This window comes from Streptomyces sp. NPDC002232, from assembly GCF_042890295.1.
Lineage (GTDB): Bacteria > Actinomycetota > Actinomycetes > Streptomycetales > Streptomycetaceae > Streptomyces.
Genome location: NZ_JBIARV010000001.1, coordinates 1 through 57,671, shown reverse-complemented (window position 1 = coordinate 57,671; position 57,671 = coordinate 1). Strand labels below are relative to the sequence as shown.

Genomic DNA, 57,671 nt, shown 5'->3' with positions numbered 1-57,671 from the left:
GGGCCCAGGGCGGCGAGTTCGTCCTCGGCCAGGCGCAGGGAGCCGGTGGCCACGTTCTGGGTGAGATGGTCGAGGTCACCGGTGCCGGGGATGGCCAGGACGTGGGGGCCCTGGTGCAGGGTCCACGCGAGCCGGATCTGCGCCGTGCTCACGCCGTGGGCGCGAGCGAGGGCCCGCACCTCCGGGCTGTGGTCCGTGGTCGCGCCGGCGGTGCGTCCGGTGCCGGCGATCGAGTAGAACGGCACGAACGCGATGCCTTGTGCACCGCAGACGTCCAGGAACGCCCGCTGCTCGGGTGACGCGCCGACACCGTACATGTTCTGGACGCAGACCACCGGTGCGATGGCCTGGGCCTCGTCGAGGTGGTGGGGGTGGACGTTGGAGAGGCCCAGGTGGCGGATGAGCCCCGCCTCGCGCAGGTCGGCGAGCGCGCCGAAGCGTTCGGCGATGGAGTCGGTGCCGACGATGCGCAGGTTCACCACGTCGAGGTGGTCGCGGCCGAGCTGGCGCAGGTTCTCCTCGACCTGGCCGCGCAGCTGCCCGGGGCCGGCGTGCGGCAGCCACTGCCCCGCGGGGTCGCGGCCCGGCCCGACCTTGGTGACGATGACGAGGTCGTCCGGGTAGGGGGCCAGCGCCTGGTTGATCAGTTCGTTGGCGGAGCGCAGCGGCGAGAAGTAGAAGGCGGCGGTGTCGATGTGGTTCACGCCGAGCTCGACCGCGCGGCGCAGCACACCGATCGCCCGGCCGCGGTCGCGGGGGACGGCGTCGGCCGCGAACGCCTCGCCGTGCTGCGGCAGGCGCATCGCGCCGAGACCGACGCGGCGGACCGTCAGGTCGCCCAGCTTCCAGGTGCCCGATGCCGCCGCCGTGATCGTCTGTGGAGTCATGGCGGGATGATGTCCGCACGATAGGCTGGCGCGCCATTGATTCACACATCCCTGAATCCATCGAGGAGGGGTCGTCCTGGCGGAGCTGGCGTTCTCGACGACTGATCTGGCGCAGGTGCGGTTCGCCGTCTCGCCGCTGTGGGAGATCGCCCCCAGCTTCCGGCTGCTGAGGTCCGCCGCCGCGCATCCCGTCCACCGGCCCTGGGCCGACCAGGTACGCCCGCGCTGGGCGGCCGCCGGGCTGGACCGGGGCTGGCTCAGCGAGCTGATCCCGCCGACCGGCGGCTACGTTCCCGACTTCCTCAACCCGGCCCCCGCCGGACCGGCCCCCACCCCGTCGGCGGAGCGGGACGCGATCGGGGCCACCGCCGCCGACCGGGTACGCCGGGACCTCGACCACCTGGCCCGCCACCAAGGGCCCCTCGGCCCCCGGCTACGCGCCCTGCGCAACGATCCGGAGGGCCTCCTGGCCAAGGTCACCGGAGAGATCGAGGCGTACTGGGATCTGGCGCTGGCCCCCTACTGGGCACGGATCCGGACCGTCCTGGACGCGGACGTCCTCCACCGGTCCCGCCAGGCCGCCGAGCACGGCGCGGGCCACCTCCTCGCCCACCTGCACACCTCGCTGGCCTGGGACGGCAACGCCCTGCGCATGTCCGGCCGGAAGCAGCCGCTGACCCGGGTGAAGGCGGGCACGGGACTGCTGCTGATCCCCTCGGCCTTCACCGGACCCGGACTGCGCACCCGGACGACGCCGCCCGATCCGCCTCAACTCGCCTACCCGGCACGCGGTGTCGGCTCGCTCTGGCAGGCGCGGCCCGTGACACGAGCCGACACGCTCTCCGCCGTACTGGGCCGCTCACGGACCCTCCTCCTGACCGAACTGGACAGCCCGGCCTCCACCACACAGCTGGCCCACCGCACCGGACTCTCCCCGGCCGGGGTGTCCCAGTACCTCACCGCGCTCCGCGGAGCGGGCCTGGTCAGCGCCCACCGCGCCGGGCGCTCCGTCCTCTACGCCCGCACCACCGCGGCCGAGACCCTCCTCCGAGCCGCGTCCGCCTGACCTCACGCCGCCCCCCGGGGGACCTCCGGCGCCGACCGCCGAGGGTGCCCGGTGCACGAGGACGCCGGGCGCGCGGGCCCACGCGGGCGCGGGGCGCAGGTCCGCGCGGTGCGCGTCCGTGCCGGGCGGAGGCCCGCGCCGCCCGCGCGTCCACGTGCCGGACCGGGCCGCGGGCCTCCCGCCCGCCACGGCAGGATGGCCCCGTGACCGTCATCGACATCCCCGGCTCCAAGTCCGTCACCGCCCGCGCGCTCTTCCTCGCCGCTGCCGCGGAGGGCACCACCACCCTTCTGCGTCCGCTCGTGTCCGACGACACCGAGGGGTTCGCCGAGGGCCTCGCCGCCCTCGGCCACACCGTCCGCCGCGAGCCCGAGGCCTGGCACATCGAGGGCCGCCCCGCCGGTCCCGGCGTGGAGAGCGCCGACGTGTACTGCCGCGACGGCGCCACCACCGCCCGCTTCCTGCCGACCCTCGCCGCCGCCGGCCACGGCACGTACCGCTTCGACGCCTCCGCGCAGATGCGCCGCCGTCCCCTCGGCCCGCTCAGCACCGCCCTGCGCGACCTCGGGGTCGACCTCCGGCACCGGGAGAAGGAGGGGCACCACCCGCTCGACGTGCACGCCGCCGGGGTCAAGGGCGGGGCGCTCACCCTGGACGCCGGGCAGTCCTCGCAGTACCTCACTGCGCTGCTCATGCTCGGCCCGCTCACCGAAAAGGGCCTCGACATCACCGTCACGGACCTGGTCTCGGAGCCGTACGTCGAGATCACCCTCGCGATGATGCGGGCCTTCGGCGCCGAGGTCACCCGGGAGGGACGCACGTACCGCGTCGCCCCGACCGGCTACCGCGCGCTCACCTACGGCATCGAGCCCGACGCCTCCACGGCCAGCTACTTCTTCGCCGCGGCGGCCCTGGAACCAGGCCGCTCCGTCACGGTCCCCGGCCTCGGCTCCGGCGCCCTCCAGGGCGACCTGGCCTTCGTCGACGTGCTGCGCCGGATGGGCGCCGAGGTCGAGACCACCGCCACCGGCACGACGGTCCGCTCCACCGGCGCCCTGCGCGGACTCACCGTCAACATGCGGGACATCTCGGACACCATGCCGACGCTCGCCGCGATCGCCCCGTTCGCCGACGGGCCCGTCCGCATCGAGGACGTCGCCAACACCCGGGTCAAGGAGTGCGACCGGCTCGACGCCTGCGCCGAGAACCTGCGCCGCCTCGGCATCACCGTCGAGACCGGCCCGGACTGGATCGAGATCCACCCCGGCACCCCGGCCGGACCCGTCGAGATCGCCACCCACGGAGACCACCGGATCGTCATGTCCTTCGCGGTCACGGCGCTGCGCACCCCGGGCATCACCTTCGACGACCCCGGCTGTGTGAAGAAGACGTTCCCCGACTTTCACCGCGCGTTCGGCGCATTCGCCCGCACCCCGTGACGACCGCACAGCGTTTGCGGCGAGAATGGAGGGCATGAGCGACCGCCCCTCACCTCTCGCCGACCCGCACATCGCCTTCGACGTCTCCGAAGGACGCCGGGACATCGTCGTCCTCGGCTCGACCGGGTCCATCGGCACGCAGGCCATCGACCTGGTGCTGCGCAACCCCGACCGCTTCCGGGTCACCGCCCTGGCCGCCTCCGGCGGACGGATCGGACTGCTCGCCGAGCAGGCGCACCGGCTGAAGGTCGCCGCGGTCGCCGTGGCCCGCGAGGAGGCGCTGCCCGAGCTGCGCGAGGCGCTGAAGGCGCTGTACGGCTCCGAGCCGCTGCCGGAGCTCCTGGCCGGGCCGGACGCCGCCACGCAGCTGGCCGCCTCCCCGTGTCACACCGTCCTCAACGGCATCACCGGCTCCATCGGCCTGGCGCCCACGCTCGCCGCCCTCGAAGCGGGCCGCACGCTCGCCCTCGCCAACAAGGAGTCGCTGATCGTCGGCGGACCCCTGGTGAAGGGGCTCGCGAAGCCGGGCCAGATCATCCCGGTCGACTCGGAGCACGCGGCGCTCTTCCAGGCGCTGGCGGCCGGCACCCGCGCCGACGTCCGCAAGCTGGTCGTCACGGCCTCCGGCGGCCCCTTCCGCGGCCGGACCCGCGAGCAGCTGGCCGACGTCACCCGCGAGGACGCGCTCGCCCACCCGACCTGGGCGATGGGCCCGGTGATCACGGTGAACAGCGCGACCCTGGTGAACAAGGGCCTGGAGGTCATCGAGGCCCACCTGCTCTACGACATCCCGTTCGACCGCATCGAGGTCGTCGTCCACCCGCAGTCGTACGTCCACTCGATGGTCGAGTTCACGGACGGCTCCACGCTCGCCCAGGCCACCCCGCCGGACATGGGCGGCCCGATCGCCATCGGCATCGGCTGGCCCGAACGGGTCCCGGACGCCGCCCCCTCCTTCGACTGGTCCACGGCCTCCACCTGGGAGTTCTTCCCGCTGGACACCGAGGCCTTCCCGTCCGTCGGCCTGGCCCGGCACGTGGGCGAGCTGGGCGGCACCGCCCCGGCCGTCTTCAACGCCGCGAACGAGGAGTGCGTCGAGGCGTTTCTCGCCGGACGGCTGCCGTTCAACGGAATCATGGATACCGTCACTGCGGTCGTCACCGAGCACGGAAAGCCCGGCGGGGGAACCTCGCTGACGGTCTCGGACGTCCTCGAAGCGGAGACCTGGGCGCGCGCCCGGGCCCGAGAGCTCGCAGCGAAGGCAACAGCGGAGGCCCGCGCATGACCGAAATGCTCCTGTACGCCCTGGGCCTGGTGCTGTTCGCCCTCGGCCTGCTCGTCTCCATCGCCTGGCACGAGCTCGGTCACCTCTCCACGGCCAAGATCTTCGGCATCCGCGTGCCGCAGTACATGGTCGGCTTCGGCCCCACGATCTGGTCGAGGAAGCGCGGGGACACCGAGTACGGCATCAAGGCCATCCCGGCCGGCGGCTACATCCGCATGATCGGCATGTTCCCGCCGGGCGCGGACGGCAAGATCGAGTCCCGCTCCACCTCGCCGTGGCGCTCCATGATCGAGGACGCCCGCGAGGCGTCGTACGAGGAGCTCCAGCCCGGCGACGAGACCCGGCTCTTCTACACGCGCAAGCCGTGGAAGCGCGTGATCGTGATGTTCGCCGGGCCGTTCATGAACCTGGTCCTGGCGGCGCTGCTGTTCTTCGGCTCGATGATGACGATCGGCATGGCGGGTCAGACGACCTCGGTCGCCGGCGTGCAGAAGTGCGTGATCGAGCAGAGCGAGAAGCGCGACAAGTGCCAGGCGGGCGACCCCGTCTCCCCGGCGTTCCAGGCCGGCCTGAAGGAGGGCGACAAGATCGTCGCCTTCGACGGGACCCCGGTCAGCGACTGGGACACCCTCTCGGACCGCATCCGGGACACCATCGGCCCCGCGACGGTCACCGTCGAGCGCGCCGGACAGCGCATCGACCTGCACCCCACCCTCGTCGCCAACGAGGTCCCGAAGAAGGACGCGGACGGCAAGCTCGTCCAGCCGGTGAAGTACGTCCAGGCCGGCTACCTCGGCTTCGCCTCCAAGTCCGAGGTCGCGCCGCTCACCTTCGGCGAGACCACCGAGCGGATGACCGACCTCCTGGAGAACGGCGTCCACTCGGTCGTCGCCCTCCCGGGCAAGATCCCCGGCCTGTGGAACGCCACCTTCGGGGACGGCGAGCGGGCCGAGGACTCGCCCGTCGGCGTCGTCGGCGCCGCCCGCATCACCGGCGAGCTGATGACCGTCGAGGCGCCGCCGACGACGATCCTCGTGATGTTCATGAACCTGCTGGTCATGTTCAACGTCTCGCTGTTCCTGTTCAACATGCTCCCGCTGCTGCCGCTCGACGGCGGACACATCGCGGGCGCCCTGTGGGAGTCCGTCCGCCGCCACACGGCCCGGATCTTCAAGCGCCCCGACCCCGGCCCGTTCGACGTGGCCAAGCTGATGCCCGCCGCCTACGTGGTGGCCGGTGTCTTCGTCTGCTTCACGCTGCTCGTCCTCGCCGCCGACATCGTCAACCCGGTGAAGATCACGTAGCTCCCAGGGGGGCCGCACCCGGTGGTGTCGGGCCCCCCGCCCCCGGGGCGGTAACCTCGGAGACCTGAGCCCGCCGACGCACAACCTTGAGGTTGCACTTCAGATGACCGCGATTTCTCTCGGTATCCCGACCGTTCCGACCCGGCTCGCCGAGCGGCGCAAGAGCCGCCAGATCCAGGTCGGCAGCGTGGCCGTCGGCGGTGACGCGCCCGTCTCCGTCCAGTCGATGACGACGACCCGCACCTCCGACATCGGCGCCACGCTCCAGCAGATCGCCGAGCTGACCGCCTCCGGCTGCCAGATCGTCCGCGTGGCCTGCCCGACCCAGGACGACGCCGACGCGCTCGCCACCATCGCCCGGAAGTCGCAGATCCCCGTGATCGCCGACATCCACTTCCAGCCGAAGTACGTCTTCGCCGCGATCGACGCCGGCTGCGCCGCCGTCCGCGTCAACCCGGGCAACATCAAGCAGTTCGACGACAAGGTCAAGGAGATCGCCAAGGCGGCCGGCGACGCCCGCGTCCCGATCCGCATCGGCGTGAACGCCGGCTCGCTCGACGCCCGCCTGCTGAAGAAGTACGGCAAGGCCACCCCCGAGGCGCTCGTCGAGTCCGCCCTCTGGGAGGCCTCCCTCTTCGAGGAGCACGGCTTCCGCGACATCAAGATCTCGGTCAAGCACAACGACCCGGTCGTCATGGTCGAGGCCTACCGCCAGCTCGCCGCCCAGTGCGACTACCCGCTGCACCTCGGCGTCACCGAGGCCGGCCCGGCCTTCCAGGGCACCATCAAGTCGGCCGTCGCCTTCGGCGCCCTGCTCTCCCAGGGCATCGGCGACACCATCCGCGTCTCCCTCTCCGCCCCGCCGGCCGAGGAGATCAAGGTCGGCATCCAGATCCTGGAGTCGCTGAACCTGCGCCAGCGCCGCCTGGAGATCGTCTCCTGCCCGTCCTGCGGCCGCGCCCAGGTCGACGTGTACAAGCTCGCCGAGGAGGTCACCGCCGGTCTCGACGGCATGACCGTCCCGCTGCGCGTCGCCGTCATGGGCTGCGTCGTCAACGGCCCCGGCGAGGCCCGCGAGGCCGACCTCGGCGTCGCCTCCGGCAACGGCAAGGGCCAGATCTTCGTCAAGGGCGAGGTCATCAAGACCGTCCCCGAGTCGAAGATCGTCGAGACCCTCATCGAGGAGGCGCTCAAGATCGCCGAGCAGATGGAGAAGGACGGCATCGCCAGCGGCGAGCCGACGGTCGCCATCGGCGCCTGACCGCCCCGCGTCCCCGCGCCTGAAGCCCCTCCGCCCCACCGGGCAGAGGGGCTTCACGCTCGCGACGGGCCCCGCCGAGGGGCTCGGGGGTACAGTGCGGAGACCAGCAGACCCGTCCCGTGAGGCCCCCTCGTGCTGACAGAGACCACCACTCGGGTCCTCGAACCCGCCGACCTCGGCGCCGCGCTCGCCGTCCTGGAGAGCGCCCCCGTCGAGAACGCCTTCGTGACCGCCCGCGTCCAGGTCGCCGGGCTCGACCCCTGGCGCCTCGGCGGAGAGATGTGGGGCTGGTACAGCGAGGGCCGACTCCGCTCCCTCTGCTACTCCGGCGCCAACCTCGTCCCCCTCTGCGCCACCCCCGAGGCCGTCCGCGCCTTCGCCGACCGGGCCCGCAGGATCGGCCGCCGCTGCTCCTCGATCGTCGGCCCCGTCGAGGCCACCAGCGAGCTGTGGCGCCTCCTGGAGCCCAGCTGGGGCCCCGCCAGGGACGTCCGCGCCCGCCAGCCCCTCATGATCGCCGAGGAGCCCTCCACCGCCGTCGCGCCCGATCCGCTGGTGCGCCGCGTCCGCAAGGACGAGATGGAGGCGATCATGCCCGCGTGCGTCGCCATGTTCACCGAGGAGGTCGGCGTCTCCCCGCTCGCCAACGACGGCGGACTGCTCTACCAGGCCCGCGTCGCCGAGCTCGTCGGCACCGGCCGCTCCTTCGCCCGCATCGAGGACGGCAAGGTCGTCTTCAAGGCCGAGATCGGCGCCGCCACCCGCCAGGCCTGCCAGATCCAGGGCGTCTGGGTCGCCCCCGAGCACCGCGGCAAGGGCCTCTCCGAGACCGGCATGGCCGCCGTCCTCCAGTACGCCCTGGCCGACGTCGCGCCCGTGGTCAGCCTGTACGTCAACGACTTCAACGCCCCCGCCAGGGCCGCGTACCGCCGCGTCGGCTTCCGCGAGACCGGCGCCTTCATGAGCGTGCTGTTCTGAACGTGCTGTGCGGGGCGGGCGGGCGCTTGTAGGGTGCGCCGCATGGATGACGCACAGGTCGAGGTCGGTCCGGTCAATCTCGCCGCCCGGGTGGACGAGGCCCTCGCCGTGCAGGCGGTCGCCTTCGGCCTGGACGCGGGCGAGGTCGCCGTGCGCCGCCACATCGTGCTGCGCCACCTCCTCAGCCCCGGCGCCCGCAGCTACGGTGCCACCACTCCCGACGGACGGCTCGTCGGCTTCGTGTACGGGATGCCCAACGACCGCACCCACTGGTGGTCCACCGTCGTCGAGACGTACCTGCGCGCCACCGGCACCGCCGCCTGGCTCGACGACTCCTTCGTCATCACCGAGCTCCACGTCCACCCGGACTTCCAGGGCCGGGGCGTGGGCCGCGCCCTGATCACCACGATCACCGACGGCGCCGCCGAACCCCGCTCGATCCTCTCCGCGATCGACACCGACAGCCCCGCCCGCGGCCTCTACCGCGCCCTCGGCTACGAGGACCTCGCCCGGCAGGTGCACTTCCCGAGCGCGCCCCGCCCCTACGCGGTCATGGGCGCCCCGCTGCCGCTCAGGCGCCGGAACTGATTTCTCCTGCCAGGGGCGGCCCGGCTAACCTCGGGGCCATCACCTTCAGTCCCGGCAGGAGTACGAGAACCATGGCCAACGCACCGGTCCAGCGCATGTCCCAGTTGATGGCGAAGACGCTGCGCGACGACCCGGCGGACGCCGAGGTCCTCAGCCACAAGCTGCTCGTCCGCGCCGGCTACGTCCGCCGCACCGCCGCCGGCATCTGGAGCTGGCTGCCGCTGGGCAAGAAGGTCCTCTCCAACGTCGAGCGGATCGTCCGCGAGGAGATGGACGCCATCGGCGCGCAGGAGGTCACCCTGCCCGCGCTGCTGCCCCGTGAGCCGTACGAGGCGACCGGCCGCTGGGACGAGTACGGCGCCGAGCTCTTCCGCCTCCAGGACCGCAAGGGCGGCGACTACCTCCTCGGCCCTACCCACGAGGAGATCTTCACGCTCCTGGTCAAGGACCAGTGCTCGTCCTACAAGGACCTGCCGGTGATCCTCTACCAGATCCAGAACAAGTTCCGCGACGAGGCGCGCCCCCGCGCCGGCATCCTGCGCGGCCGCGAGTTCCTCATGAAGGACTCGTACTCCTTCGACACGGAGGACGAGGGCCTCGCCCAGTCGTACGCCCTGCACCGCGCCGCCTACCAGCGCGTCTTCGAGCGCCTCGGACTCGACTACCGCATCTGCGCCGCCACCGCGGGCGCGATGGGCGGCTCGAAGTCCGAGGAGTTCCTCGCCCCGGCCGAGGCCGGCGAGGACACCTTCGCCGACTGCCCGAACTGCGACTTCGCCGCCAACACCGAGGCGATCACCTACGAGCTGAAGACGGTGGACGGCTCCGCCGTCGCCGCCGCCGAGGAGATCCCCACCCCCGACACCCCGACGATCGAGACCCTCGCGGCCTCCCTCGGCGTGCCGGCCTCCGCGACCCTGAAGAACCTCCTGGTGAAGGTCGACGGCGAGATCGTCGCGGTCGGCGTCCCCGGCGACCGCGAGGTCGACCTGGACAAGGTCGAGGCGCACTTCGCCCCCGCCACCGTCGAGATGGTCACCGAGACGGACTTCGCCGCGCGCCCCGACCTGGTCCGCGGCTACGTCGGCCCGCAGGGCCTGGACAAGGTCACGTACCTCGCCGACCCGCGCGTCGCCCCCGGCACCGCCTGGATCACCGGCGCCAACAAGGACGGCATGCACGCGAAGAACGTCGTCGCGGGCCGTGACTTCGAGGTCGACGCGTACGTCGACGTCGTCGTCGTCCAGGAGGGCGACCCGTGCCCCAGGTGCGGCACCGGCCTCAAGCTGGACCGCGCCATCGAGATCGGCCACATCTTCCAGCTGGGCCGCAAGTACGCCGACGCCCTCAAGCTCGACGTGCTCGGCCAGAACGGCAAGCCGGTCCGCGTGACCATGGGCTCGTACGGCATCGGCGTCTCCCGCGCGGTCGCGGCGCTCGCCGAGCAGACCGCCGACGACAAGGGCCTGTGCTGGCCCGCCGAGGTCGCCCCGGCCGACGTCCACGTCGTCGCCGCCGGCAAGGCGCTCCAGATCGAGCTGGCCCTGGAGGTCTCGGAGAAGCTCTCCGCGGCCGGCCTGCGCGTCCTGGTCGACGACCGCGCGGGCGTCTCCCCGGGCGTGAAGTTCACCGACGCCGAGCTCATGGGCGTCCCGAAGATCCTCGTCGCGGGCCGCCGCTCGGGCGAGGGTGTCGTCGAGCTGAAGGACCGCCGGACGGGCGAGCGCGAGGAGCTCACCGTCGACGAGGCGCTCGCCCGCCTGACGGCCTAGGACGAGGAGAGGGCGGGACCCGCACGGGTCCCGCCCTCTTCCTTGTGGCTCAGAGGCCGCTCTCCGTCCGTACGGCTCAGAGGTCGCTCTCGCGGGGGGACGGCTCGACCGAGGTGCCCGTCAGGTCCTCGACGGACTCCTCCGCCGCCGCCCGGCCCTTCAGGTACGCCTCGCTCAGGGGCGCCGTGATCTGCCCCTGCTCCGCCGGAGCCGCCTGCTCCGCCTCCGCCGGGCCCGCCGGAGTGGCCCGCTCCAGGAACCGCAGCAGTTCCACCGGGATCGGCAGGACCAGCGTCGAGTTCTTCTCCGCCGACACCGCCATCACCGTCTGTAGCAGCCGGAGTTGCAGCGCCGCCGGCTCCGCCGACATCACGCCCGCCGCCTCCGCGAGCTTCTTCGACGCCTGGAGCTCCGCGTCCGCGTTGATCACCCGCGCCCGCCGCTCCCGGTCCGCCTCCGCCTGCCGGGCCATCGAGCGCTTCATCGTCTCCGGCAGCGACACGTCCTTGATCTCGACCCGGTCGATCGCCACGCCCCAGCCCATCGCCGGGCTGTCGAGCATCAGCTCCAGGCCCTGGTTCAGCTTCTCCCGGTTCGACAGCAGGTCGTCGAGGTCGCTCTTGCCGATGATCGACCGCAGCGAGGTCTGCGCCATCTGCGAGACCGCGAACTTGTAGTCCTCGACCCGCACCACCGCGTCCGCCGCGTCGACGACCTTGAAGTACACGACCGCGTCCACCCGCACCGTCACGTTGTCCCGGGTGATGCCCTCCTGCGCGGGCACGGGCATCGTGACGATCTGCATGTTCACCTTGCGCAGGTGGTCGACGAACGGAACGATCATCGTGAAGCCGGGGGACCGGACATCGTTGCGCAGTCTCCCGAACCGGAAGACGACACCGCGCTCGTACTGCTTGACCACCCGCGCGGCAGCGCCCGCGTACACGGCGAACGCCGCGGCCGCGCCGGCCGCCGCCACCAGCACCTCTTCGATCATCACGGCCCCCTGGAATCGAGCCGAACGTTACAAAAGGGCTATTACCCCGCAGACGGCCCGGGAACTCACAGCCAGCTCGCGAACTCCAGAAGCAGCTCGGCGTCCTGCCGCCGCCCCGCCGTCAGCGCCCGCGTCGCCGACTCCACCGCACGGAAGAGGGTCCAGCCGTGCAGCCGCTCCCGGTCCAGGTCCAGGGAGTCCGCCAGCTTGTTCACCCGCCGCCGCGCCGCCGCGGCCCCCGAGGACGCGGCCACCAGGTCCTCGACCCGGTCCCGTACGAGCCGGGCCAGGTCGTAGGCCCGCTCGCCGACCAGCGGCTCGGGGCCGACGGCCAGCCAGGGCGCCCGGTCGCCGGCGAGCACCTTGCCCTGCCGGAAGTTCCCGTGCAGCAGCACGGTCTCCGTCCCGTCCGCGACCAGCTCCTCGCGGGCCGCCAGAGCCGCTGCCGCAAGCGCGCCGGCCGCCGCGTCGGCCCGGTAGGGGTCCATGGCCGAGGCCTGCCCGGCCGTCCGGTCCGCCACCGTCTCGAAGCCGTGCTCCGCGGGAGGTTCCACCCACAGCTTCCGCACGGTGCCCGCCGCCTCCAGGAGTGCCTTCGCCTCCGGCAGCGAGCGCAGGGAGACCTCGGGGTGCAGCCGTTCGAGGAGGAGCCCGCCCTCACCGGCCCCGTCGAGGAGCTGGACCGCTCCCCAGCCGTTCCAGTGCGCCAGCGCCTCCCGTTCGAGGTCGGGCCGGGTGAACGGGGGCGCGATCTTGAGCGCGGCGGGGGAGCCGTCGGAGCGCCGGACCAGCGCCACCAGGCTGCTCCGTCCGCCGGGGGCCACCACCCGTTCGGTGTCCAGGGAGGCGTCGGCGAGCGTCCGCTCGGCGAGTCCGGGCAGGGTCCCGAGCCACGCGGCCGCCTCGGCCTCCCCGTACGCCTCACCCAGCGTCCTGGCCAGTCGCTGCGGCGGTTCGAAACCCATGCGTACGTTGTTCCTTCGGTCGGGGCGGCCTCGGTCGGGGCGGGACTACACCCGCTCGGCGAGCCCAGGAAAGGTTACGTCGCTGCCGCGCCAGCGGACCGCGCGTACCGCCGCCTCCCGGAGCGCGGCGGCCGCCTCGCCCCGCGCTCGGCCCTCGGTTGCCCGGACGAGGTCGGAGTACACCCCGGCCACCCGGTCCTCCAGGACCGCCGCGAGCCGCACGGCCCCGGCCGGGTCCGTGACCGGGAAGGGCAGCCCGTACGCCGCCTCCGCCGCCACCGGGGCCCCGCCGAGGTCCCGCACGGTCCGGCGAAGCGCGTCCCGCCGCGCCCGGTGCGCCTCGTACGCGGCGGTGGCCTCGGCCCGCCGGCCGGCGTCGATCCGGCCGCCGACGACCCCGTATCCGTACACCGCCGCGTGTTCGGCGGCGAGCGCGGCCTGGGCCGCGACGAGGGCGCTCATGCGCGGGCTCCTTCGGTCAGCAGGTAGGCGTGGGCGGCGCCGGAGGCCGCCACGGAGGCGAGCAGCCGGGCGTACTCGGGCGGGGCGGTGAGCAGGGCGGCCGCGTGACCGTCGGCGGCCGCGCGCTCGGCGGCGGCGAGCTGCCTGAGCGCGGCCCCGGCGTCGGGCGGCACCGGTACGGGCGCGGGGGAGGAGCCGGCGGGCTTGCGCGCGGCGGGCGAGGACGCTCCGGGGGCCGCGGTGCCGGACGGCGTGCTCCGGGGGACGGCGGTGCCGGGGGACGTCTGCGGGGTGGGCGTGGTGCCGGCGGCCGCGGGGGTGGCCCCCGTCGTCGGCCCGGTCGTCGGCTCCGCCGTCGTGCCGCCCTCGCCCAGGGCCTTCGCGTGTGCCGCCACCGCGCCCCGCAGGGGGGTCAGCCGGGGTGCCAGGGCGGGGTGGGCGGCCAGCGTGGCGTCGTAACGTTCCAGCAGGCTCCGCGCGGCGGTCACGGCCCGCAGGCGCTGGGCCGCCTCGGCCCGCGCCGCCCGTTCGGCCGCGAGCTCGGCGGCGCTCGGCCGGCCGGGCCGCCCGCCGGACGGGGAGGTGCAGCCCGTGAGGGCGGTCGCGCCCGCCGCCGCACCCGCCACGAGGAGTGCGCGTCTGCCCGTCGTCCCCACGCCTGCTCTCCCCGTCTGCCGTCCGTCGCCGAAGATCGTCGAGATCACCGCAGGCGAGCGTACCCGCGGGCCCCGGGGCGGTGGACGGCAACACCCTCCCGGACCGGATACCCTTTGGTCTGACACGCGACGAACCCACAACAGCACACGCGGCCGAGGAGTCACCCGGATGAGCACCACCCAGAGCGACAGGCTGCGCGGAATCGTGGAGCCGCTCGTCGCCGCCAAGGACCTGGATCTGGAAGAGATCGACGTGTCCCGGGCCGGCCGCCGCGGACTGCTGCGGGTCGTCGTCGACTCGGACGAGGGCGTGGAGCTCGACGTGTGCGCCGAGCTGAGCCGCGCGATCTCCGAGAAGCTCGACGAGACCGACGTGATGGGCGAGGGCGAGTACGTCCTCGAAGTCAGCTCCCCGGGCGCCGACCGCCCCCTGACCGAGCACCGCCACTACGTGCGCGCCACCGGCCGACTGGTGAAGCTCCAGCTCGCCGAGGGCGGGGACCTGGTCACGCGCGTCCTGGCCGTGGACGAGGACGGCCTCGACACCGAGGTGCCGGGCGTGAAGGGGCGCAAGCCCACCGCCCGCAGGGTCGCGTTCGCCGACATCGCGAAGGCGCGTGTCGAGATCGAGTTCAACCGCAAGGACAAGAAGGAAGAGGAGGCGTAGCCGTGGACATCGACGTGAAACTCCTGAAGGGCTTGGCACAGGAGAAGGACATCTCCTTCGAGATGCTGGTCGAGGCGATCGAGTCGGCCCTCCTCATCGCGTACCACCGCACTCCCGACGCCCGTCGCCACGCGCGCGTGGAGCTGAACCGGGCGACCGGCCACGTGACGGTGTGGGCCAAGGAGGACCCCTCCGAGCTGGAGGAGGGCCAGGAGGCGAAGGACTTCGACGACACCCCGTCGGACTTCGGCCGGATCGCGGCGAGCACCGCCCGCCAGGTCATCCAGCAGCGGCTGCGGGACGCCGAGAACGACGTGACCTTCGGCGAGTACGCGCGCCGCGAGGGCGATGTCGTCGCCGGTGTGGTGCAGCAGGGCAAGGACCCGAAGAACGTCCTCGTCAAGCTGGACGACAAGCTGGAGGCCATCCTTCCGGTGCAGGAGCAGGTGCCGGGCGAGGACTACACGCACGGTCTGCGGCTGCGCACGTACGTCGTCCGGGTGGCGAAGGGCGTGCGCGGTCCGTCCGTCACCCTTTCGCGCACGCACCCCAACCTGGTGAAGAAGCTCTTCGCCCTGGAGGTGCCGGAGATCGCCGACGGTTCGGTCGAGATCGCGGCGATCGCCCGTGAGGCCGGTCACCGTACGAAGATCGCCGTCCGTTCCACCCGTTCGGGTCTGAACCCCAAGGGCGCCTGCATCGGCCCGATGGGCAGCCGGGTCCGCAACGTGATGGCGGAGCTGCTCGGCGAGAAGATCGACATCGTCGACTGGTCGGACGACCCGGCCGAGATGGTGGCGAACGCGCTCTCCCCGGCGCGGGTCTCCAAGGTCGAGGTCGTGGACCTGGCCGCCCGCTCCGCGCGGGTGACGGTGCCGGACTACCAGCTGTCGCTGGCGATCGGCAAGGAGGGCCAGAACGCCCGCCTGGCCGCGCGTCTCACCGGCTGGCGGATCGACATCCGTCCGGACACGGAGCCGGCCGAGCCGCAGGACTGAGACCGTTTTTGGCCAACAAGTGTTCGATTCTTGCCCCGAACGGGTGGGGTCGCTACGGGGAGGTAGACTTAATAGTGTCTGGCCGGACGCATGCCTGCGCGTGCCCTGAGCGAACCTGCGTGGGATGCCGGGAGCGAGCGGCCAAGAGCGATCTGCTGCGGATCGTGATGAATAAGGACGAGTGCGTCCCTGATCATCGCGGTACGCTGCCCGGCCGGGGTGCGTACCTGCACCCGGCCGTGGTCTGTCTGGACCTGGCGGTCCGCCGCCGGGCCTTTCCGAGGGCCTTCAAGGTCCAGGGACCGCTCGACACGGAGGCACTCCGCCACCACGTCGAGCGGACGGCACCGCAGTGAACAAGAAGTACGGCACGGAACACCGTGCGGTCAGGTACCTCGCGAGTTGGAAGTAGGTCGAGATTGCGATGAGCACTCGATGAGTACGCGATGAGTACGCCCATGAAGTAGCGACGGTCCGGCGGTAACCGGACCTATAAAGGAGCGAAGTGGCTAAGGTCCGGGTATACGAACTCGCCAAGGAGTTCGGCGTGGAGAGCAAGGTCGTCATGGCCAAGCTCCAAGAACTCGGTGAATTCGTCCGTTCGGCGTCCTCGACGATCGAGGCGCCGGTCGTGCGCAAGTTGACTGACGCTTTGCAGGGTCCCGGCGGCAACGCCGGCAAGACCGCTGCCAAGCCCGGCGCGCCCCGCAAGGCGACGCCTTCCCCCGCGGCGCCGTCTCCGGCCGCCGCGGCTCGTCCCGCTGCCCCGAAGCCCGGCGCCCCGGCCCCCAAGCCGGCCCCCGCCGCGCCTGCGGCCCCGGCCGCGCCGGCCGCGCCCGCGAGCAGCACCCCCTCTCCGGCTCCGGCCGCCTCGGGCCCCCGCCCGGGCCCGAAGCCCGCGCCCAAGCCGGTCACCCCGGCTCCGGCCGCCCCGGAGTTCACCGCGCCCCCGTCGGCTCCCGCCGCCGGTGCGCGTCCCGGTGGCGCCGCCCCGGGTCCCCGTCCCACCGGCGAGCGTCCCGCCCGCCCGGGTCAGGGTTCCCCCCGCCCGCAGGGCCAGGGCGCGCCGCGCCCCGGCGGCCAGCAGGCCCCCCGTCCGGGCGGTGCCCGTCCGGCCGGTCCCCGTCCGGGCAACAACCCCTTCACCTCGGGTGGCTCCACCGGAATGGCGCGCCCGCAGGCGCCCCGTCCGGGTGGCGGCGCTCCCCGTCCCGGCGGCCCCGGTGCCGTTCCGGGTGCCCCGCGTCCGCAGGGCGGCCCCGGCGGCGCCCCGCGTCCGCAGGGTCAGGGCGGTGCCCGTCCGACCCCCGGTGGCATGCCTCGTCCGCAGGCTCCCCGTCCGGGCGGCGCGCCCGGCGGTAACCGTCCGAACCCGGGCATGATGCCGCAGCGTCCCGCTGCCGGCCCGCGTCCCGGCCCCGGCGGCCGCGGTCCCGGTGGCCCCGGCGGCCGTCCGGGTGGTCCCGGCGGTGGCGGCGGCGGTCGTCCCGGCTTCGCCGGTCGTCCGGCCGGTCCCGGCGGTGGCGGCGGCGGCTTCGCCGGCCGTCCCGGTGGTCCCGGTGGCGGCGGCGGTCGTCCGGGTGGTCCCGGCGGCGGTGGCGGCGGCTTCGGCGGTCGTCCCGGTGGCTTCGGTGGCCGTCCCGGCGGTCCGGGTGGCCGTGGTGGCACGCAGGGCGCCTTCGGTCGTCCCGGCGGTCCCGCGCGTCGTGGTCGCAAGTCGAAGCGTCAGAGGCGCCAGGAGTACGAGGCCATGCAGGCCCCGTCCGTGGGCGGCGTGATGCTTCCCCGCGGTGGCGGCGAGGTCATCCGCCTGTCGCGCGGTGCCTCCCTCACCGACTTCGCCGAGAAGATCGGCGCCAACCCGGCGTCGCTCGTCGCGGTGATGATGAACCTCGGCGAGATGGTCACGGCGACGCAGTCGGTCTCCGACGACACGCTGACGATGCTCGGCGAGGAGATGAACTACCAGGTTCAGATCGTCTCGCCGGAGGAGGAGGACCGCGAGCTCCTCGAGTCCTTCGACATCGAGTTCGGCGAGGACGAGGGCGGCGAAGAGGCCCTGGTCTCCCGTCCGCCGGTCGTCACCGTCATGGGTCACGTCGACCACGGAAAGACCCGACTGCTCGACGCGATCCGCAAGACGAACGTCGTCGCGGGCGAGGCCGGTGGCATCACGCAGGGCATCGGCGCCTACCAGGTGGGCACCGAGGTCAACGGCGAGGACCGCAAGATCACCTTCATCGACACCCCGGGTCACGAGGCGTTCACCGCCATGCGTGCCCGTGGTGCGAAGTCGACCGACATCGCGATCCTCGTGGTCGCGGCCAACGACGGCGTCATGCCGCAGACGATCGAGGCGCTCAACCACGCCAAGGCCGCCGGCGTCCCGATCGTCGTCGCGGTCAACAAGATCGACGTCGAGGGCGCGGACCCGACCAAGGTCCGCGGTCAGCTGACCGAGTTCGGTCTGGTGGCCGAGGAGTACGGCGGCGACACGATGTTCGTCGACATCTCCGCCAAGCAGGGTCTGCACATCGACTCCCTGCTGGAGGCCGTGATCCTCACCGCCGACGCCTCGCTCGACCTTCGGGCCAACCCGAACCAGGACGCGCAGGGTATTGCGATCGAGTCCCACCTCGACCGCGGTCGCGGTGCCGTCTCGACCGTCCTGGTCCAGCGCGGAACGCTGCGCATCGGCGACACCGTGGTGGTCGGCGACGCGTACGGCCGCGTCCGGGCGATGCTCGACGACAAGGGCAACAACGTCGAGGAGGCGGCCCCGTCGACTCCCGTCCTGGTGCTCGGTCTCACCAACGTGCCGGGTGCCGGCGACAACCTCCTGGTCGTCGACGAGGACCGCACGGCCCGCCAGATCGCCGAGAAGCGCGCCGCGCGTGAGCGCAACGCCGCCTTCGCCAAGCGCGTCCGCCGGGTGTCCCTCGAGGACCTCGACAAGGTGCTCAAGGCCGGTCTGGTCCAGGAACTCAACCTCATCATCAAGGGCGACGCGTCCGGTGCGGTCGAGGCCCTGGAGGCTTCGCTGCTCCAGCTCGACGTCGGCGAAGAGGTGGACATCCGGGTCCTGCACCGCGGTGTGGGTGCGGTCACCGAGTCCGACATCGACCTGGCGATGGGCTCCGACGCCATCGTCATCGGCTACAACGTCCGTGCGGCTGGCCGTGCCGCGCAGATGGCGGAGCGCGAGGGCGTCGACGTCCGGTACTACTCGGTGATCTACCAGGCCATCGAGGAGATCGAGGCGGCCCTGAAGGGTCTCCTCAAGCCGGAGTACGAAGAGGTCGAGCTCGGTACGGCGGAGATCCGCGAGGTCTTCCGCTCGTCCAAGCTGGGCAACATCGCCGGTGTCCTCATCCGCTCCGGCGAGGTCAAGCGCAACACCAAGGCGCGCCTCGTCCGCGACGGCAAGGTCATCGCCGAGGACCTCACGATCCACGGTCTGCGCCGCTTCAAGGACGACGTCACCGAGATCCGCGAAGGCTTCGAGGGCGGTATCAACCTCGGAAACTTCAACGACATCAAGATCGACGACGTCATCGCGACGTACGAGATGCGCGAGAAGCCGCGCGCCTGATCGCGTCCGATCGCAGCAGTGAGTCGGGGCCGGTCGGCGGAAGTTATTCCGTCGATCGGCCCCGGCCGTTGCGTGTACGGTTCTGGTGTCCCTGCCAAGCGACGGCATGGCAGGTCACCGAACCCGAACCGGCGGGACATCCGGCACCACATGTACGTGGGGACTCTGTCCTTCGACCTGCTCCTCGGCGACGTCCATTCGCTGAAGGAGAAACGCTCCGTCGTCCGGCCCATCGTCGCCGAGCTCCAGCGCAAGTTCTCCGTGAGCGCGGCAGAGGTGGGCGACCAGGACCTCCATCGCAGGGCCCGGCTGGGCGTCGCGCTGGTGTCCGGGGACGCGGGGTTCGTATCGGACGTGCTCGACCGCTGTGAGCGGCTCGTCGCCGCGCGTCCCGAGGTGGAGCTGCTGTCGGTGCGACGCAGGCTCCACACTGATGAAGACTGATGTGAGCAAGGCAAAGAAGGAGAAGGACCAGTGGCCGACAACGCGCGGGCGAAGAAGCTGGCAGACCTCATCCGGGAGGTGGTCGCCGAGAAGCTGCAGCGCGGCATCAAGGACCCCCGCCTGGGCACGCACGTGACCATCACGGACACCCGCGTCACCGGCGACCTGCGGGAGGCCACGGTCTTCTACACGGTCTACGGCGACGACGAGGAGCGCGCGAGCGCGGCGGCGGGCCTGGAGAGCGCCAAGGGCATCCTCCGGTCGGCCGTGGGCCGGGCGGCGGGGACCAAGTTCACCCCGACCCTGACCTTCGTGGCCGACGCCCTCCCGGAGAACGCCAAGACGATCGAGGACCTCCTCGACAAGGCGCGTGCCTCGGACGCCCAGGTGCGGGAGGCGTCCTCGGGCGCCGCCTTCGCGGGCGAGGCCGACCCGTACAAGAAGCCGGGCGAGGACGAAGCCGCCGAATGAGCAACGCAGCAACCACGCCCGACGGCCTTGTCATCGTCGACAAGCCGTCGGGCTTCACTTCGCACGACGTCGTGGCCAAGATGCGCGGGATCGCCAGGACCCGGCGCGTCGGCCACGCCGGCACGCTCGACCCCATGGCCACGGGCGTCCTCGTCCTCGGCGTGGAGCGGGCCACCAAGCTGCTCGGTCACCTCGCGCTGACCGAGAAGGAGTACCTGGGCACCATCCGCCTGGGACAGACGACGATCACCGACGACGCCGAGGGCGAGATCACGGCGTCGGTCGACGCTTCGAAGGTCACCCGCGAGCAGATCGACGCGGGCGTCGCCGAGCTGACCGGCGCCATCATGCAGGTGCCGTCGAAGGTCTCCGCCATCAAGATCGACGGCAAGCGGTCCTACGCGCGCGTGCGCGGCGGCGAGGAGTTCGAGATCCCGGCCCGACCGGTCACCGTCTCCTCCTTCCAGGTGTACGACGTCCGCGAGGCGACCGCCGAGGACGGCACCCCCGTCGTCGACCTGGTCGTCTCCGTGGTCTGCTCCTCCGGCACCTACATCCGGGCGCTCGCCCGGGACCTCGGCGCCGGACTCGGCGTGGGCGGCCACCTGACCGCGCTGCGCCGCACCCGGGTCGGTCCCTACAAGCTGGACTCCGCCCGGACCCTGGACCAGCTCCAGGAGGACCTCACGGTCATGCCGGTGGCCGAGGCCGCCGCGGCGGCGTTCCCGCGCTGGGACGTCGACGAGAAGCGGGCCAAGCTGCTGCTCAACGGCGTCCGCCTGGAGATGCCGGAGTACCCCAAGGGGGCCGTCGCGGTCTTCGGACCCGGGGGGAAGCTCCTGGCGCTCGTCGAGGACCAGCGGGGCAAGGCCAAGAGCCTCGCCGTCTTCGGCTGAGACGCTTCCCGGAGCGCATCGTGGGGCGGGCACGCACGCGTGCCCGCCCCACGCCTTTTCCCCCCTCGTTTCCCCCGGACCGATCCTGTCCGATCGAGCCGCCGAAATTCACCCCATCGGGGAGGCGCTCGGAGTGAACGGGGGAGTGCCGGGGGGCGCGTTTCCCGGCGACCGCCGTCGGCTGATCACCGGCCGCCTACCGTCGACACCATGGGAAGCGGGAACCTGGCGACGCTGGTGCGCATCTGCGATCCGGCGGGCCGGCCACGCGGCACCGGTTTCCTCGCCGACCACCACGGGACCGTGGTCACCAGCCACGAAGCCGTCGACGGCCTCAGCCGCGTCGTCCTGCACGCCCCCGGCGACCGGAGCTGGCTCGCCGAGGCCGAGGCCGTCACCCCGCTGCCCGAGAGCGGCCTCGCCCTCGTACGGACCGAAGGACTCGGCGGCCGGCCGCTGCCGCTCGCGACCCGGCCCGAGATCGAGCCCGGCACCTACGTGCGCATCGCCGCCCAGGGCTGGCGCGAGGCCCGCGTCCTCGGCCCCGCCTCCGTCACGTACGCCGCCGCCGACCGCTTCCACGCCCTCGCCGACGCCCTCGAACTCGCCATCGGCACGGAGGGCGCCGACGCGCTCCGCCGCGGCGGACAGGCCGCCGGAGGACCCGTCCTCGACACCGTCACCGGCACCGTCCTCGCCGTCCTCGGCACCGCCCTGCACGGCCACCGCCGGAGCGCGGGGTACGCCGTGCCGCTCCGCCCCGCGGGCCCGCTCACCGCCCTCATGCGGCGCAACGCGGCCACCGTCCCCGCCTACGGCCCCGACCTCAACCTCGCCGGGATCCTGGAGCTCACCGCCACCTCCACCGGGCCCGTACGCGAGCCGGGCCCCTGGCCCGGGCCCGTCGAACGGCCCGACTGCGTCCGGGAGTTCACCCGCTTCACCGCCGGCCGCACCCCCGTCCTCGCCCTCGTCGGCGCCCCCGGCACCGGCCGCACCACCGCCCTCGCCGCGCTCTGCGCCCGCCGCTCCAAGGGCGTGGCGCCCGCCCCCACCGTCCGGCTGCGCGGGGCCGACCTGCGCGCCGAGGACCGCTCCCTCGCCGACGCCGTCGGCCGCGCCCTGGACCGGGCCGGCCGGATCGTCGCCGCCTCCGGCGCGCTCGGCGACACCGCGACCGCCACCCCCGAGCGGGCCGCCGCCCTCGCCCGGGACGCGGGCCGGCCGCTCCTCGTCGTCCTCGACGGCCCGGAGGAGATGCCGCCGCTCCTCGCCCACCGGCTCGCCGACTGGACCACGGCCACCGAGACGTGGCTCCGCGCCCACCAGGTCCACCTCGTCACCGCCTGCCGCCCCGAGCACTGGGAACAGGCCGGGACGCTCTACGGCCCCCGCGCCCTCCACCGCCCGGCCTCGGACCCCGGCCCCGCGGACGGGCTCCCCCCGGCCGTCGTCCTCGGGCCGTACTCCGCGCACGAGGCCCGTGCCGTACGGGAGGCGTACGGGATCGGGGAGACGGACCTCGCCCCGGCGGACGCCCGGCACCCGCTCGCCCTGCGGCTGCTCGCCGAGGTCCGGGCCGCGCTGCCCGGCGAGGTGCCCGGGCGGCCCGGGCGCGAGGAGATCTTCACGGCCCACCTGGACCTGGTGTGCCTGCGGGCCGCGGTCCGGATCGCCGCGGGCTCCCGGCCCCTCGTCCGGGGGACGGCCGTCCGCCGGCTCGCCGCCCGCCTGGCCGGCCGGGTGCACGAGGCGGCCCGCCGCTGCCTCGGCCCCGGGCACGGCGTCCTCGACCGGGACTCCTTCGAGGAGCTGTTCCCCTGGCGGGAGGGCTGGGCCCCGGCCGTCCTCACCGAGGGCCTCCTCGTCCCGGCGGGCTCCGGCTACCGCTTTGCCCACGAGGAGCTCGCCGACTGGGTGCAGGCCTCCCACCTCGACCTGGACGCGGCCCTGGACGCCCTGGTCCACGGCCCCGCCGAGACGCCGCCGGGCGAACGGGGAGCCGGCCCCGGGACGAGCCTGGCTGCCCCGGCTTCCCCGGCTTCCGGCGCTGCTGGCGCTTCCGGTGCTGCTGGTGCTTCCGGTGGTTCTGGTGCGCCCGGTGGGGCCGTCGGGCCGTCCGACACCGCCTCAGGCTCCGGCTCCGGCTCCGCCTCCGCCTCCGAGCGAGGGGCGGCAGGGCGGGCGGGCTCCCGGGAGCCCGCCCACTCCGTCCCCCGGCAGCGGGACCGCCAGGCGCGGCGGACCGGCGGGCAGCCGCCCGTGCCCCGGCACCGGATCGGGCCCGTGCTCCAGGCACTGCTGCTGCTCCACCGGGAACAGGGGCCCGCCGGACTCGCGCCCCGGCTCGCCGCGCTCGCCGAGGCCCTCGGGCGCTTCGCCGGGGACGGGACCCCCGGCCCGGCGGCGGCCCATGCCGGGGCACCCGCCCCGGAGGGTCCGGCCGGGGACGGGGCCTGGTGGGCGGCCCGGCTCTTCCGGGAGAGCGTGCGGCAGCTGCCGGACCCGCGCCCCTACCTGCCGGTCCTGCGGCGGCTCGCCGACCTCGTCGGGGCCCGCCCGGCCCCGCACCCGGTCCTCGCCCCGTTCGGCCCCGCCTTCTGGCTGGACCTGCCGCTCGGCGAGGACGAGCGGATCGACCTGCTGCGGCGCACCGTCCCCGCCGTCCGGGCCGGGGACGACCGCGTCCTCGCCGCCGTCGCCGAGAGGCTCGTCGCCGACCCCCGGGGCGTCCAGCCGCTCCTCTGCCGCTGGTTCGGCGACGACAGGCCCGCCGTCGCCACCGCCGCCCGGACCCTCCTGCACACCCACCGGGGGCGCGCCGTCGACGACCTGTGCGAGGCCCTCGTCGCCACCGCCCACCCGCTCGCCGACGGTCTCCTCGCCACGCTCGCCGAGGACGAGCCCTCCGCCCTCTGCCGGGCCGTCGACCGCTGGGCCCACGACGACGGACGCCCGGAGCGGCGCGTCGCCGCCGCCGCGTACGGACACAGCGTCGCCCGGCACGCCACCACCTCCGCCGACCGCGAACTCCTCCGCTACGCCGCGCTCGCCCTGCTCGCCCGCCCCGGGGACCGGACCCTGCACGGCGCCGCCCTCGGCCTCCTCGTCCGCGACCCGCTCAGCCGCGCCCGTCACCTGCCGCGCGCCCTCGCCGAGCCCCAGGTGCCCGCCCTCGCCCTCGCCGAGGCCCTCACGACCCATCCCGAAGAGGTCCTCGGCGCCTTCCGGACCCGCCTCGACGGCACCGGCGCGACGGCCGCCGCCGCCCTGCGGGCCCTCGCCGAGGTCGACACCCCCGCCCTCGCCCGCCGCATCGCCGCCCTCGTCCGCGACCACGCCGCCCGCCACCCCGGGGCCGGCCCGCTCGTCGCCGCCTTCGTCGACCGCCGCCTGGAGGACGGCCCGGCGGCCAGGGCCATCCTCTTCCCCCTGGTCACGAGCCTGATCCGGAGCCGCCCCGTGCCGCTCAGAAGTGCCCTCGCACCCGTCCTCGCGGCCCACGGCACCGGGGCCTCCCGCCATCTGCGGGCCGAACTGCTCGACGTACTCCTGGAGCACGAGCGGCACGAGGCGGAGGCGGGTGAACACACCGTCCTGGAGGCCCTCCTGCGGGCCGCCGCGGCGGACGCCGACCGGCGCACCGAGCCGCGCACCAGGGAACTCACCCACCGGGCGGGCGCGCTGTGCGTCCGCACCCCGGAGGGCGCCCGGCGGCTCGACGGGACGCTGGCCGCCGCCGTCCGCGAGCGGCCCGTCTTCGCGGGGCTCCTCGCCGCCTGGACCGTCGCCGCACCGGGGGACTGGGCGCCGCTGCTCGGCCCGGAGACCCTTCGGGCGCTGCGGAGTCACGGCTCCGCCATGCCGATGCGTACCGACGGCCGTGGACATGGCAGTCTTAGACCTGCGTAAGGCGAACAGGGCGAACAGGCGGACGAGGAGCGGTCACAGTGCAGCGCTGGCGTGGCTTGGAGGACATCCCCCAGGACTGGGGACGCAGCGTCGTCACCATCGGCTCCTACGACGGGGTGCACCGCGGGCACCAGCTGATCATCGGGCGGGCCGTCGAGCGCGCCCGTGAGCTGGGAGTCCCCTCCGTCGTCGTCACCTTCGACCCGCACCCCTCCGAGGTCGTGCGCCCCGGCAGTCACCCGCCGCTGCTCGCCCCGCACCACCGGCGGGCGGAGCTCATCGCGGAGCTGGGCGTGGACGCGGTGCTCGTCCTGCCGTTCACCGCGGAGTTCTCGCAGCTCTCCCCGGCCGACTTCATCGTGAAGGTCCTCGTCGACAAGCTGCACGCGAAGGCGGTCATCGAGGGCCCCAACTTCCGCTTCGGACACCGGGCCGCGGGCAACGTCGCCTTCCTGACCGAGCTCGGCGCCACCTACGACTACGAGGTCGAGGTCATCGACCTGTACGTCAGCGGGGCCGCCGGCGGCGGCGAGCCCTTCTCCTCGACCCTCACCCGCCGTCTCGTGGCCGAGGGCGACATGACCGGCGCGGGCGAGATCCTCGGCCGCCCGCACCGGGTCGAGGGCATCGTCGTCCGCGGCGCGCAGCGCGGCCGCGAGCTCGGCTTCCCGACGGCCAACGTCGAGACCCTGCCGCACACCGCGATCCCGGCGGACGGCGTGTACGCGGGCTGGTTGACGGCCGCGGGGGAGCGGATGCCGGCGGCGATCTCCGTGGGCACGAACCCGCAGTTCGACGGCACGGAGCGGACGGTCGAGGCGTACGCGATCGACCGCGAGGGCCTCGACCTGTACGGGCTGCACGTGGCCGTGGACTTCCTGGCGTACGTGCGCGGCATGCTGAAGTTCGACACGCTGGACGATCTGCTCCTGGCGATGGCGGGCGACGTGAAGCGCTGCCGCGAACTGACGGACGCCTACGACTGCGGCTGAGCCTGACGGCCGCGCCCGCGCCTTCGGCCGGGCCTTCGCCCCGCCCCCGTGTGGGCAATCGTCCCGCTGGGGCGGGACGGGTGGGCACACGGGACGGCGCCCTCTCGCGGCGCCTCCGCGTTCTGTGTCTTGACCCGCACCGCTGGTGACGGGCACCTGGCGGTGCGGGCCAGGGCACAGGAGCCTCTGGCGCCGGCAGGGCGCTGGTCCGTTGTGCCCACCCGTTCCGCCCCTTGCGGAACGCCTGCCCACAACGGGCGGGGCGCGGCTCACAACGGGCGGGCGCGGCGTCAGGCCTGGGTCACCCAGTGGCAGGCCACCGAGCGTTCCCCCGCCCCCGGCAGGACCGGTAGGTCCTCGGCTCGGCAGCGGTCCGCCACCGCCGCCGCCTCTCCCGAGGCGAGGAGCTGGCAGCGGGCGTGGAAGCGGCAGCCGGACGGGATGCGGGACGGGTCCGGCGGCTCGCCGGTCAGCAGCACCGGGGCGCTCTCCGACTCCGGAAGCACGGACAACAGGGCCCGGGTGTAAGGGTGCTGAGGGTTCGTCAGGACGGACTCCACCGTGCCGGTCTCCACGACCCGGCCCAGGTACATCACGGCCACCCGGTCCGCGATGTTCCACGCGAGACCGAGGTCGTGCGTCACCACCAGCGCCGACAGGCCGAGTTCGTCGCGCAGTCGCAGCAGCAGCGCCAGGATCTCGCCCCGTACGGACGCGTCCAGGGACGCCACCGGCTCGTCCGCGACGATCAGTTCGGGCTCCAGGACCAGCGCGCCCGCGATGACCACGCGCTGCCGCTGACCGCCGGACAGCTCGTGCGGGTAACGCAGGAAGAAGCGCTCCGGGGGCCGCAGCCCGGCCCGGGCGAGGGCCTCGCCGACGGCCGTCCGCTCGTCCCCCCGGTACCCGTGGATCCGCAGCCCCTCCGCCACCGCCTCGTACACCGTGTGCCGGGGGTTGAGCGAGCCGCTCGGGTCCTGGAGGACCAGCTGGGCCCGCTTCCGGTAGGCCCGCAGCGCCCCGGAGGAGTACGCGAGCGGCCGTCCGTCGAAGGTGACCGCGCCCGCCGTGGGCCGGACCAGGCCGAGCAGGGAGCGGGCCAGCGTCGTCTTGCCGCAGCCGGACTCGCCGACCAGGGCCACGATCTCCCCGGCGCCGATGTCCAGGTCCACCCCGTCCACCGCGCGCGCGGGCGGCGCGCCCCGGCGGCCGGGGAAGGTGACGCGCAGCCCGCGCGCCGACAGGAGGCTCATGCCGTGCTCCCCACGTGTACGCAGGCGGCCCGGCGCCCGGCGCCCGCCTCCCGCAGTTCCTGATCGAGCTCCGCGCAGGCGTCCACCGCCACCGGGCAGCGCGGATGGAAGGTGCAGCCGCCGGGCAGGTCGGCCGGGTCCGGCGGGTCGCCCGGGAGCCCGCGCGGCGCCCGCCGGGACGCCGGGTCCCCGATGCGCGGGAAGGCCGAGGACAGCGCCCGCCCGTACGGGTGCGCGGCCGCCTCGTACACCGCCCGGGCCGGTCCCTCCTCCACGACCCGGCCGGCGTACATCACGGCGAGCCGGTCGCAGGTGTCGGCGAGGACCGCCAGGTCGTGGCTGATCATCAGCAGGCTGATGGACTGCTCGGCGACGAGCCGCTCGATCAGCCGCAGGATCTGCGCCTGGATCATCACGTCGAGCGCGGTCGTCGGCTCGTCCGCGACGATCAGGCGCGGGTCGCAGGCGAGGGCCATCGCGATCATCACGCGCTGCCGCTGACCGCCGGACAGCTCGTGCGGATAGGCGGCGGCCCGGGCGGCCGGGAGCCCGACGTGTTCGAGCAGTTCGCCGACCCGGGTGCGGGCCGCCGCGGGGGTCGCCCGGCCGTGCACGAGCAGGGGCTCGGCGATCTGGTCCCCGATGCGGTGCACCGCGTTCAGCGAGTGCATCGCGCCCTGGAAGACGATCGACGCGCCGGCCCAGCGCACCGCCCGCAGCCGGCCCCACGACAGGGACAGGACGTCGTCGCCGTCGAGCAGGATCTCGCCCTCGACCCGCGCCGAGGACGGGAGCAGGCGCAGCAGCGCCAGCGCGAGCGTCGACTTGCCGCAGCCCGACTCGCCGGCGACGCCCAGCTTGGTCCCCGGCTCCAGGGTCAGGTCCACCCCGCGCACGGCGGGGACGGCGTTCGCGCCCGAGCCGTAGGTCACGCGCAGGTCCCGCACCTCCAGGAGGCTCATCGCCCCACCCCCAGCTTCGGGTTCAGCACGGATTCCACGGTCCGGCCGCACAGCGTGAACGCGAGCGCGACCAGGGCGATCGCGATCCCGGGCGGGGCCAGGTACCACCAGTGGCCGGAGGAGACGGCGCCCGCCTCCCGGGCGTCCTGGAGCATTCCGCCCCAGGAGACCACCGTGGGGTCGCCGAGGCCGAGGAAGGCGAGGGTCGCCTCGGTGAGGATGGCGGTCGAGATGCCGAGGGTGGTCTGCGCGAGCACCAGCGGCATCACGTTCGGCAGCACGTGCCGGGTCATGACGTGCCGGTGCCCGCCGCCGAGGGCGGTGGCCCGTTCGATGTAGGGGCGGGACTCCACCGCGATGGTCTGCGCCCGGACGAGGCGGGCGGTGGTCGGCCAGGAGGTCACGCCGATCGCCAGGACCACCGTCCACATCGACCGGGACATGACGGTGGCGAGGACGATCGCGAGCACCAGCGTCGGCATCACCAGGAACCAGTCGGTGATCCGCATGACGACGGTCGAGAACCAGCCGCCGTAGTGCCCGGCGATGATGCCGACCAGGGTCCCGATCGCGACCGAGAGGGCGGCCGCGAGCAGGCCGACGAGCAGCGAGATCCGGGCGCCCCAGATCAGCAGGCCGAGCAGCGAGCGCCCGAACTGGTCGGTGCCGAGCGGGAAGGCGGCGCTCGGTGGCTCCAGCGCCGTGCCCGGCGCCCGGGTCACCGACTGCACGTCGGAGCCGACGACGAGCGGGGCGGCGAGCGCGAGCAGGGCGATCAGGGCGAGGCCGAGGAGCCCGTACAGCCCGGCGCGGTGGGTGCGGTACTGCTTCCAGAAGCGGGTGGCCGAGCCCTTGCGGCGTTCCCACGTGAGAGAGGTCATCGGCCCACCCGGGGGTCGAGCAGCGGATAGAGCAGGTCGGCGAGCAGGTTCATCAGGATCATCGCGCCGGCGAAGACGACGAAGAGGCCCTGCACGAGCGGCAGGTCGGGCACGCTCAGCGCCTGGTAGAAGAGCCCGCCGAGCCCCGGCCAGGAGAACACCGTCTCCACCAGGATCGAACCGGCGGCCACATGGCCCAGGTTGATGAAGATCATGGTCACGGTCGGCAGCAGCGCGTTCGGCACGGCGTGCCGGCGCCGCACGGCGTCGTCCCGCAGCCCCTTCGCCCGCGCGGTCGTCAGGTAGTCGCCGCCCATCTCGTCGAGCAGCGAGGAGCGCATCACGAGGAGCGTCTGCGCGTACCCGACGGCGACGAGCGTGACCACGGGCAGCACCAGGTGGTGCGCGACGTCCAGGACGTACGCGAAGCCGGTCTCGCCCGTCCCGGACTCCATGCCGCCGGTCGGGAAGAGGCCGGGGATCGGGCCGATGCCCACCGAGAAGAAGATGATGAGGAGCAGCCCGAGCCAGAAGGACGGCACCGACCACAGGGTCAGGGCGATCCCGGTGTTCAGCCGGTCGCCGAGTCCGCCGTGCCGCCAGGCCGAGCGGGTGCCCAGCCAGAGTCCGAGCGCGGAGTAGATCACCACGGCGATCCCGGTGAGCAGGAGCGTCGCCGGGAGCTTCTCCGCGATGAGGTCCCCGACGGGGGCGCGGAACTGGAAAGAGGTGCCGAGGTCGCCGCTGAGCGCCTTCGCGCAGTAGTCGGTGAACTGCTGCCACAGCGGCAGGTCGAGACCGAACTGGCGGCGCAGGGTGGCGAGTTGTTCGGCGGAGGTGGGGATGCCGTGGGTCATCGCCTTCACCGGGTCACCGGGGATGATCCGGAAGAGGAAGAAGCTGGTGACCAGCACGGCGAGGAGCGAGACGAGCGCGCCGCCCAGCTTTCCCGCCGCGTGGCGGAGATAGCCGAGGGAGGAACCGGTGCGGTGTGCGCCGTCCGTGGCGCGGGCCTTCTCGGCCCGCGCCACGTCGGCGGGGGTGCTTGCCGTCGTCACGTACTACTCGCGGTCGTCGGCGGTGGAGCGGCGCCGGATCCCGAGGAAGGCGCCGACGCCGACCACGACCACCACGGCCGCGACGATGCCGACGACCACCCCGGCGGAGGAGCCGCCGTCGGAGCCCTCGGCCCGCGCCGTGGGCACGGCCGACCACCAGCTCCAGTAGCCGTCCTGGCCCCACAGGTTCCCCGCGGCCTCGGGCATGGTCGTGATGGACTTGATCTGGTCCGTGCGGTACGCCTCCAGGGCGTTCGGGTAGGCCATGATGTTCATGTACCCCGTGTCGTACAGCCGGGACTGCATCCGCTTCACCAGATCCGCCCGCTTGGCCGCGTCGTACTCCACCGCCTGCTGCGCGTAGAGCCCGTCGAACTCCTTGTCGCAGATGAAGTTGTCGGTGGCGCCGGAGTCCTTCGGCGTGGTCGGGAGGGTGCCGCAGGTGTGGATCGAGAGGACGTAGTCCGGGTCGGGGTTGACGGACCAGCCGTCGAAGGCGAGGTCGTAGTCGCCCTTGACCCAGGGGTCGGAGACGCTGTCGAGGCACTCGACCTTCAGGCCGATGCCGAGCTTGCCCCACCACTCCTGGAGGTACTTGCCGACGGCCTTGTCGTTCGGGTCGGTGGCGTGACAGAGGATCCGCAGCTCCAGCGGTCTGCCGTCCTTGCCGAGGCGCTTGCCGGCGGCGTCCTTGCGGTATCCGGCGGCGTCGAGCACCTTCTCCGCCGCGGCCGGGTCGTACGCCCGCTTCTGCGCGCCCTCCGGCTTCCAGAAGTACGAGCCGAAGCGCGGCGGGATGTACCCCTCGCCCTCGACGGCGTGACCCTGGAAGACCTTGTCGACGAGGGTGGCGCGGTCGACCGCGAGGAAGAGCGCCTTGCGGACCTCCGGGTCGAGCAGCGCCTTGCTGCCGTTGCCGAACGTCTTCCCGTCCTGGGCCTTCGCGCCCGGGTTGGTGGCGAGGGCGTAGAAGCGGCGGCCGGGGGCGTCGTTGACCTTGATGTCCTTCTGCGTCTTCAGCGCCGCGGCCTGGGCGGGCGTCAGGTTCGGTACGAAGGAGACCTCGCCCTTCTGGAGGGCGGCGACGGCGGCGTCGCCGTCCTTGTAGTACTTGAAGACCAGCTCGTCGAACTTCGGCGCGCCCCGCCAGAACTTCTCGTTCGGCTTGAGCTTGATGTACTGGTCGACCTTGTAGTCCGTGATGACGAAGGGCCCGTTCCCCACGATCGGGAAGGTCTTGTCGTTGTTGAACTTGGAGAAGTCGGTGACCTTCTCCCACACGTGCTTCGGCACGATCGGCACGTCGAGGGCCGTCATCGTCGCCTGGGGCTTCTTCAGCCGGATGACCAGCGTCTGCGGGTCGGGCGCGGTGACCTGGGCGAAGTTGGCCGTGAAGCTGCCGTTGGCGGTGGCGGCGTTCGGGTCGGTCATCATCTTGTTGAAGGTCCAGGCCGCGTCCTCGGCGGTGGCCCGCTGCCCGTCGGACCAGGTCGAGTCCTTGCGGATCGTGTACGTCCACGTCAGCTTGTCGGGCGACGACGTCCACGCGGTCGCCAGACCCGGGACGGTGTGGGCGTCCTTCGGGTCGTAGTTGGTGAGGTACTCGTACGCCAGCCGGTGGATGCTGGTCGAGGTGAGCTTCTGGGCGAGGAACGGGCTCAGCGAGTCGATGCTCTGCGAGACGGCGACCGTGAGGGTGGTGCCGCCGGACTTTCCGTCCTCCGCCTGCGCGGTGCCGGGGGCGACGACGAGGGAGCCGGCGACGACGCCGGTGGCGAGCAGCAGCCGCAGGGCTCTGCGGGCGGGGGCGGGACGGGGTGGAGCCTTCGTGACCATGACCATGGGACGTGACCTCGCGTCGGAGTTTCTGTCGTGGATCTTGGGCTGACGATGGGTGAAGCGAAGGTGTATCAGCGGTGGTCTGCCGTCGTCAACGATCGCTCAAACCCCTTGTGGTCTGCGGGAACGCCAAGAGGCTCCGTATCGGTGAGCCGATACGGAGCCTCATTGGTCTAATCCTGTGACGCCCTACTGCTGAGGGGCTGGCGGCGCCTGCCCGGGGCCCTGCGGGTCCGCCTGCGGGGGCAGCGGCCGGCCCGGCTGGGGCTCGCCGCCGTCCTGCGGCTGCTGCCAGGCCGGCGGCACGCCGGGCTGCCCCGGCAGGCCCGGCTGCGGCGGGTACGGCGGGTACGGCTGACCCGCCGGGGGGCCGTACGGCTGACCCGGGACGGGCTGCCCGGGGGCGAACTGACCCGGCATCGGACCGGCCTGCCCCGGCACCTGACCCGGCATCGGCTGTCCGGACTGCGGCTGACCCGGCTGGGGGTACGCCTGCTGCGGGTACGGCTGCCCCGGCTGCTGCGGGTACGGCTGACCGGGCTGCGGCGCCTGGGGAGCGTACGGCTGCCCGGGAACCGGCTGTGCGGGCGCGAACTGACCGGGAACCGGCTGTCCCGGGACCGGCTGTCCGGGCGGGAACTGCCCCGGCACCGGCTGCCCGGGGGCGAACTGCCCCGGCCCCGGCTGTCCGGGCGGGAACTGCCCGGGGTGCTGCTGGCCGGGCATCGGCTGTCCCGGCTGCCCCGGCGCGAACTGCCCCGGCACGGGCTGGCCCGGTCCCTGGTGGCCCGGCATCGGCGGGGCCATGTGCGGCGGCATCGCGCCCTGGCCGTCGCCGGTCCACAGCCCCTGTGCCTGCTGCGCGCGCGAGAAGTCCTCGGCGACCATCGCCGAGAGGTGGAAGTACGCCTCCCGGGTCTTCGGCCGCATCATGTCGAGGTCCACCTCGGCGCCGGCCGCCAGGTGCTCGTCGAAGGGCACGACCACGACACCGCGGCAGCGGGTCTGGAAGTGCTGCACGATGTCCTCGACCTTGATCATCTTGCCGGTCTCGCGGACCCCGGAGATGACCGTGATGGAGCGCTGCACCAGGTCCGCGTAGCCGTGCGCGGAGAGCCAGTCCAGCGTCGTCGAGGCGCTGGAGGCGCCGTCCACGGAGGGCGTGGAGATGATGATCAGCTGGTCCGCGAGGTCGAGGACCCCGCGCATGGCGCTGTAGAGCAGGCCGGTGCCCGAGTCGGTGAGGATGATCGGATACTGCTTGCCGAGGACGTCGATCGCGCGCCGGTAGTCCTCGTCGTTGAACGTCGTCGAGACGGCCGGGTCCACGTCGTTGGCGAGGATCTCCAGGCCCGACGGGGCCTGCGAGGTGAACCGGCGGATGTCCATGTACGAGTGCAGGTACGGGATCGCCTGCACCAGGTCGCGGATGGTCGCCCCGGTCTCGCGCCGCACCCGGCGGCCCAGCGTTCCGGCGTCCGGGTTCGCGTCGATCGCCAGGATCTTGTCCTGCCGCTCGGTGGCGAGGGTCGCGCCGAGCGCGGTGGTCGTCGTGGTCTTGCCGACACCGCCCTTGAGCGAGATGACCGCGATCCGGTAGCAGGAGAGGACCGGCGTGCGGATCAGGTCCAGCTTCCGCTGCCGCTCCGCCTCCTCCCGCTTGCCGCCGAGCTTGAAGCGGTTGGCGGCGCCGGGGTTCCGGCTGGACTTGGGCTTCTGCTTGTTGTTGCGCAGCAGGCGGTCGGAGGAGAGCTCGACAGCCGCGTTGTAGCCGAGCGGCGCGCCCGGCACGGAGCGTTCCCGCTGGTCGTGCGTCACCGGCGAGGGCCAGGCGGCGCCGGTCCGCGGATCCACCGGCGGCTGACCGTCGTACTGCGGCTGCGGCTGCGGCTGCGGGGCCTGGGCTGCCTGCGGGGGTACGGCTCCGGGGTGCGGGTAGCCGTAGCCGCCGGGCGCCTGGGCCTGCGGCGGGACACCGCCGGGCTGCTGCGGGTAGCCGTAGCCCGCCTGCTGCGGAGGCGTCTCCGGCTGGGGGAAGCCGTAACCGCCCTGCGGGGGCTGCGGGTATCCGTACGCGCCGGGCGCCTGGGGCTGGGCCTGCGGGGGTACGGGGGCGGGCGCGCCCGGCGCCGGCACCTCCGGGGGCGGCCAGGCGGCGGTGGGCGGCAGCGGCTGGGCACCCGGCGCGGGCTGCGCGGGCCACTGCTGCGCGGGCTCGGGCGCGGCCGGCTGGAAGGACGGCGGCAGCGGCGGCAGGCCCGCGCCGCCCGGGGCGCCGGGGGCCGGGTAGGGCGCGGGGTACGGTCCGGGCGCACCGGCCTGGGGCGCCGGGTAGGGGCTGCCGGGGAACGGCCCGGGGGCGCCGCCCGCCTGCTGACCGGCGGAGTCGTACGGGCCGGGGGCCGCGCCCGGCCCGAAGCCCTGGGGCGCGTCGGCGACGGGCTGGGCGGCGGGGAGAGGGGCGGCGGCAGCCGCGGGCTCGGCGTCAGGGGCCTGCGGCGCGGCCGTCTCCGGCTCGGCGTCGGGTGCGGCCGACTCGTCCCGCGGGCCGACGACGGCGTCACCGGCGGCCTCGACGGTCTCCTCGGAGCCGGCGGTGACGGTGGCGTCCTCGGTGTCCGTCGCGCCCGGGGCGTCGGGGGCACCGGCGGTCGGGTCCTCGTCCGTGCCGTCGGCGGGGACCTCGGCCTCGGCCGCCTCGGCGACGGGGGAGTCCGGAGCGGAGTCCTCGACGGCGTCGGCGCGCTCCGCCGCCTCGGTGCCGGCGGCGCTGGCGCTGCTCTCGGTGCCGGCGGTGCTCTCCGTGCTCTCGGCGGCCGACGCGGTCGTGGCTGCCGTGGCGTTCTCGGCCGTGCGCTCCTCGATCTCGCGCTGGAGGGCGGCCGGGGAGAAGCGCATGGTGGCGCCGCTCTCGACGTCCCCGGCCCCGAAGGAGGCCGAGGGCGCGGACGTCTCGGGCGCGGGCGCCGGGGCGACGGGAGGCACGGCGGCGGGCGGCAGCGATCCACCGGGCGTGGAGGCCTCGGGCACGGGGGCACCATGCACCGGCATCCCGGGCGCGGGAGCACCGGGCGCGTGCGCACCGGGCGCCGGTGTACCGGGTACGGGAGCACCAGGAAGAGACGCGCCAGGCACCGGCACACCCGACACGGGCGTACCAGGAACGGGCGCACCAGGCACCGGAGCACCGGGCACGGGAGCACCAGGAAGAGACGCGCCGGGCACCGGCACACCAGGAACGGGCGCACCAGGCACCGGCGTGCTCGGCGGAGTGCCGGCACCAGGAGCGGGAACCCCCACGGGAGGAGCGGGAGGCGCGGGAACCCCCGCCGGGGGAGTGGTCACCGGCGGAAAGCCCGCGGGAGGAACCGCGACGGCCGGCGGGACCGGAGGGGTCGGCTGGAACGGGGCGGGGGTGACGGGCGCGGCCGGCGGGGGCGTCGGAGCGGGCGCCGGCGGGGCCGGCGGCGCGACGTTCCAGCCGGGCTCGAAGCCGCTGCCCGCCGGGACGCCGGGCAGGGCGACCGGCGCTCCGCTCGGCGGCGGGGGAGTGACACCGCCCGTCCCCGCACCGCCCGACGCGTTCTGCGTGTACCAGGCGGGCGGGGTGTAGTCGATGGTGAACTCACCCGTCATCTCGGCGGGATCCGCGTCGGACTGATCGTCGGCGGGCGGATTCCAACCCCCGTGGATCTCGTCGCGATCGCCGTTCACTTTGCCTCCTGGTGTGGTCGAGCACCCTTGTGCCGTGGTGGGCGGGGCCCTTCCACCCTAATCGCCGCGAGCCGCCCCGGGGCAGGCCCGACAAGCCCTCCGCGCCCGCCTCCGCGACCCGCTCCCGGGCCCCAAGTGGCCCATGTGCGGCGCAGAGTGAGAACCCCCACCGTTCAAAACGATGCAAAAAGGGACGTACTTGAGCGATGCCGTCGTGGGACGGACCCGCTCAGTCCATCCGGCGCGCGGCGCCCAACAATCCTGTCTCGGGGTCCGTCGCCTGCGTCATCACGAACTGGCGGTCGCCCTGCGTGCACCAGAGGGTGACCCCGTCGGCGAGCGTGGACAGCGCCTCGTACTCGTGCTGCGGCAGGCTCATGATGCGGCCGATCTGGGCCGCCTCGTCCGGGGAGACCCGCTGGACCCCGACGAGCGAGGACTTCTCCAGGAGACGGGGCGCGACCGGGCTCAGATACGGCAGCAGCGTCACCACCGACTGCCAGGGCGCCGACACCACCCGGCCGCGCGGCGGCCGCATGCCGCAGTCGCGGACCACGACCACCGGACTGCCGGCGGACGCGCCCTGCGGCGGCACCCGGCCCACGTCGTGCAGCGTGATGCACGGCTGGCCGCCGCCCGCCGCCTGCGCGAGCGCCGTCCACGCCTGCGCGCGGCCGGTCTCGACCGCCACCCGGGCCCCCGTCGCCGCCGCCCGCAGCGCCAGCACCTGCGCGGTCCACAGACCGCCGATGAGGGTCACGTCGTACGGGACGGGCCGGTTGATGCCCAGCACGGCCGGACGGTTCTCGGCGTCCACGCCGATCACCATGCCGTCGTCGCCGACCGGCAGGGCCAGCGCCTCCAGCTGTTCCAGGGGGAGGGAGTGCCGGTCGCGGCGGGGCCCGACGAGCCCGAAACCGAAGCGGGGCCGCGCGGCCCGCCCCGTACGCGGAGCGGAAGAGGCGCCCGAGGCCGGGGACGTACCGAAGGAAGCGGTGGACATCAGCGGGCACCTCCCAGCGGGAGCGTCGCCAGGATGCCGGGCACCTGTTCCCGGTCGAGGCGCACCAGACCGGTCCTCACCCCGCGCGCCGCACGCTCCAGCTCGTGCCGCGCGGCCACCAGTTCCTCGTCGCTGCGCCCGGTGATCCGTACGTGTCCGGTCACCGTCACCTCCTGCCGGTCCCCGCCGCTGAGCGTCAGGCTGAACGTGGTCGCGAGCGCGGGCAGCGAGGTCAGCAGGGCCACCAGCTGCGGCATCGACGCGCCCGCGCCGCCGCTCCGGCCGCCCAACTGGGGCCAGCGCCCCACCCAGTACGTGGTGTGCCGCCGGTCGTCCACCCGCCAGGTCCGCGCGGTCTCCTGGGTCCGGCGCCCCTGGGCCTGCCCCCGGCCCGCCTGCGCGATCGCCATCGGGCTCGCGCAGCTCGACGTGGCCAGCGCGGCGGTCAGCTCCTGCTCCGTCAGCACGCTCGCCCGGAACCCGGCGCCCGCGAGGCGGCTCGCCAGCTGGTCCGCCGCCCGGACCACGCACTTCTGCGCGCCGGTCATGCCGCCACCGCGCGCGGCGACCGCCTCCGGGCAGAGCTCGGGGTCGAGCTTGAGCGCGATCCAGGTGATCCGGACCGCGGGCGAACCCGTCTGCGCCTGGAGCGGCCCGTAGTTGCGGGCGGCCATCGACTGCGCGGGCAGGTGCGGCGCGGGCGCCGGCTGCGTGTGCTGCACGATCTGCGCCGACTCCAGCCGTATGCCGTCCACGCTCAGCACGTCCCGGACGAGCCCGACGGGCAGCGGCCGCGCCGCGCGGTCGGGACGCAGCGCCGTGCCCTCGGACTCGACGCGCAGGACGGCGGTCACGAAGGTGCCGTCGCCGACCATGCCGACCGGACGCCGGTCGCGGTCGCTGTAGGCGTACGTCCGCAGCGCGGGATCGCACTCCACGAGCGGCGCGAGCCCCGGCTCGGTTCCCTCGGGGACGGTGAAGGAGGAGGCGCGGCGCGAACGGGCCCGCAGCGCGAGGAAGGTTCCGAGCCACTCGGGCAGCGAACGCCGGTGACGGCGCACCACGGCCAGCAGCACCAGCACCACGGCGACCACGCCCGCGGGGACGAGGAGCATCGGCTCGACGACCCAGGCGAGCAGCAGCAGAGCGGCGGCCACCTCGATCAGTACGAGCTGTTGCAATCGGAACGACCCGAAGTGTCCGGGACGTGCCTGGAGTCTCGGTGAGACCGCGGGGGCAGGACCCGTGGGCGGGGGTGGGGAGGCAGCGGCCGCGCCGGGCCGCCTCCGCCTCGCGGAAGCCATGATGGAGAATCCCCCTCAATTCGTCCCGATGACCCTGGCCCGCCAGGGCCTTGGCAGCCGGATCACCCTACCCGCCCCACGAACCCCACGGGACAGCAGGCATAGTAGGGGGCCGGTCCGAAGGCCGGGGCCCGGGTGTCACCACCCCGGGGCCCCGAGCGAAGATCGCGCCTGACGAGAATGGGGACTCATGGCATCGCGGCGGGACGAGCTCAACGCGTACACCTTTGCGAAGAAGCGCACGGTGGCGGCATTCCTCCAACCCTCGCCCTCCGGTACGGAGGAAGGGGCGCCGAAGCCGCTGCGCGCCGTCGTCCCCGGCCTGATCACCGCCGCGCTCGTCGTCGCCGGATTCGGCGCCTGGGGCATGTTCAAGCCGACCGCCCCCAAGGGCTGGGACACCCCCGGCACCCGGGTCATCGTCGGCAAGCAGTCGACGACCCGGTACGTCGTCCTGGAGACCGGCAAGGGCAAGGACAAGAAGACCCTGCTCCACCCCGTCCTCAACCTCGCCTCCGCCCGGCTGCTGCTCAACCCCGACCAGTTCCAGGTCATCCAGGTCGACGACAAGAAGCTGGACGAGGGCACCCCGCCGCGCGGACCCATCCTCGGCATCCCGTACGCCCCCGACCGGCTGCCCGTCGCGGAGGACGCGGGCAAGGCCAAGCGCTGGGCCGTCTGCGAGCAGCCCGGCGGCGGGAAGGGCGCCAGCGTCCAGAAGGCGACCTTCCTCTTCGCCGACCGCGACGCCAAGCGCACCGAGGGCGCCGGCCGGCTGAAGGACGGCCAGGTCCTGTACGTCAAGGGACAGAAGGACAACGCCCAGTTCCTCATCGACCACACCGGCACCAAGTACCCGGTGAAGGCCGAGCAGCCCGGACTCCTGACCGCCCTCGTCGGTCTCGGCACGAAGCCGCAGGCCGTCACCGACGACTGGCTCGCCACCCTGAAGACCGGCGACCCGATCGACTTCCCCCACATCGACGGCCAGGTCGGCGAACCCGCCGGCATCCCCGGCAACACCCTCACCGGCACCGAGAACCGGATCGGCATGGTCCTGCGCGCCCAGACCGGCGCCGGGCCCCAGGACTACGTCGTGCTCGCCGGCAAGGTCCAGCCCGTCACGCCCTTCACGGCCTGGCTGCTCATCAACTCCCCGCAGACCGGCGTCCTCGACATGGACGGCGACCGCGTGACCGTCGACGCCTCCTCCTTCGTCCCGGACCCCACCGTCTTCCACGGCGACGCCCACTGGCCGACGCGGCAGTCCAGCAAGCCGATCAACGCCGCCGCGGGCACCGGCGCCCGGGACACCGTGTGCAACGTCCTCACCTCCGTCGACGAGAAGGGCGGCACCACCCTCACCACCTGGGCCGGCGCCGACTACCCCGCCGACATCACGGCCGGCGGCACCAGCACGTACGTCACCCCCGGCACCGGCCTCCTCTACACGCAGATCCAGGGCAGGCAGAAGGCGCCCGACGGCTCCCTCTTCCTCGTCACCGACACCGGCCTGCGGTACGCCGTCCAGGCCAACGGCGACAGCGACTCCGCCCGTTCCGAGATCGGCGCCGGGGAGCAGAAGCAGACCGACGGGCGTCCGGAACCCAGCGACGCCCAGAAGCGTCTCGGGTACGAGAAGGTCACGCCGGTCCTCGTGCCCATGGAATGGTCGGAGTTCCTCTCCAAGGGGCCGCGGCTCGACACCAACAGCGCGCGTCAGCCGCAGGGTTCCTGAGGAGGTGGCACCGGTGACCACGACGCACCGAGCGGCCGGCCTGCTCGCCGCGGGCACCCTCGCCGTACTGCTCGCCGCTCCCGCCGCGGCCGCCGCCCCCGCCCCGCCGGGGCAGGACGGCCCGGCCCTCGACGGCAGCGGCGAGTGCACCTTCCCGATGAAGAAGCAGATCGAGGGCGTCCCCTGGCCGCTCCAGCGGGTCCTCCTGGACGAGCTGTGGCAGGACACCAAGGGCAAGGGCGTCCGGGTCGCCGTCATCGACACCGGCGTCGACGACGTCAACCCGCAGCTGCGCGCCCCCGCCGTCGACGCCAAGGCGGGCAAGGACTACCTCAAGCCCGACAAGAACAACCCCTCCTACGGCGACGACAAGCGCGGCAAGACCGACGGCACCGTCGACGAGGTCGGGCACGGCACCAAGGTCGCCGGCATCATCGCGGCCCGCCCCCGCAGCGGCACCGGCTTCGTCGGCCTCGCCCCCGAGGCCACGATCATCCCGATCCGGCAGAACGACGAGAAGAACAGCGGCAAGTCCGACACCATGGCGCTGGCGATCGACCACGCCGTGGCCGAGGGCGCCGACGTCATCAACATCTCGCAGGACACCACCCAGCCGCTGGGCCCGGACTCGACCATGGCCAGGTCGGTCGCGAAGGCGATCGAGAAGGGCGTCGTCGTGGTCGCCTCCGCAGGCAACGACGGCATGGACGGAACGTTCAAGAAGACCTATCCCGCCGCCTTCCCCGGGGTCCTCGCCGTCGCCTCCTCGGACCGCAACAACGAGCGTGCCGTCTTCTCCCAGCCCGGGGACTTCGTCGGCGTCGCCGCGCCGGGCGTCGACATCGTGTCCACGGTCCCCGGCGGCGGCCAGTGCGTCGACAACGGCACCAGCTTCTCCGCCCCGTACGTCGCCGGCGTCGCGGCCCTGCTGAAGGCCAAGTACCCGCGCTGGAGCGTGGCCCAGATCGTCACCCGCATCGAGCAGACCGCCGTCCGCTCGGTCAACGGGCGCGACGGATACGTCGGTTGGGGTGTGGTCGACCCGGTGCGGGCGCTCGCCGACCAGCCCGGCACGCCCGCGTCCTCGCCCGAGCCCGACCCTGGCCCGCCCAAGCCGCCGGCGCCCGAGCCGGCCCGTCTGGCGCTGTCGGAGACGCCCCAGGAGCGCTCCGAACGGCTCGCCACCTACACGTTGGGGATCGGAGGCGTCCTGGTGGCCGTGGTCGCCGGGACCGCCACCGTGATCCGCGACAGCCGCCGCGGAAGGGAGGCCCGGTGACGCGCGTACCGGTCAAGTATCGGGACCTTCCTTTGCAGTTGGAACTGCCGCCGTCAATGGCTACAGTGACCGCTGGGGGCACGGCAGTGCGAACCCAGCACGGGGGCGGCATCAGAAGATTCCCGTCCGCATCAAGACCGGAAGGCACGACGGCCGGTCCGTCGCAGCCGCCGAAGGAAGAAGGGGCAAGATGTCGAAAGACCTGAACGTAACCAGTGCCGAACAAGTCAAGCTCGCCGGCCGGATCCAGGACTTCTCCGACGAGCTCCAGGCCCGCATCACCTCTCTCAACAGTGTGGTGGACCGCGTTCAGGCGGGCTGGCAGGGCGCTGCGAGCAAGGAGTACGACCGGGTCCAGAACGACCTGAACCAGCGCCTGCGCAGCATGCGCGCCGAGCTCTCGAAGCTCGAGGAGATCATGCGGATGAGCGCCGACGGGTTCTCGCAGCAGGAGGAGGACCGCATCCGGTCCTTCCGCCAGATGGACAGCAGCTCCGGTGGCGGCCAGAGCGCCATCCTGGGCGTCTGAGCCGTCCGACCCGAACAGTCCTCCGCGCCACTCTCACTCCAGGAGTCATCACCATGACCACTGCGGTCAATTACGACACCGTGACGCAGGCGGCCGCCGACACCCGCCTCACGTCCACCACCCTCACCCAGCGGCTGGAAGACCTCATGGCCGAGGTCAACCGCGTCGCCTCCAACTGGGAGGGTGAGGCGAAGATCGCGTACCGCGAGAGCCAGGACCGCCTGACCCGCGACATGTCCGGCATGAACCAGGACCTGGCGCGCATCGCCAAGCTCCTCGACGAGTCGGTCGTCGGCTACCAGGACACCGACAAGGGCAACGCGGCGCGCTTCCGCATGATGTGAGTCCCCGCCCGCACGGCATGAGGGGTGGCCCGTTCCCACGGGCCACCCCTCACGTGCGTCCGGACGTCACCGCAGGTCGAACTCGCCGTCCCTGGCGCCCAGGACGAACGCGTCCCACTCGGCCTTCGTGTAGCGCAGCACCGTCTCCTTGTCGAGGGACGAGCGCATCGCCACCGCGCCCCCGGGCAGCCGCGCGATCTCCACGCGCTCCTCGTCCGGGCTCGTCCCCGGAGCGCCCTCCCACGCGACGCCCGAGATGTCGAGCGCGTACAGCTCCTCCTTCTGGCGCTCCTTCTCGGCGGCCAGGGCGGCGTCCGCGCTCTCGGTGGTGGTCTCGGCGGCGTCGGTCATCGGCGCTTTCCCTTCGCGGTCGTACGACGGAGCGGTCCCTCCCACAGTAGTGGGAGGGACCGCTCCGCCCGGGGCTGTTCCGCGAGCCCGGGCCTGTTCCGGCAGCTCAGTGCCGTTCGGACCGCCCGGTCAGTGCTGCTCGGGCAGCCACCCCAGCTGCACCAGCGGCGTGCCCCGCTTCCGCGACACGAACGTGCCCCGGCCCGGAGGCATCGGCCGCGCCCGGACGCCGCCGAGGATGTCGCCCTCCTGCGGATCGCCGGAGAGGAGCACGCCCTGCGCGCCCAGCTCCCGCATCCGCTGCATGAACGGCTCGTACATCGCCCGGGAGGCGCCCGCCTGGCTGCGGGCCACGATGAACCGGATGCCGACGTCCCGGGCGAAGGGCAGGTTCTCCACCAGCACCGCCATCGGGTTGCCCGAGTTCGTCGCCACCAGCTCGAAGTCGTCCACCAGGACGAACAGTTGCGGACCCGACCACCAGCTGCGGTCCCGCAGCTGCTGCGGCGTGATGTCGGGCTTCGGCGCCCGCTTCGTCATCACCGTGTTGATCGCGTCCATGTGCATCTGCATGGCCGAGGCCATCGGCGCGTACTCCAGGAGGTGCGAGGGCGCGACCGCCTCCAGCATCGTCCGCCGGTAGTCGCCCACCACGATCCGCGCCTGCTCCGGCGTGTACCGCTCGCACAACTGCTTGGCGATCAGCCGGAGCAGCCCCGTCTTGCCGGACTCGCTCTCGCCGAAGATCATGAAGAACGGATCCGACTCGAAGTCGACGAACACCGGCTCCAGGTTCGTCTCGTCGATGCCGATCGCGATGCCGTGCTGCGGGTACTCGAAGCCCTTCGGCAGCTGCTCCGCCGGCAGCCTGCGCGGCAGCAGTCGCACCGCCGGCGCCGGGGCCGAGGTCCAGCTCGCCTTCACGGCCTGCACGAACGCCGCCGTGCCGTCCGCCAGATCGTCCGAGGAGCTCGCCCCGTCGATCCGCGGCAGCGCCCCCATGAAGTGCAGCTTCTCCGGCACCTGGCCGCGGCCCGGCACACCGGTCGGCACGTTCGCCGCGACCTTGCGGTCGAACTCCGAGTCCATGACGTCACCGAGCCGCAGTTCGAGACGGCCCAGCATCTGGTCCTTGAGCGCCGCCCGCACCTCCATGTACCGGGCGGCGGTGATCACCACGTGGATGCCGTAGCCCAGACCGCGCGCCGCGATGTCGGCGACGATCGGCTCCAGCGTGTCGTAGTCGTTGCGGAAGCCGCCCCAGCCGTCCACGATCAGGAACACGTCGCCCCAGGCCTCGCCCGGCAGCTCACCCGCCGCCCGCTTGCGGCGGTAGGTCGCGATCGAGTCGATGGCGTGCGAGCGGAAGAACTCCTCCCGCCGGTTCAGGACGCCCATCACCTCCGCGACCGTCCGGCGCACCCGCTCCGGGTCGAGCCGCGACGCCACCCCGCCGACGTGCGGCAGGTCGGCCAGCGACACCATGCCGCCACCACCGAAGTCCAGGCAGTAGAACTGCACTTCGGCCGGAGTGTGGGTGAGCGCGAACGACGACACCAGCGTCCGCATGATCGTCGACTTGCCGGACTGCGGACCGCCGACCACCATCATGTGACCGGCCGCACCCGAGAAGTCCCGGTACAGCACCTCACGCCGCTGCTCGAACGGCTTGTCGATGAGACCGAGCGGCACCGTGAGCCCGCCCTGACGCGTGTACTCCGTCGCCGTGAGCCCCCGGTCAGCCGTCTGCGCGAGCCCCGGCAGCAACTGGTCCAGCGAGGGCGCCTGGTCGAGCGGCGGCAGCCACACCTGGTGCGCCGGCACCCCCTGGCCCTCCAGACGCCGCACGATCACGTCGAGGACCGTGTCCGCGAGCGCGTCGTCCTCCTCGGAGCGCCGCGCCGTCAGATAGGCCGGGTCCGGCGCCGCGTACACCACCGGCACCGGCGACGCCGTGAACAGCGCGGGCCGCCGCTCCACCGGCAGCTGCCCGATCTCCAGGCGCGGCCCGCCCGTCCGGTAGGTCCCCGAGACGTACGCCGCCTTGAAGCGGGTCATCTCGTCCGTGCCGAACTTCAGATAGCCCGAACCCGGCACCGACGGCAGGTGATAGGCGTCCGGCACGCCGATCGCCGTCCGCGACTCCGCCGCCGAGAAGGTCCGCAGACCGATCCGGTACGAGAGGTACGTGTCCAGACCGCGCAGCTTGCCCTCCTCCAGGCGCTGCGAGGCCAGCAGCAGGTGCACCCCGAGCGAACGGCCGATGCGGCCGATCTGGATGAACATGTCGATGAAGTCCGGCTTGGCGGTGAGGAGCTCCGAGAACTCGTCGATCACCAGGACCAGCGAGGCCAGCGGCTCCAGCGGAGCACCCGCCGCACGCGCCTTCTCGTAGTCGTGGATGTTCGCGTAGTTGCCCGCGGAACGCAGCAGCTCCTGCCGCCGCTGGAGCTCGCCCCGGATCGCGTCGCCCATGCGGTCGACGAGCGTCAGGTCGTCCGACAGGTTCGTGATGACCGCCGCCACGTGCGGCATCTGCGACATGCCCGCGAAGGTCGCACCGCCCTTGAAGTCCGCGAGGACGAAGTTCAGCGTCTCCGAGGAGTGCGTCACCGCGAGACCGAGCACCAGCGTGCGCAGCAGCTCCGACTTGCCGGAACCGGTCGCGCCGACGCACAGACCGTGCGGGCCCATGCCCTCCTGCGCCGCCTCCTTCAGGTCCAGCATGACCGGCTGGCCGTCCTCGCCGACCCCGATCGGCACCCGGAGCCGCTCGGCCACCGAGCGCGGCCGCCAGGTCCGCGTCACGTCCACCGAGGCCGCGTCGCCCAGGTTCAGCAGATCCGTGAAGTCCAGGTTCGCGAGCAGCGGCTCGTCGTCGTCCCCGCCGCCCATCCGCAGCGGCGCCAGCTGCCGGGCCAGCGCCTCGGCGGCCGGCAGCGAGATGCCGTCCGGCAGCCCCTCGTACGCGAAGCCGCCGCCCGACTCCAGACGCAGCCGGCCCGGCCGCACGACCACCGACAGACCGCCGCGCGGCTCGTCCAGCTCACCGGAGACGACCTCCACGATCGTCACGCCCTGGAGACCCTCGGGCGCCGCGAGCAGCGAGTCCGGCGGCACCATCCCCCCGTCGAGGACCACCACCATGTGCGGCTGGTCGAGGACCGGCTGGCTCTCCCGCGAGAAGCGCGTCCGCCCCTCCAGCTTCGAACGGACCAGGTTCTCCAGCTCACCGAGGTCGTCACCGAACAGGCGCTTCGTACCCGCCCCGTCGTAGCTGTTGGGCTGTCCCGAAACCTGCGTGTGCGGCAGCCACTTCGTCCAGTCCCAGCGCTCCTGCGCCGGCCGCGCCGCCACCACCGCCAGCATCAGGTCGTCGGGGGAGTGCAGCGTCACCAGCTGCGCCACCAGCGCGCGCGCCGCGGCCTGCGCCGACTCCGGCTCGCCCGACACCGTCACGTGGTAGAACGCCCGCATCGAGACCGCCATCGGCAGCCCGTCCAAGGTGCCGTGCACCGCGAGGAACTGCTGCATCGCGCCCGCGCACAGCGGCTCCAGCTCGTCCACCGGAGCGGTGTCCGGTGCCACCAGCGGCGTCGCCAGCTGCTGCGCCCCGAGCCCGATCCGCGCCTGCCCGAAGTCGTGGTCGCCGACCCGGCGCTCCCACACCCGGGAACCCTCCGCGACCACCGACCACAGCTGCTCGGGGGACGGGTGCAGATAGAGCTGCGCGTCCCGCTGCCTGCGGGCGGTGCGCCGGACCGTACGCCGGGTCTGGGCGAGGTATTTGAGGTAGTCGCGGCGGACATCGGCCATTTGCCCCTGCGTACCGCGACGGAATCTCACGAACTGCGCGACGGCCATCGCGACCGTCGACGCGAGCATCAGCGTGCCCATGATCCGCATGATCGGCGACGGCGTCATGAAGAAGAAGACGACCGAGGAACCCATGCCGAGCATCGGCAGAAGCTGCATCAGCGCCGACTCCTGCTGCCCCCGCGGAAGTTCCGGCGGAGACTCCAGGAGCAGTTCCTCACCGGGCACTTCTGGAGGAAGTGACCTCGGCGGGCGTTTGACGACGATCTGGCTCACCGGCGCATCAATCCCTCGTTGGAGGCGGGCTCGTGGCGGGAGCACGCGCGCTCGACCCCTGCCGGCAGCCGAGCGCGCGGACTTCCCCCATGGGACGGCGATCCTACTTGCAGCCCCCACCGGCCGTCCCCGGTAGGGTGGCGCGCGCATCGTGCGCAACCGCGAATCAGAAGGCGCGACCGCGCATCACGACGGGCGCAACCGCGAACCAGGGGGTCCACACACGTGAGTACGACCGCAGCGACCGGCTTCTGCCGCGTCACCGTCGTGGCGCCGGACAGCCGCATCGACGTCGCGCTCCCCGAGGACATCGCCGTCGCCGACGTCTACCCGGAGATCCTGCGCCTCACCGGCCAGAGCCAGGAGCCCGGCACCCCGACCGGCTACCACCTGGTCCGCCGCGACGGATCCGTCCTCGACGGCGCCCGCACCCTCGCCGCCCAGCAGGTCCTCGACGGCGAGGTCCTCTCCCTGCGCCCCTTCGCCCAGTCTCTCCCGCCGGCGGTCTACGACGACGTCTCCGACGCCGTCGCCTCCGCCGTCACCCGCGACCGCCACCTGTGGAGCGACGAACTGCTGCGGGGCGCCGGACTCCTCGGCGGCGTGCTGCTCCTCGTCCTCATGGGCTTCGTCCTCTGGTTCGCCGACCCCGTCCGCCACGACATGCACAGCCTCCCCGGGATCATCGCGGGCGCCGCCGGCCTCCTGCTCACCGCCTTCGCCGGCGTCCGCGCCCGCGTCTACGCGGACCGGGCGACCGCCGTCGCCCTCGGCCTCGGCGCACTGCCGCTGCTCCTCATCGCCGGCTCCGGGATCATCGCGCCCGACGCCGGGGACGGCCCCGGCCGCCTCCAGTTCCTGCTCGGCAGCGTCACCGTCCTCGTCGCCTCCGTGGCCCTCGTCGCGCTCACCCCCAGCGGCGACGCCCCCTTCGTGGCCGCCACCTTCCTCGCCGGCGTCGGCACCCTCGCCACCTTCGTGGCGATCCTCACCGAGAGCTCCGCCACCGAGACGGCCGCCGCCTGCGCCCCCGTCGCCATCGGCCTCGTCGCCTTCCTGCCCGGACTCTCCGCCCGCTTCGCCCGCCTCCCCATCGGCTACGCCGCCCCGCGCAGCGCCTCCGAGGACGAGTTCTCCGGCGACCCCCACCAGGGCGAGGAGGCCCAGGCCGTCGACGGCGAGCGCATCGCGCTCCAGGCCCGCCGCGGCCACGAGATGCTCCTCGGCCTCGTCGGCGGCTGTGCCGCCGTCGTCGTCGGCTCGGCCGCCGTCCTCGGCTTCGCCGGAAACGTCTGGGGCCAGCTCCTCGCCCTCGCCGCCGGCCTCGCGATGCTGCTGCGCGCCCGCCTCTTCCGCTACACCTCGCAGGTCGCCTGCGTCCTCGTCGCCGGCATCGCCGCCATCGCGCTGCTCGTCCTCGGCCTCTCCCTCAACCCGCCGGCCGACCTGGTCCGCGAGCTCCTCATGTACGGGGACCGGGGCGGCCTCGACATCCGCACCATCTGGCTCACCGCCGCCGTCGCCGCCGGCGCCGCGCTGATCACCGCCATCGGCCTGATCATCCCGAGGAAGGGCCTCTCCCCCTTCTGGGGCCGGCTCCTCGACCTGGCCGAGGGCTTCGTCCTCCTCTCCCTGGTCCCGCTCGCCCTCGCCGTCCTCGACGTCTTCTCCTCGGTCCGCGCGCTGACCAGCAAGTAGGAGGGCGATGCGGGAGCGCTCCGGCGAGCTGGTACGCTGTGTGACGGCCGTTTGTGTACGCGCTCCCGGAAAGCACCCGAGATCACTCGGAAGCCTCTGGAAGCTGCGCCCATCGGACCTTCGCCCGTCGAGTCACGGAAGCTTCCCCTGAGACCTAGACCAGGGGCACTCACGGGCGCACGAACCAACGAGGAGAACCGCGTGGCTCTCGACGCCGCTGTCAAGAAGCAGATCTTTGCCGAGTTCGGCACCAAGGAGGGCGACACCGGCTCTCCCGAGGTCCAGGTCGCGATGCTGTCCCGCCGCATCTCGGACCTGACCGAGCACCTCAAGCAGCACAAGCACGACCACCACTCCCGTCGTGGTCTGCTGATCCTGGTCGGCCAGCGCCGCCGCCTGCTGCAGTACCTGGCCAAGAAGGACATCCAGCGCTTCCGTACGCTGGTCGACCGCCTCGGCATCCGCCGCGGTGCGGCCGGCGGCGCCAAGTAAGACGCCACGAAGGGAGCGGTTCCCACTTTCAGGGGGCCGCTCCCTTTGCTGTACGTGCACAAAGTGCGCATCGGGACTTAGTCTGGTCGCACCATCCCGTACGACGAGCGTGACCCCGCCGGCCAGCCGCCGGTCCTCGGTAGTGGCCCCCGGAACCGAATGACCGGGTGCTTCGATCGAAGACCGGCCCGCACCCTGGGCGAGCTCTCCGCCACCGTCGTACACCGTCCCCGGCCACACGGGCCGCCAGGACGCAAAGACGAACACGTAGGAGAAACCCATAGTGGAGAACGAGACCCACTACGCCGAGGCCGTCATCGACAACGGCGCCTTCGGTACCCGCACCATCCGCTTCGAGACCGGCCGTCTGGCCAAGCAGGCCGCCGGCTCCGCCGTCGCCTACCTGGACGACGACACGATGGTCCTCTCCGCGACCACCGCCTCGAAGCGCCCCAAGGACCAGCTCGACTTTTTCCCCCTCACGGTGGACGTCGAGGAGCGGCAGTACGCGGCCGGCAAGATCCCCGGCTCCTTCTTCCGCCGGGAGGGCCGCCCCTCCGAGGACGCGATCCTCACCTGCCGCCTGATCGACCGCCCGCTGCGCCCCTCCTTCAAGAAGGGCCTGCGCAACGAGATCCAGATCGTCGAGACGATCATGGCGCTCAACCCCGACCACCTGTACGACGTGGTCGCGATCAACGCCGCCTCCGCGTCGACGATCCTGGCGGGCCTGCCCTTCTCCGGCCCCATCGGCGCCACCCGCGTCGCCCTGATCAAGGGCCAGTGGGTCGCGTTCCCGACGCACACCGAGCTCGAGGACGCCGTCTTCGACATGGTGGTCGCCGGTCGCGTCCTGGAGGACGGCGACGTCGCGATCATGATGGTCGAGGCCGAGGCCACCGAGAAGACCATCGAGCTCGTCAAGGGCGGCGCCGAGGCGCCGACCGAGGAGGTCGTCGCCGCCGGTCTCGAGGCCGCGAAGCCCTTCATCAAGGTCCTCTGCAAGGCCCAGTCGGACCTCGCCGCCAAGGCCGCCAAGCCCACCGGCGAGTTCCCGGTCTTCCTGGACTACCAGGACGACGTCCTCGAGGCGCTCACCTCCGCCGTCAAGGGTGAGCTCACCAAGGCGCTCACCATCGCCGGCAAGCAGGAGCGCGAGGCCGAGCTCGACCGCATCAAGGAGATCGCCGCCGAGAAGCTCCTCCCGGCCTTCGAGGGCCGCGAGAAGGAGATCTCCGGTGCGTACCGCGCGCTGACCAAGAAGCTGGTCCGCGAGCGCGTCATCAAGGACAAGGTCCGCATCGACGGCCGTGGCCTCACCGACATCCGTACGCTCGCGGCCGAGGTCGAGGCCATCCCGCGCGTGCACGGCTCGGCGCTGTTCGAGCGTGGCGAGACCCAGATCCTGGGCGTCACCACCCTCAACATGCTCCGCATGGAGCAGCAGCTGGACACCCTCTCCCCGGTGACCCGCAAGCGCTACATGCACAACTACAACTTCCCGCCGTACTCCGTCGGCGAGACCGGCCGCGTGGGCTCGCCCAAGCGCCGCGAGATCGGCCACGGCGCGCTCGCCGAGCGCGCCATCGTGCCGGTGCTGCCGACGCGCGAGGAGTTCCCCTACGCGATCCGCCAGGTGTCCGAGGCCCTCGGCTCCAACGGTTCGACGTCGATGGGCTCGGTCTGCGCCTCGACCATGTCGCTGCTGAACGCCGGTGTGCCGCTCAAGGCCGCCGTCGCCGGCATCGCCATGGGTCTGATCTCCGAGGAGATCGACGGCCAGACGCACTACGTCGCCCTCACCGACATCCTCGGTGCGGAGGACGCCTTCGGCGACATGGACTTCAAGGTCGCCGGTACGAAGGAGTTCGTCACCGCCCTCCAGCTCGACACCAAGCTGGACGGCATCCCGGCCTCCGTCCTGGCCGCGGCCCTCAAGCAGGCCCGCGACGCCCGCCTCCACATCCTCGACGTGATGATGGAAGCGATCGACACGCCGGACGAGATGTCCCCGAACGCCCCGCGGATCATCACCGTCAAGATCCCCGTGGACAAGATCGGTGAGGTCATCGGCCCCAAGGGCAAGATGATCAACCAGATCCAGGAGGACACCGGCGCCGACATCACGATCGAGGACGACGGCACCATCTACATCGGTGCCGCCCAGGGCTCGCAGGCCGAGGCCGCCCGCGCCACGATCAACGGCATCGCCAACCCGACCATGCCGGAGGTCGGCGAGCGCTACCTGGGTACGGTCGTCAAGACCACCACCTTCGGTGCCTTCGTCTCCCTGATGCCCGGCAAGGACGGCCTGCTGCACATCTCGCAGATCCGCAAGCTCGCCGGTGGCAAGCGCGTGGAGAACGTCGAGGACGTGCTCGCGATCGGCTCGAAGGTCCAGGTCGAGATCGCCGAGATCGACCAGCGCGGCAAGCTCTCCCTCGTCCCCGTCATGGCGGACGAGGACGCTGCCGAGGGTGACAAGGACGACGCTGCCAAGTGACGTCCCGTAGTTCCCGCGCGACGGCCCGCCCCTCCTCGGAGGGGCGGGCCGTCGCCCGTACCCAAACGCTTCTCCCGGGCAAGGACGGCATCGGCACCGTCCGCCGCACGACCCTCCCCGGCGGCCTGCGGATCGTCACCGAGACCCTCCCGTCCGTGCGCTCCGCCACCTTCGGCATCTGGGCCCACGTGGGCTCCCGCGACGAGACGCCGACGCTCAACGGCGCGACCCACTACCTGGAGCACCTCCTCTTCAAGGGCACCCGCAAGCGGTCCGCCCTCGACATCTCCGCCACGATCGACGCGGTCGGCGGCGAGATGAACGCCTTCACGGCGAAGGAGTACACCTGCTACTACGCGCGGGTCCTCGACACCGACCTGCCGCTGGCGATCGACGTCGTCTGCGACATGCTCACCGACTCGCTCATCCTCGACGAGGACGTCGACGCCGAGCGCGGCGTCATCCTCGAAGAGATCGCGATGACCGAGGACGACCCCGGTGACGTGGTGCACGAGCTGTTCGCGCAGACGATGTTCGGCGACACCCCGCTGGGCCGCCCGGTCCTCGGCACCGTCGACACGATCAACGCGCTCAGCCGCGGCCAGATCGCCCGCTTCTACAAGAAGCACTACGACCCGACCCACCTGGTCGTCGCCGCCGCGGGCAACGTCGACCACGCCACGGTGGTACGCCAGGTCCGCCGCGCCTTCGAGAAGGCCGGCGCCCTCACCCGTACCGACGCCGTCCCCGTCGCCCCCCGCGACGGCCGGCGCACCCTGCGCGCCGCGGGCCGCGTCGAGCTCCTGAACCGCAAGACCGAGCAGGCCCACGTGGTCCTCGGCATGCCGGGCCTGGCCCGCACCGACGAGCGCCGCTGGGCCCTCGGCGTGCTGAACACGGCCCTCGGCGGCGGCATGTCCTCCCGCCTCTTCCAGGAGGTCCGCGAGAAGCGCGGCCTGGCCTACAGCGTGTACTCGTACACCTCGGGCTTCGCCGACTGCGGCCTCTTCGGGGTGTACGCGGGCTGCCGTCCCGGCCAGGTCCACGACGTCCTGAAGATCTGCCGGGACGAGCTCGACAAGGTCGCCTCCGACGGCCTCACGGACGAGGAGATCACCCGCGCCGTCGGGCAGCTCTCCGGCTCGACCGTGCTCGGCCTGGAGGACACCGGCGCGCTGATGAACCGCATCGGCAAGAGCGAACTGTGCTGGGGCACCCAGATGTCGGTCGACGACATGCTCACCCGGATCGCGCAGGTCACCCCGGACGACGTCCGCGCGGTGGCGCGCGATGTACTGGAGCAGCGGCCCTCGCTCTCGGTGATCGGCCCGCTGAAGGACAAGCAGGCGGACCGCCTCCACCACGCGGTCTCCTGACCGACCCGTCCCCTAAGGAAGAGCAATGAGCAAGCTGCGCGTCGCGGTCCTCGGAGCCAAGGGCCGCATCGGCTCCGAGGCCGTCAGGGCCGTCGAGGCCGCCGAGGACATGGAACTGGTCGCGGCCCTCGGCCGCGGCGACGCCCTGGAGACCCTCACCGAGGCGGGCGCCCAGGTCGTCGTCGAGCTGACCACCCCGGACTCCGTGATGGAGAACCTCGACTTCTGCGTGCGCCACGGCATCCACGCCGTCGTCGGCACCACCGGCTGGACCGAGGACCGCCTCGCGCAGCTGAAGGACCGGCTCGCCGCCTCCCCGGAGACCGGCGTCCTCATCGCGCCGAACTTCTCCATCGGCGCGGTCCTCACCATGAAGTTCGCCCAGATCGCGGCCCCGTACTTCGAGTCGGTCGAGGTCGTCGAGCTGCACCACCCGAACAAGGTCGACGCGCCGTCCGGCACGGCCACCCGCACCGCCCAGCTCATCGCCGAGGCCCGGTCGAAGGCAGGCTGCGCCCCGCAGCCCGACGCCACGGCCACCGGCCTCGACGGCGCGCGCGGCGCGGACGTGGACGGCGTCCCGGTGCACGCCGTACGCCTCCGGGGCCTGCTCGCCCACCAGGAGGTGCTGCTCGGCGGCGAGGGCGAGACCCTCACCGTCCGGCACGACTCCCTGCACCACTCCAGCTTCATGCCGGGCATCCTCCTGGGCGCCCGCCGCGTGACCACCACTCCGGGCCTCACCTTCGGCCTGGAGCACTTCCTGGACCTGGGCTGACGACATGGGCGGAAAGATCACGTACGTCTTCCTCGCCACCGTGCTGGTGCTCGTCTTCGGCGTGGTGGCGATGGAGGGCGTCCTGCTCCTCCTCACGGGCGAGCCGGCCGCCATGGGCATGGGCGCGGTGGCGTTCCTGCTGCCGGCCGTCGGCGGCTGGTTCCTCTGGAAGAACACCAGCTTCGCCCGCCGGGCCAACCGCCTCGCGGCGGAGCTGGAGGCCGAGGGCGGCCTGCCCGTCGACGAGCTGAAGCGCACCGAGGGCGGCCGGATCCTCCGGGACTCGGCCGACGAGGTCTTCGCCCGGCGCAAGGCCGAGACGGAGGACTCGCCCGAGGACTGGCGCTGCTGGTTCCGCCTCGCCGTGGCCTACCACGACGCGCGGGACACCCCCCGGGCGCGCAAGGCCATGCAGCGGGCCATCGCGCTCCACGAGGGGCGCGCGGTCAGCGCGTAGCGTCCGGGGCCGTGCCGTACTCGGCGTTCCAGGCCTCGACGGTGTCGGCGGCCCGGTCGAAGGCCTCGACCCGGGAGAGGAAGTCGGCGTTGTGGTCGGTGAGCAGCTGGAGCTGCTCACCGCCGCGGCGGTCGAGCACCAGGGCCTGGCCCTGGACGGTGCGGGGGAGTCCCAGCCAGCGCACGGGCTGCTGGACGGTCCGCACGGACGCCACCTTCGCCCAGGGCACGGTGCTGGTCGAGAGGAAGCCCACGCGGCGTACGCCGGCCCGGCTCACCCAGGTGCCCACGCGGAGCATCCGCAGGGAGGCGGCGATCACGAGCACGGCGATGCCGAACGTGACGGCCGCGCCGCCGAAGGCACCGGCGGCCGCGATGATCACGGCGGCGAGCAGCACGAAGGAGGCGAGCAGCAGCGCGAGCGCGGCCGCTCCCACCCGCCACGACCCCGGCCGGTACGGTCGGCGCCACTGATCGTGGTCGTCGAACGGCAGGGCGACATGGTCGGTCGTGTCAAAAGCACGGTCGGCCGTCAGGAAGGGCAGGGGCACGACAGGTCCTCACTCAGAAGCACGCTCGAAGGGGCAGTGCCCGGTGAGGCTACCTCAGCGGTTGTCGGAGGCCTCGGACTGCTGGTGACGCGGGCCCGAGTCGCCCGACTGGAGCGAGGGCATCCCGAAGATGAGGGACCCGGCGAGGCCGGCCACGACGGTCAGTCCGAGCAGGGTGCGGCCCACGATCTGCGAGGCGCTGAGGCGCTCCCGGGGCGGTGGAGTGACGTTACTGCGGAAGTGGTCCGCCTCCGCGACGAACGCGAACGGTACATCCTCTCGCCTGGGGGTACCCCCGGACGGAGTCTGGGGGGAAAACATCAGAGCCACTCTCCTTCTTCGGCGTCATGCGTCACAGGTAGAGACGACGGAACCGATGTTTTGGTGCCCTTTTTCATCAAAGCGGCCGAATCTCATCCTCCGGTAGGACCCCCGGGGGAGGGGGCGGAGCCGGGTGTTGGACGACTGTGCAGTCCCGTGCGGCACACATGTCCGAACGCACGATGCGAAGTGTCCGTATTGCGACGTTTCACGAAGTTCATCTAGGCTGATCAAACGGACCCGGCGCTGCCTGAACCCCCGAGCAGGCAGCGCCGGGCTCCCTTTCTCCTGTCCCCCTAGGGGACACCCGGCGCTGAGCAGCGAGTAGCGTGTTACCCATGGCTCCGATCTCCACTCCGCATACCCCCTTCGGGCGGGTCCTCACCGCCATGGTCACGCCCTTCACGGCGGACGGCGCACTCGACCTCGACGGTGCCCAGCGACTCGCCACCCACCTGGTGGACGCGGGCAACGACGGCCTCGTCATCAACGGCACCACCGGCGAGTCCCCGACCACCAGCGACGCGGAGAAATCGGACCTCGTACGAGCCGTACTGGAGGCGGTCGGCGACCGCGCCCACGTCGTCGCCGGCGTCGGCACCAACGACACCCGCCACTCCCTGGAGCTGGCCCGCACGGCCGAGCGCGACGGCGCCCACGGCCTCCTCGCCGTGACGCCCTACTACAACAAGCCCTCGCAGGAGGGCCTGTACCAGCACTTCTCGGCCATCGCCGACGCCACCGGCCTCCCCGTGATGCTCTACGACATCCCCGGCCGCAGCGGCGTCCCGATCGACACAGAGACGCTCGTCCGTCTCGCCCAGCACCCGCGCGTCGTCGCCAACAAGGACGCCAAGGGCGACCTCGGCCGCGCCAGCTGGGCCATCGCCCGCTCCGGACTCGCCTGGTACTCCGGCGACGACATGCTCAACCTGCCGCTGCTCTCCGTCGGAGCCTGCGGCTTCGTCTCCGTCGTCGGCCACCTCGTCACCCCGGAGCTCCGCGCCCTCCTCGACGCCCACCTCGGCGGCGAGGTCCAGAAGGCCACGGAGATCCACCAGAAGCTGCTCCCGGTCTACACCGGCATGTTCCGCACCCAGGGCGTCATGACCACCAAGGCCGCCCTGGCCCTCCAGGGTCTCCCGGCCGGCCCGCTCCGACTGCCGCTCGTCGAGCTCTCCGCGCAGGAGACCGAGCAGCTCAAGGTCGACCTGGCCGCCGGCGGGGTAGAACTCTGACAACAGACTTCACAACTGAACACTGACAACAGCAAGTGCACGATTGTCATGCGCGCCACGTGCCCGAACGGTACGTGGCGTGCATGGTGAGGAGAGTCTTTTGAGTCATCCGCATCCTGAACTCGGCGCCCCGCCGAAGCTGCCCAAGGGCGCCCTGCGCGTCATCCCGCTGGGCGGCCTCGGCGAGATCGGCCGCAACATGACGGTCTTCGAGTTCGACGGCCGTCTGCTGATCGTCGACTGCGGCGTCCTCTTCCCCGAGGAGGAGCAGCCCGGCGTCGACCTGATCCTGCCGGACTTCAGCATCATCCGGGACCGTCTCGACGACATCGAGGGCATCGTGCTCACGCACGGCCACGAGGACCACATCGGTGCCGTCCCCTACCTGCTCCGGCTGAAGCCGGACATCCCGCTCATCGGCTCCAAGCTGACCCTCGCGCTGATCGAGGCGAAGCTCCAGGAGCACCGCATCCGCCCCTACACCCTCGAGGTGAAGGAGGGCGACCGCGAGACGCTGGGCCCCTTCGACTGCGAGTTCATCGCGGTCAACCACTCCATCCCGGACGCCCTGGCCGTTGCCATCCGCACCCCCGCGGGCATGGCCGTCGCCACCGGCGACTTCAAGATGGACCAGCTCCCGATGGACGGCCGGCTCACCGACCTCCACGCGTTCGCGCGGCTCAGCGAGGAGGGCATCGACCTCCTGCTGTCCGACTCGACGAACGCCGAGGTCCCGGGCTTCGTCCCGCCGGAGCGGGACATCTCGAACGTCCTGCGGAACGTCTTCGCGAACGCCCCGAAGCGCATCATCGTGGCCAGCTTCGCCAGCCACGTGCACCGCATCCAGCAGATCATCGACGCCGCCCACGAGTACGGCCGCAGGGTCGCCTTCGTCGGCCGCTCGATGGTCCGCAACATGGGCATCGCCCGCGACCTGGGCTACCTCCGGGTCCCGGCCGGTCTCGTCGTGGACGTGAAGACCCTCGACGACCTGCCGGACGACGAGGTCGTGCTGGTCTGCACCGGTTCCCAGGGCGAGCCCATGGCGGCCCTGTCCCGCATGGCCAACCGCGACCACCAGATCCGGATCGTCCCCGGCGACACGGTTATCCTCGCGTCCTCGCTCATCCCGGGCAACGAGAACGCGGTCTACCGCGTGATCAACGGCCTGACCCGCTGGGGCGCGAACGTGGTCCACAAGGGCAACGCCAAGGTCCACGTCTCGGGCCACGCCTCGGCCGGCGAGCTGCTGTACTTCTACAACATCTGCAAGCCGAAGAACCTCATGCCGGTCCACGGCGAATGGCGCCACCTGCGTGCCAACGCCGAGCTCGGCGCGATGACGGGGATCCCGAAGGACCACATCGTCATCGCCGAGGACGGCGTCGTCGTCGACCTGGTCGACGGCCGCGCCCGCATCACCGGCAAGGTCCAGGCCGGTTACGTGTACGTGGACGGCCTCTCGGTCGGCGACGTCACCGAGACCTCCCTCAAGGACCGCCGGATCCTCGGCGAGGAGGGCATCATCTCGGTCTTCGTGGTCGTGGACTCCTCGACCGGCAAGATCACCGCCGGCCCGCACATCCACGCCCGCGGCTCCGGGATCGACGACTCCGCGTTCGACGCGGTGGTCCCGAAGATCGACCAGGCCATCAACAGGTCGGCCCAGGACGGTGTCCTGGAACCCCACCAGCTCCAGCAGCTGATCCGCCGCTCCGTCGGCAAGTGGGTCTCCGACACCTACCGCCGGCGCCCGATGATCCTCCCGGTCGTCGTGGAGGTCTGACCAGCGCGTCACCGGAGCGGGGCCGCCTCGATTTGCATCGGGGCGCCCCGCTCCAGTACGTTTACGGCTCCGCCAGAACGGGAAGCCCCCGGCGCCGCTGTGTGCCAGGAGGAGGAACCGGGAGGCGGGAAATCCGACTCAGAACTTCTGATAAAGTCGGAACACGCCGAAAGGCCCCGAAAGAAAAACAATTCGGGACCGGAAAGCACCGAGGAAATCGGATCGGAAAGATCTGATAGAGTCGGAAACGAAGGAAGCGCCCGGAGGGCCTGGAAACAGGAACGAAGGAAGCGTCCGCACCTTGAGAACTCAACAGCGTGCCAAAAATCAACGCCAGATTAGTTGATACCCCGTCCATCTTCGGATGGTCGAGGTTCCTTTGAAAAAGTCCACCCCTTGGGGTGGCACACTACAGCGAGGACGCTGTGGACGGTCGGCCATATTCCGGCATGACTGTCCCGCTCAACGCGAGTGTCTGACCCGATTACGGGTA

46 protein-coding genes (1 of these 46 running past the window's edge) are annotated in these 57,671 nt (G+C 72.6%); 29 read left to right on the top strand and 17 right to left on the bottom strand.

The window, feature by feature from the left end; translation table 11 throughout:
* A protein-coding gene (locus ACFYXU_RS00230; protein ID WP_389456011.1) for an aldo/keto reductase crosses the window boundary here: on the bottom strand, positions 1 to 887 show its 5' portion. It extends 22 nt beyond the left edge of the window; the window shows 887 of its 909 coding nt (coding positions 1-887); its start codon is at positions 885 to 887; the stop codon falls past the left edge of the window.
* 115 nt (positions 888 to 1,002) lie between these two features.
* Here ACFYXU_RS00230 and ACFYXU_RS00225 point away from each other — a divergent pair, with 115 nt between their 5' ends.
* The 8 genes from ACFYXU_RS00225 to ACFYXU_RS00190 all read left to right on the top strand — a co-directional run bounded on the left by ACFYXU_RS00225 (position 1,003) and on the right by ACFYXU_RS00190 (position 10,580).
* Complete coding sequence (locus ACFYXU_RS00225; RefSeq protein WP_389408161.1) at positions 1,003 to 1,953, top strand: DUF5937 family protein; 951 nt, start codon at positions 1,003 to 1,005, stop codon at positions 1,951 to 1,953.
* Between the two features lie 203 nt (positions 1,954 to 2,156).
* Positions 2,157 to 3,392, top strand: a complete 1,236-nt coding sequence (gene aroA / locus ACFYXU_RS00220) for a 3-phosphoshikimate 1-carboxyvinyltransferase (protein ID WP_389456008.1) — start codon at positions 2,157 to 2,159, stop codon at positions 3,390 to 3,392.
* A gap of 34 nt (positions 3,393 to 3,426) precedes the next feature.
* Positions 3,427 to 4,677, top strand: a complete 1,251-nt coding sequence (gene dxr, locus ACFYXU_RS00215; protein ID WP_361396823.1) for a 1-deoxy-D-xylulose-5-phosphate reductoisomerase — start codon at positions 3,427 to 3,429, stop codon at positions 4,675 to 4,677.
* Entirely contained in the window at positions 4,674 to 5,981 is a 1,308-nt protein-coding gene (locus tag ACFYXU_RS00210; protein WP_361396825.1) for a site-2 protease family protein, read from the top strand. The genes dxr and ACFYXU_RS00210 overlap by 4 nt, the downstream gene beginning before the upstream one ends.
* Positions 5,982 to 6,084: 103 nt before the next feature.
* Positions 6,085 to 7,242 carry a flavodoxin-dependent (E)-4-hydroxy-3-methylbut-2-enyl-diphosphate synthase gene (gene ispG, locus ACFYXU_RS00205; RefSeq protein WP_329850664.1) on the top strand — a complete coding sequence of 386 codons (1,158 nt, stop codon included), beginning with the start codon at positions 6,085 to 6,087 and terminating at the stop codon, positions 7,240 to 7,242.
* A 132-nt stretch (positions 7,243 to 7,374) separates the two neighbouring features.
* A complete protein-coding gene (locus ACFYXU_RS00200) occupies positions 7,375 to 8,220 on the top strand; it encodes a GNAT family N-acetyltransferase (protein ID WP_376516002.1) in 846 nt (281 codons plus the stop codon).
* A 42-nt stretch (positions 8,221 to 8,262) separates the two neighbouring features.
* Positions 8,263 to 8,808 (top strand): GNAT family N-acetyltransferase, encoded by a 546-nt coding sequence (locus ACFYXU_RS00195; RefSeq protein ID WP_329850668.1) that lies wholly within the window; start codon positions 8,263 to 8,265, stop codon positions 8,806 to 8,808.
* A 71-nt stretch (positions 8,809 to 8,879) separates the two neighbouring features.
* Positions 8,880 to 10,580, top strand: a complete 1,701-nt coding sequence (locus ACFYXU_RS00190; RefSeq protein WP_376516000.1) for a proline--tRNA ligase — start codon at positions 8,880 to 8,882, stop codon at positions 10,578 to 10,580.
* Positions 10,581 to 10,656: 76 nt separating this feature from the next.
* On the opposite strand, the gene ACFYXU_RS00185 is transcribed toward ACFYXU_RS00190, so the two are convergent.
* The 4 genes from ACFYXU_RS00185 to ACFYXU_RS00170 form a co-directional block, all read right to left on the bottom strand.
* The gene (locus ACFYXU_RS00185) at positions 10,657 to 11,577 is read right to left on the bottom strand and encodes a slipin family protein (RefSeq protein ID WP_376515998.1); all 921 of its coding nucleotides are present in this window, start codon (positions 11,575 to 11,577) and stop codon (positions 10,657 to 10,659) included.
* 65 nt (positions 11,578 to 11,642) lie between these two features.
* Entirely contained in the window at positions 11,643 to 12,542 is a 900-nt protein-coding gene (locus tag ACFYXU_RS00180; RefSeq protein WP_376515996.1) for an aminoglycoside phosphotransferase family protein, read from the bottom strand.
* Positions 12,543 to 12,587: 45 nt separating this feature from the next.
* Complete coding sequence (locus ACFYXU_RS00175) at positions 12,588 to 13,004, bottom strand: ferritin-like domain-containing protein (RefSeq protein ID WP_376515994.1); 417 nt, start codon at positions 13,002 to 13,004, stop codon at positions 12,588 to 12,590.
* Complete coding sequence (locus tag ACFYXU_RS00170) at positions 13,001 to 13,708, bottom strand: hypothetical protein (protein ID WP_389456005.1); 708 nt, start codon at positions 13,706 to 13,708, stop codon at positions 13,001 to 13,003. The genes ACFYXU_RS00175 and ACFYXU_RS00170 overlap by 4 nt, the downstream gene beginning before the upstream one ends.
* A gap of 121 nt (positions 13,709 to 13,829) precedes the next feature.
* On the opposite strand from ACFYXU_RS00170, the gene rimP reads away from it, so the two are divergent.
* The 9 genes from rimP (at position 13,830) to ACFYXU_RS00125 (ending at position 25,632) form a co-directional block, all read left to right on the top strand.
* The gene (gene rimP / locus ACFYXU_RS00165; protein ID WP_361396849.1) at positions 13,830 to 14,327 is read left to right on the top strand and encodes a ribosome maturation factor RimP; all 498 of its coding nucleotides are present in this window, start codon (positions 13,830 to 13,832) and stop codon (positions 14,325 to 14,327) included.
* Between the two features lie 2 nt (positions 14,328 to 14,329).
* A complete protein-coding gene (nusA, locus tag ACFYXU_RS00160; RefSeq protein WP_329850678.1) occupies positions 14,330 to 15,325 on the top strand; it encodes a transcription termination factor NusA in 996 nt (331 codons plus the stop codon).
* A 74-nt stretch (positions 15,326 to 15,399) separates the two neighbouring features.
* A complete protein-coding gene (locus ACFYXU_RS00155) occupies positions 15,400 to 15,681 on the top strand; it encodes a YlxR family protein (protein WP_389456003.1) in 282 nt (93 codons plus the stop codon).
* A gap of 149 nt (positions 15,682 to 15,830) precedes the next feature.
* Positions 15,831 to 18,917, top strand: a complete 3,087-nt coding sequence (infB, locus tag ACFYXU_RS00150; RefSeq protein ID WP_376515989.1) for a translation initiation factor IF-2 — start codon at positions 15,831 to 15,833, stop codon at positions 18,915 to 18,917.
* A gap of 150 nt (positions 18,918 to 19,067) precedes the next feature.
* The gene (locus tag ACFYXU_RS00145; protein ID WP_116158557.1) at positions 19,068 to 19,361 is read left to right on the top strand and encodes a DUF503 domain-containing protein; all 294 of its coding nucleotides are present in this window, start codon (positions 19,068 to 19,070) and stop codon (positions 19,359 to 19,361) included.
* A 30-nt stretch (positions 19,362 to 19,391) separates the two neighbouring features.
* Positions 19,392 to 19,832 carry a 30S ribosome-binding factor RbfA gene (rbfA, locus tag ACFYXU_RS00140; RefSeq protein ID WP_329850685.1) on the top strand — a complete coding sequence of 147 codons (441 nt, stop codon included), beginning with the start codon at positions 19,392 to 19,394 and terminating at the stop codon, positions 19,830 to 19,832.
* Positions 19,829 to 20,728 carry a tRNA pseudouridine(55) synthase TruB gene (gene truB / locus ACFYXU_RS00135; protein WP_329850686.1) on the top strand — a complete coding sequence of 300 codons (900 nt, stop codon included), beginning with the start codon at positions 19,829 to 19,831 and terminating at the stop codon, positions 20,726 to 20,728. Before rbfA ends, truB begins: the two co-directional genes overlap by 4 nt.
* 210 nt (positions 20,729 to 20,938) lie before the next feature.
* Entirely contained in the window at positions 20,939 to 24,640 is a 3,702-nt protein-coding gene (locus tag ACFYXU_RS00130) for a trypsin-like peptidase domain-containing protein (protein ID WP_389456001.1), read from the top strand.
* 38 nt (positions 24,641 to 24,678) lie between these two features.
* The gene (locus ACFYXU_RS00125; RefSeq protein WP_389455999.1) at positions 24,679 to 25,632 is read left to right on the top strand and encodes a bifunctional riboflavin kinase/FAD synthetase; all 954 of its coding nucleotides are present in this window, start codon (positions 24,679 to 24,681) and stop codon (positions 25,630 to 25,632) included.
* 290 nt (positions 25,633 to 25,922) lie between these two features.
* Here ACFYXU_RS00125 and ACFYXU_RS00120 read toward each other — a convergent pair whose 3' ends face one another.
* From ACFYXU_RS00120 to eccE, 8 genes are all read right to left on the bottom strand, one after another.
* The gene (locus ACFYXU_RS00120) at positions 25,923 to 26,885 is read right to left on the bottom strand and encodes an ABC transporter ATP-binding protein (RefSeq protein ID WP_389455997.1); all 963 of its coding nucleotides are present in this window, start codon (positions 26,883 to 26,885) and stop codon (positions 25,923 to 25,925) included.
* Positions 26,882 to 27,847 carry an ABC transporter ATP-binding protein gene (locus ACFYXU_RS00115; RefSeq protein WP_376515424.1) on the bottom strand — a complete coding sequence of 322 codons (966 nt, stop codon included), beginning with the start codon at positions 27,845 to 27,847 and terminating at the stop codon, positions 26,882 to 26,884. Before ACFYXU_RS00115 ends, ACFYXU_RS00120 begins: the two co-directional genes overlap by 4 nt.
* Positions 27,844 to 28,728: an ABC transporter permease gene (locus ACFYXU_RS00110; protein ID WP_329850694.1), complete on the bottom strand. Its 885-nt coding sequence runs from the start codon at positions 28,726 to 28,728 to the stop codon at positions 27,844 to 27,846. Before ACFYXU_RS00110 ends, ACFYXU_RS00115 begins: the two co-directional genes overlap by 4 nt.
* On the bottom strand, positions 28,725 to 29,786 hold the full coding sequence (locus ACFYXU_RS00105) for an ABC transporter permease (RefSeq protein WP_376515421.1): 1,062 nt from the start codon (positions 29,784 to 29,786) through the stop codon (positions 28,725 to 28,727). The genes ACFYXU_RS00110 and ACFYXU_RS00105 overlap by 4 nt, the downstream gene beginning before the upstream one ends.
* A gap of 3 nt (positions 29,787 to 29,789) precedes the next feature.
* Positions 29,790 to 31,622 carry an ABC transporter substrate-binding protein gene (locus ACFYXU_RS00100; protein WP_389456714.1) on the bottom strand — a complete coding sequence of 611 codons (1,833 nt, stop codon included), beginning with the start codon at positions 31,620 to 31,622 and terminating at the stop codon, positions 29,790 to 29,792.
* A gap of 192 nt (positions 31,623 to 31,814) precedes the next feature.
* The gene (locus ACFYXU_RS00095; protein ID WP_389455994.1) at positions 31,815 to 35,339 is read right to left on the bottom strand and encodes an SCO5717 family growth-regulating ATPase; all 3,525 of its coding nucleotides are present in this window, start codon (positions 35,337 to 35,339) and stop codon (positions 31,815 to 31,817) included.
* Between the two features lie 229 nt (positions 35,340 to 35,568).
* Positions 35,569 to 36,342 (bottom strand): hypothetical protein, encoded by a 774-nt coding sequence (locus ACFYXU_RS00090; RefSeq protein ID WP_361396877.1) that lies wholly within the window; start codon positions 36,340 to 36,342, stop codon positions 35,569 to 35,571.
* Positions 36,342 to 37,646: a type VII secretion protein EccE gene (gene eccE, locus ACFYXU_RS00085; RefSeq protein ID WP_376515414.1), complete on the bottom strand. Its 1,305-nt coding sequence runs from the start codon at positions 37,644 to 37,646 to the stop codon at positions 36,342 to 36,344. Before eccE ends, ACFYXU_RS00090 begins: the two co-directional genes overlap by 1 nt.
* A gap of 190 nt (positions 37,647 to 37,836) precedes the next feature.
* Between eccE and eccB the strand changes: the two genes are divergently transcribed.
* The 4 genes from eccB to ACFYXU_RS00065 all read left to right on the top strand — a co-directional run bounded on the left by eccB (position 37,837) and on the right by ACFYXU_RS00065 (position 41,536).
* Positions 37,837 to 39,384 (top strand): type VII secretion protein EccB, encoded by a 1,548-nt coding sequence (gene eccB / locus ACFYXU_RS00080; protein ID WP_376515412.1) that lies wholly within the window; start codon positions 37,837 to 37,839, stop codon positions 39,382 to 39,384.
* Positions 39,385 to 39,397: 13 nt separating this feature from the next.
* Positions 39,398 to 40,663: a type VII secretion-associated serine protease mycosin gene (gene mycP / locus ACFYXU_RS00075; RefSeq protein WP_361396883.1), complete on the top strand. Its 1,266-nt coding sequence runs from the start codon at positions 39,398 to 39,400 to the stop codon at positions 40,661 to 40,663.
* Between the two features lie 190 nt (positions 40,664 to 40,853).
* Positions 40,854 to 41,192, top strand: a complete 339-nt coding sequence (locus tag ACFYXU_RS00070; protein ID WP_329850703.1) for a WXG100 family type VII secretion target — start codon at positions 40,854 to 40,856, stop codon at positions 41,190 to 41,192.
* Between the two features lie 53 nt (positions 41,193 to 41,245).
* Positions 41,246 to 41,536 carry a WXG100 family type VII secretion target gene (locus tag ACFYXU_RS00065; protein WP_329850705.1) on the top strand — a complete coding sequence of 97 codons (291 nt, stop codon included), beginning with the start codon at positions 41,246 to 41,248 and terminating at the stop codon, positions 41,534 to 41,536.
* Positions 41,537 to 41,602: 66 nt separating this feature from the next.
* On the opposite strand, the gene ACFYXU_RS00060 is transcribed toward ACFYXU_RS00065, so the two are convergent.
* On the bottom strand, positions 41,603 to 41,887 hold the full coding sequence (locus ACFYXU_RS00060; RefSeq protein ID WP_329850706.1) for a DUF397 domain-containing protein: 285 nt from the start codon (positions 41,885 to 41,887) through the stop codon (positions 41,603 to 41,605).
* Between the two features lie 129 nt (positions 41,888 to 42,016).
* Positions 42,017 to 45,979 carry a type VII secretion protein EccCa gene (eccCa, locus tag ACFYXU_RS00055; RefSeq protein ID WP_376515408.1) on the bottom strand — a complete coding sequence of 1,321 codons (3,963 nt, stop codon included), beginning with the start codon at positions 45,977 to 45,979 and terminating at the stop codon, positions 42,017 to 42,019.
* A 225-nt stretch (positions 45,980 to 46,204) separates the two neighbouring features.
* Between eccCa and eccD the strand changes: the two genes are divergently transcribed.
* The 6 genes from eccD (at position 46,205) to ACFYXU_RS00025 (ending at position 53,283) form a co-directional block, all read left to right on the top strand.
* Positions 46,205 to 47,677: a type VII secretion integral membrane protein EccD gene (gene eccD / locus ACFYXU_RS00050; RefSeq protein WP_389455991.1), complete on the top strand. Its 1,473-nt coding sequence runs from the start codon at positions 46,205 to 46,207 to the stop codon at positions 47,675 to 47,677.
* A gap of 201 nt (positions 47,678 to 47,878) precedes the next feature.
* On the top strand, positions 47,879 to 48,169 hold the full coding sequence (gene rpsO, locus ACFYXU_RS00045) for a 30S ribosomal protein S15 (protein ID WP_189806146.1): 291 nt from the start codon (positions 47,879 to 47,881) through the stop codon (positions 48,167 to 48,169).
* Between the two features lie 283 nt (positions 48,170 to 48,452).
* The gene (locus ACFYXU_RS00040; RefSeq protein WP_376515405.1) at positions 48,453 to 50,672 is read left to right on the top strand and encodes a polyribonucleotide nucleotidyltransferase; all 2,220 of its coding nucleotides are present in this window, start codon (positions 48,453 to 48,455) and stop codon (positions 50,670 to 50,672) included.
* The gene (locus ACFYXU_RS00035) at positions 50,669 to 52,048 is read left to right on the top strand and encodes a M16 family metallopeptidase (protein ID WP_389408169.1); all 1,380 of its coding nucleotides are present in this window, start codon (positions 50,669 to 50,671) and stop codon (positions 52,046 to 52,048) included. Before ACFYXU_RS00040 ends, ACFYXU_RS00035 begins: the two co-directional genes overlap by 4 nt.
* Positions 52,049 to 52,073: 25 nt before the next feature.
* A complete protein-coding gene (gene dapB / locus ACFYXU_RS00030; protein WP_329850712.1) occupies positions 52,074 to 52,826 on the top strand; it encodes a 4-hydroxy-tetrahydrodipicolinate reductase in 753 nt (250 codons plus the stop codon).
* Between the two features lie 4 nt (positions 52,827 to 52,830).
* Positions 52,831 to 53,283 carry a hypothetical protein gene (locus ACFYXU_RS00025; protein ID WP_329850714.1) on the top strand — a complete coding sequence of 151 codons (453 nt, stop codon included), beginning with the start codon at positions 52,831 to 52,833 and terminating at the stop codon, positions 53,281 to 53,283.
* Here ACFYXU_RS00025 and ACFYXU_RS00020 read toward each other — a convergent pair.
* Together ACFYXU_RS00020 and ACFYXU_RS00015 are read right to left on the bottom strand one after the other, a co-directional pair.
* A complete protein-coding gene (locus ACFYXU_RS00020; protein WP_361396903.1) occupies positions 53,273 to 53,833 on the bottom strand; it encodes a hypothetical protein in 561 nt (186 codons plus the stop codon). The two genes, ACFYXU_RS00025 and ACFYXU_RS00020, sit on opposite strands and share 11 nt — an antisense overlap.
* A gap of 54 nt (positions 53,834 to 53,887) precedes the next feature.
* Positions 53,888 to 54,154 carry a hypothetical protein gene (locus ACFYXU_RS00015; protein ID WP_376517589.1) on the bottom strand — a complete coding sequence of 89 codons (267 nt, stop codon included), beginning with the start codon at positions 54,152 to 54,154 and terminating at the stop codon, positions 53,888 to 53,890.
* A 338-nt stretch (positions 54,155 to 54,492) separates the two neighbouring features.
* Here ACFYXU_RS00015 and dapA point away from each other — a divergent pair, with 338 nt between their 5' ends.
* A complete protein-coding gene (gene dapA, locus ACFYXU_RS00010; RefSeq protein WP_389455989.1) occupies positions 54,493 to 55,392 on the top strand; it encodes a 4-hydroxy-tetrahydrodipicolinate synthase in 900 nt (299 codons plus the stop codon).
* Between the two features lie 100 nt (positions 55,393 to 55,492).
* Positions 55,493 to 57,178, top strand: coding sequence for a ribonuclease J (locus tag ACFYXU_RS00005; RefSeq protein WP_361396906.1), 1,686 nt, complete (start codon positions 55,493 to 55,495; stop codon positions 57,176 to 57,178).
* The last annotated feature ends 493 nt before the right edge of the window (positions 57,179 to 57,671 follow it).

Excerpts from the sequence above, each read along its gene's own strand:
- dxr (WP_361396823.1), top strand. The coding sequence starts at position 3,427 with ATGAGCGACCGCCCCTCACCTCTCGCCGACCCGCACATCGCCTTCGAC.
- ACFYXU_RS00210 (WP_361396825.1), top strand. The coding sequence starts at position 4,674 with ATGACCGAAATGCTCCTGTACGCCCTGGGCCTGGTGCTGTTCGCCCTC.
- ispG (WP_329850664.1), top strand. The coding sequence starts at position 6,085 with ATGACCGCGATTTCTCTCGGTATCCCGACCGTTCCGACCCGGCTCGCC.
- ACFYXU_RS00195 (WP_329850668.1), top strand. The coding sequence starts at position 8,263 with ATGGATGACGCACAGGTCGAGGTCGGTCCGGTCAATCTCGCCGCCCGG.
- ACFYXU_RS00190 (WP_376516000.1), top strand. The coding sequence starts at position 8,880 with ATGGCCAACGCACCGGTCCAGCGCATGTCCCAGTTGATGGCGAAGACG.
- ACFYXU_RS00185 (WP_376515998.1), bottom strand. The coding sequence starts at position 11,577 with ATGATCGAAGAGGTGCTGGTGGCGGCGGCCGGCGCGGCCGCGGCGTTC.
- ACFYXU_RS00180 (WP_376515996.1), bottom strand. The coding sequence starts at position 12,542 with ATGGGTTTCGAACCGCCGCAGCGACTGGCCAGGACGCTGGGTGAGGCG.
- ACFYXU_RS00175 (WP_376515994.1), bottom strand. The coding sequence starts at position 13,004 with ATGAGCGCCCTCGTCGCGGCCCAGGCCGCGCTCGCCGCCGAACACGCG.
- rimP (WP_361396849.1), top strand. The coding sequence starts at position 13,830 with ATGAGCACCACCCAGAGCGACAGGCTGCGCGGAATCGTGGAGCCGCTC.
- ACFYXU_RS00145 (WP_116158557.1), top strand. The coding sequence starts at position 19,068 with ATGTACGTGGGGACTCTGTCCTTCGACCTGCTCCTCGGCGACGTCCAT.
- truB (WP_329850686.1), top strand. The coding sequence starts at position 19,829 with ATGAGCAACGCAGCAACCACGCCCGACGGCCTTGTCATCGTCGACAAG.
- ACFYXU_RS00130 (WP_389456001.1), top strand. The coding sequence starts at position 20,939 with ATGGGAAGCGGGAACCTGGCGACGCTGGTGCGCATCTGCGATCCGGCG.
- ACFYXU_RS00120 (WP_389455997.1), bottom strand. The coding sequence starts at position 26,885 with ATGAGCCTCCTGTCGGCGCGCGGGCTGCGCGTCACCTTCCCCGGCCGC.
- ACFYXU_RS00115 (WP_376515424.1), bottom strand. The coding sequence starts at position 27,847 with ATGAGCCTCCTGGAGGTGCGGGACCTGCGCGTGACCTACGGCTCGGGC.
- ACFYXU_RS00110 (WP_329850694.1), bottom strand. The coding sequence starts at position 28,728 with ATGACCTCTCTCACGTGGGAACGCCGCAAGGGCTCGGCCACCCGCTTC.
- ACFYXU_RS00100 (WP_389456714.1), bottom strand. The coding sequence starts at position 31,622 with ATGGTCACGAAGGCTCCACCCCGTCCCGCCCCCGCCCGCAGAGCCCTG.
- ACFYXU_RS00090 (WP_361396877.1), bottom strand. The coding sequence starts at position 36,342 with ATGTCCACCGCTTCCTTCGGTACGTCCCCGGCCTCGGGCGCCTCTTCC.
- eccE (WP_376515414.1), bottom strand. The coding sequence starts at position 37,646 with ATGGCTTCCGCGAGGCGGAGGCGGCCCGGCGCGGCCGCTGCCTCCCCA.
- eccB (WP_376515412.1), top strand. The coding sequence starts at position 37,837 with ATGGCATCGCGGCGGGACGAGCTCAACGCGTACACCTTTGCGAAGAAG.
- ACFYXU_RS00070 (WP_329850703.1), top strand. The coding sequence starts at position 40,854 with ATGTCGAAAGACCTGAACGTAACCAGTGCCGAACAAGTCAAGCTCGCC.
- ACFYXU_RS00065 (WP_329850705.1), top strand. The coding sequence starts at position 41,246 with ATGACCACTGCGGTCAATTACGACACCGTGACGCAGGCGGCCGCCGAC.
- ACFYXU_RS00060 (WP_329850706.1), bottom strand. The coding sequence starts at position 41,887 with ATGACCGACGCCGCCGAGACCACCACCGAGAGCGCGGACGCCGCCCTG.
- dapB (WP_329850712.1), top strand. The coding sequence starts at position 52,074 with ATGAGCAAGCTGCGCGTCGCGGTCCTCGGAGCCAAGGGCCGCATCGGC.
- ACFYXU_RS00025 (WP_329850714.1), top strand. The coding sequence starts at position 52,831 with ATGGGCGGAAAGATCACGTACGTCTTCCTCGCCACCGTGCTGGTGCTC.
- ACFYXU_RS00015 (WP_376517589.1), bottom strand. The coding sequence starts at position 54,154 with ATGTTTTCCCCCCAGACTCCGTCCGGGGGTACCCCCAGGCGAGAGGAT.
- dapA (WP_389455989.1), top strand. The coding sequence starts at position 54,493 with ATGGCTCCGATCTCCACTCCGCATACCCCCTTCGGGCGGGTCCTCACC.